This is a genomic window from Chryseobacterium rhizoplanae, from assembly GCF_900182655.1.
GTDB lineage: Bacteria > Bacteroidota > Bacteroidia > Flavobacteriales > Weeksellaceae > Chryseobacterium > Chryseobacterium rhizoplanae.
Window position 1 is genome coordinate 461372 of sequence record NZ_FXTC01000002.1, and the last position, 57671, is coordinate 519042.

Genomic DNA, 57671 nt, shown 5'->3' on the forward strand with positions numbered 1-57671 from the left:
AAAGCCGGCTCAATAAAGATGTTGATAAAATTATTAGTGATTCCATTTCTGAAATTTATTTAAATCCATCAAAAAAATCTATATCAAAGGTTATTCGCTCAATAAAGATGAAATGCAAAGAGCTAGATATAATTCCTCCACATGCAAATACAGTCCGAAATAGAATAAAAAGTTTATCTGAAGAGGATGTTTTAAAGGCTAGATATGGGCAAAAAAGTTCCAGAGATAAATTTGAACCGATTAAAGGAAATTTTCCTGGAGCTGATTTTCCATTATCTATAGTCCAGATAGATCATACCTGTTTAGATATTATTTTGGTAGATGAATTATATCGTAAACCCTTTATGAGACCTTACTTAACTCTTGCGATTGATGTATATAGTAGAATGGTGATTGGTTTTCATCTGTCTTTTGACCCGCCAGGTGAAATGGGCACTGGGCTTTGTATAGCAAATGCTATATTAAGCAAAGATTTATTACTTGAAAAACATGGAATAAAAGGTGATTGGCCATGTTGGGGAACAATGGCAACCATCCACTTGGATAATGCAAAAGAATTTCGAGGAAGTATGCTTAAACTTGCCTGTTATAACTATGGAATCAATATTGAACACAGACCAATAGCAACACCACATTGGGGAGGGAATATTGAGAGATTATTTGGTACTATTTCTAAGGAAGTTCATAATCTGTCTGGTTCGACTTTTTCTAAAGTTTCAGATAGAGAAAATTATGATTCACAATCAAAAGCTTCTCTTACAATCAGTGAACTTGAGAAATGGTTAATAACATATATTGTAAATGTATATCACAAAAAAATACACTCAAGTATCAATATGTCACCACTTGAAAAATTTAAAAAAGGAATTTTCGGAGAAAATGGGACAGTTGGTACGGGTCTACCACCCAAACTTATTAATGAAAGAAGAGTGAGATTAGATTTTATGCCTTTTTTTGAAAGAACAATACAAGAATATGGAGTTTTAATTGACCATGTTACTTACTACAGTGATATACTTAGGAAGTACATTCATTCAAGAGAGGATCTAACAAAGTATAGTAAGAAACAAAAATTTATCTTTAAGCGAGATCCTAGAGACATTAGTATAATATATTTCTATGATCCTAATGTTAATGATTATTTTGAAATACCTTATCGTGACACGTCAAAACCACCAATTTCAATCTGGGAATTTAACGAAGTTGTAACAAAATTATCAAAACAAAACGTAGCCGTAAATGAAAATTCTATTTTTGAAGCATATAAAGAAATGGAAAATATCGAACTTTCTGCTATTCGCGAAACTAAAAAACTAAAAAGGTTTTCACGGCTTTCTGACAAAAGAAATGAAAATGTTCACAATCCATTAAAATTAATTGAGGAAAATGATATAGAAACAATTACTAATCTAACGATTAAACCATTTGAAGAAATTGACGATGATGCATTTACACGATAAAACTAGAGAGCTAGTCAATACATTGACTGATGAAGAACGTATAAAATCCGTTAAAAAAGCAAAATGGATCGGTTATACTCATGCAAAAAAAATTCATCAAAAACTTGAAGATTTGAGAGACTACCCTACCAATTTACGAATGCCAAATTTATTACTAATTGGAGATTCCAACAATGGTAAAACGGCTCTCCTTAATAAGTTTACAACAACCAATCCATCATTCATTATAGAAGAAACACAAGAACTTGTATTACCCGCATTAATGGTTCAAGCCCCACCTGAACCGGATGAAAAGAGATTTTATAATATCATACTTGAAAATTTATATGCACCATATAAATCGAGTGAAAAAATAGAAATGCGTCAACAAAGAACGATTTATTTATTAAAGAAATTGAAAGTTAAAATTTTAATTATTGATGAAATTCACCACTTATTAGCTGGCACAATTTCAAAACAAAGATTGTTTTTGAATGTTCTTAAATATATATCCAATGAATTACAAATATCTTTAGTTTGTTCAGGAACTAGAGAAGCGTTTAACGCTATTCAAACGGATCCACAATTAGCAAACAGATTTGAACCAAAGGTCCTACCTAAGTGGAATAATGATGAAGAATATTTAAGGCTTCTAGCTAGTTTTGAAAGAATACTCCCCCTAAAAAATCCCTCGCATTTGATTGAAAACTCCTTATGTAGTTTAATACTGTCAAAAAGTGAAGGTTTATTGGGTGAAATCTCAAAAATTTTAGAACTATCTACAATTTTAGCTATTGAAACTGGAATTGAAAAAATAAATAAAAACATACTCGAAAATATAGATTACACATCTCCTAGTGAAAGAAAAAAAATGATATTCAGATGAGTTTTTTAATTATTAATTCCAAGGTATTACCAGGGTATATTCCTCCTGAAAAAGATGAACTACTATCTAGTTGGATCTTTAGATTATCACAGTCTCATAAAATAAAACCTTTTTCATTTACAAAATTTTATTTTAAAGAAACTACATTTTGGAATAGAGACGTGGATAAATTTATTTATATTTCAATAATTGACCAATTAACTAAAATAACTCCTCTCACAAAAAATGATATTTTAAATTTGCACCTTATTTCTTATAAAGATATCATTTTTAATACTCCTCTAGCATCATCATATACCCCTGGAATTACTAATCTTGGAATATATCATAGAAAAAGAAAAAATAATGGTTTATTAGCTTGCCCAAAATGCTTAATAAAAAAACACTATTTTAAAAAAAGCTGGCGTTTACTTACCTCCTTAATTTGTACAGAATGCAAGTGTTATCTAATTGACCAATGCCCTAACTGTAATTCTCCAATTATATTTCAAAGACTTGATATAGGTGATAAAAGTAACCATAAAAATATTCCAATTTACTTATGCTGGCACTGTAATTTTGATTTAAGAAAAGAATTTGAAGTAATAGCTGATGACTCCTTGATTTATAATTATCAAAATGATATAAATGAATGTATAGTTAATGGGTACAGTATGCAAACGCAATACTCCTTTCTATATATTCAGGTATTACTAAATATTTTAGGAAAATCAAAAACGAGTTCATCAACTTGGACAAGAGTTAGAAATGCTTTTATGACAGAATTTAATTTAATTGATGAAGATTTTTTTTGTAAAAGTGCAGATACAACAATTCAATATCGTAGAAAGATCATACCATTAATATATTTTTTGTTAAATAATATACCTGAAAGATTTGCTCCTTTCTGCAAAAAGTACTCTTTAAGATACTCTGATTTTGCCAAAGATCATGTACATCTTCCGTTCTGGTTTTATAGAATTTTTAGAGAATATTATTAATTATCCTAGTTTCGAAAAGCTTCTTCGCTGTCCTTAAAGCTGCTTTTGTAATTAATTCTTCTCTATCGGTGATACTTCCATCCCCCTTTCTCGGACGGTCATGTTTAGCTCCAAGTTGAATTACTATCCCTCTGGCTATGTAATCTCTTGAATATTGATTTTTGATATATGACCACAAAATCTTTGACGTTTCTTTTATTTCATTTTCATAATCATTAAACTCAGAACCTAATAAAAATAAATTTTCTACTGGTATTCTAAGAAATAACTCTTTATTGAAAACACCAATAATCCCATTCCCAAATTCAACAAAGTATATATACTTATTTAGGTAACCAATCTCAACAAATTGAAATGGTAAAGGAATTTCATTTTTTGAAAATTCTCTCAAATTAAAATTAGGCAAACTATCTAGATAATTTCTCTTAAGTATCCTAATTACTTCTCTAAAATATTCAAAATTTCCAATCGAAATGATTGTATTTTGAATATTTTCCCTTACCGTATCAGCAAATTCCAATAAATTTTCAATTTCTCTAATTACATCTTTATTTTTATTATCTCCATTTTGCAAATCTACACTATAGGCTTCTTTTTGCCTCTCTCTTTTTACGATAGTTACAGGAATATAAAAAGGATTTCGCAATTTTTCATTTACTGCTTCTCCTGCAGGATTATTATTTGCCGTATCTTTTGTTAAGTTTAGTGATAAGCCTTCTGTTTCAGGAATAGAAGGTCGCGTAACATCAATTGGATCGTGATTTTTTCTATCCTTAGTAGAATTTTTAGCATTAAAAGGGAATAATCTTATTTCATCCACAGTATATGGTTGTTTATTCAAGAATGTAAAATTTGTAATCCTATAAGCTAATAAGTAATCCACCTTTTTACCTTCAGAATCTAATGCATACATTTCTTTACCAGTTACACCAAGGTTATATTTTTTAAATTCCCAAGAAATATTCAGATATGTACTTCCTTCTTCTTTTTGATTGTTAAAAAATGATTCGTGTACATGAGAATAAATACTCCACAAAAACTTAACTCCCTTTTCATCTTTAATAAAGAAAAAAGGAGCTAATATAATAGCTTCTTGCTTTGTTAATTTAGATGCATCATAATGAAGCTCTCCAATCTCTTTTCCTATTTCGTCACCTAATCCTGAATAAGTTTTTATTTTATCTAAATTGAATCCAGATAATATCTCTCCCGAAAAAGCTTTATTTATTAACTTATCATTGTAAAAAAATAGATATTGTAGAATAGTATAAGGTGAAATAAGAATGCATCTATTTTTTTTAAATTTATTCTTACCAAATACTTTTAGATATTTAAAACTATTATCAATTATTTCGCTAGAATTCTTAATAAAATATTCATTTCCAATCAATGGGAATTTATTCTGAGTCATATAATAAGAGTCATGCATAGTAAAATTGTAACTATTATCATGAGATAGGGGAAGTAACTTCTCTTCTTTAGCATCGTACAATGATCCTATACTATATTCTGATAAGAATGAGACTGGAACAGTTTTGACCACCCAATTATTATAATCAATATTGTTATGCCAAGAACCATCAGGCATCATTTTATTATAAAAATAAAAATCAACCTTTCGCTGTTTATCATATTTTACTTTACCAATCCAGAATAAATACCAATATCGCCCTCTCCCTTCAGGAAAATCAATGATATGCTTTTTCTTAGCCATTTGCATCTGCTTTTGTTGTTAATTTATCACTTTTTTTGGATTTATAAAACATTGTTAATTATTTGCAATGGATTTATAATAAATTTGCCTTAATGTATAGTATATTTTGAAATGAACACCACAGACTCTATTGCTTTTTTTGCATTACTAGTAGCTACCCTAGCTTTAATTTTTTCTTTCTTTGTTTACTTAAAAGATCGAAGAAGAAATAATCAAGATCAATTATTTCAAGAGAAATTCTCCTCCTATAAAGAGCTCTTAAATTTAGCAAAGACAACCTATTCAAAATTTTTTGATTTGGTTGACCTAGTTCAATTTTTTCAAGGCAACCAATATCAATGGGAAAAGAAATATTCTAAAATATCCGGATATTATTACGAGTTAGCCTATACATTCAGCTATGCTTTATCTAAAACTTCTTTCTTTATTCCTTCTGACATTTTAAATAAATTCACAGAACTGGAAGCAGCGCTAATTCATTTTGTCACAGTAGCATCCCATCAAAATTCAGAAATTTCTATTACATCCTATGAAAAATTGCAAGAACAAATAGAAACAATTGAAAGCTTAATTAGAAAAGATTTAAACATTGAAAATTTAAGCCTTGGATTACATAAAAGACTGATGTAAAATATAATACAATTATCATGTAATAAAAAAAGAAGATATGCAGATAGATTGCGCAGTAAGAAAATACCTTTGAGAAATATCTATAATAATATGAAGAAAGAAGTAGAAAAAGTTATTAATGAAATTCTAAGTGATTTTTATTTAAAAATGGATGTAAAATACACCACTCATAGCTCTATAAACTTATCGTTAGTAAGATACTTTAATTTTAGACTAAAATATATAGATCAAGTTCCTAGGAAAATAATGATTTCTAAAGAATTACTTGAATCACTTGAAAATAACAAAAATTTGAATATTTTGTCGTTACTGCATATTTTTAATAGAACAGAAAGGGGATTAGATCTAAATCCATTTCAAAGTAAACAGTCTTTTAATAGTAATGTTCATGATAGATTATTTAACGACTGGGGAATACACCATCTTCATATTTCCCATAAAAAGAACTTAGAAAATGAATTCTTTAATAAAAGAACTGGGCCACTACTATTTGTAAGATTTACTGATGATACTGCGTATTTTATAGATGTAAAATCTCATCATGATAAGGATGTATGGAGTACCAAAGATTTTATTAGGATTCTAAAAAATAATTGGCCACAATCTATTGAAAGATTTGAAGCAGGTTTTAGGATTTATCCTGATTTGGATGATTCTGATATTGGTACTTTAAGAAAGAATGGTTATCTATTTGGAATAAACGTTGATGAAAAATCTTATATTCTTCTAGGCCACGGACAGGCAACTTCAGGAGATAATCTTATGGCGACTAGGCTCGCTGGCAATATTTGGAGATGGGTAGGACAAAATATAAGCTTGGTTCAAAATAATAAAACACTATTTAAATTCGAATTACTAAAGCAGCTTTGTTTAAACTACTAATTCATAATAGTTTAAAATAATTACACATTAATTGTTAATATATTATGCAAAACAATACAGAAATTCTCAAACAGAAAATTCAATTTCTTAGAAACTTTCTAAAAAAAGATTCTATAAATGAAAAAGAAATTAACCTTCTAAAAAATTTCTTTTTAGATTTTTCCTTTATAACGGGACTAACCTATAAAATGAAAATAGAAAATTTTCAACGTGTTACAATAAACTCTAGAATTTTTGGTGAAGAAAAAAGGATAACAGAAATTAGTCATTTGGAAAATCCGCCTGAAATGTATGTAAAAAGATATGGAAGAGCAAATATGATAGGACAAAGTGTATTGTACGCCACAGACAATCCATTAACTGCATTGGCTGAAATGAGACCCGAAGCAGGACAGTTAATAACTATTTCAAAATGGAAACTAATAACTGACTATGATTTAACAGTAAATTCTATTTTTAAAAATTCTCCATTGACAAAAGATGTTGGTAATTTAATGACAATAAAAGCGCAAATTGAATATTCTAAGCTTGTCTCTAAAATAAACTATCCAAAAGAACTACTGGATCAGATAGATTTACTAATTCAATTCATCTGTGATTGTTTCAGTAAAGAAGTTAATGATTTAAATCATTTTGATTATTTTTTAAGTGCGCATTATGCAAATCAAATCTTTACTACACTTCAAAATGGAGAAATTGATGCTATCCTTTATCCGAGTGTCAGACAATCACTTGAATTAACAAATATTGCAATGAAGCCAACTATATTTAAAACTAATTATGTTTTAGAAAGTGTTGAAGAAAGTAAACTTGTAAGATTCTCCAATAACGGTTGGCAATTGGAAGGAACTGGTGATTCCAAAAAATTCGAAAACGGGACTATTCTTTGGTTATAGAACAGCCACTATAGCTTTTCACCTCTTCAATAAGTTATGAATGTTAATCATATACAATATTAAATTTAAGTAAACGAGATGAAACAAAAGAAGAAATTATTTGAACAACACATATATCATGAAATAGATGACGAGGAAAAAGCAGATGAGTATCTTGAAAATTCTCTCCCACTTATTGGCTTAATAGTGATGTATTTTAATGGATTGGAAAAATCGTTAGACAGTATAATATGCAAAATATTTACAGACAGATCAGATTCAACCGGATTAATTGTATTACATAAAATGTCATATGCCACTAAAGTAGATTTATTCAAAAGATTTAGTGAAGATTTTCATTTTGCTTGTGATGTTAAGATTGAAGGCTATCAGACATTAATAGCCAATCTCAGAGAAAGCGGAAGATTACGAAACCTTGTAGTACATGCTGACTGGGAAAATACCGATAATGATGGCTACACTTACATAAATTTAAAGATTTCAAGCAATGGAATGGAACAAGAGTATTTACAGTTCTCTGTAGATTCTTTAAAGGAAATTATTGACTTGATCATTACTTCTCGAAATGAGCTACAGGAATATTGGGATAAACGAAATGAAAAACTATATAAATAACACTAATTACTATGACCTACGAAGAAACATTAAACCTTAAAATTGAAGCAGAGAAAACTATTATGGAAACAGGCTATTTATATAAATATTTAATTGTTCCTGAAATTGAAGAAGAACGAATCAAATTTTTTGAAAGCTACAATGAGAAAAAATATACTGATGAAGATTGCAAAAAGTATTCAAGCAATAAAGAATATTTAGTATGGCAAACTTTAACAGATGAATCAATTGAAAGAATTATTAAAGAATCTAGACGTAGGTTTCAATAACAATTTAAAAAATTATAGAAACAAAATATACACATATTTAAAATTCCAATTGTAAAAAAGAAATCCTAACTTTAAAATGTTAGGATTTTTTATTGGTTATTTCAATTATGTTGGCACTAATAATTTGTTGAAATATAATTTACTATTCTAAAAGGGAAAGTAAGAAGTTAAATTGATTCTTTTGACAACAAAAGCGTAAAGCCATTTCCATCCCCAAATTTGGGTTATCAATCATATAACTTTCTATTTGTCCCCCATCAGAAAGATCAACAGTTTGCCTGTTTATAATTTTAAGTTCGTCTAGATCTTTCATTATTGTTTCCGGATATTTGCTACCCAATGGTATTGTTACCATATAACCACAAGTCTCTATAAAAGGCATTGCTATATTCTTATCAGTTGCATCTTCAATAGATTGTACATTATTATCTTTTAAATACTCTAAAATAAATTTTAGAGTAGCATTATTTTTTTTTAAATATTCTGCAAAAAACTTTTGAAAAATCTCATTAGTTCCATTACGTCTCGTTTGGAAATCTAAATAATCAAAAATTTCCTTATTTGCTTTGTCTGATGGAAAATCTTTGTCTCTTATTATGTCATTTGCTAAATCTCCTATTGGAGTTTCTATTGATGAACATTCTCTAACAAATTCATTGATTGTCATTCTTTTAATTTTTATATTGGTTATTATAATCAAGGTTTTTAGCTAAGGTAATAAAATTGATATTGTGATCAACTATGCAGACCAGTAATTTTGATAAATAGCAGTAGTTTTAAGAAAGTTTCGGATGCAAAATAAACTTAAGAGATCTTCTCAAAAAGTGATCGTTTATTAATACAAAAATAAACAGCCAAAAATTCAAGCTAAAATAGTATCATTTACCGTTTAATTTAATAGTTTTGCAAATAAACCTTTTTTTAAACTAAAATTATGATTGTTGGATATGCAAGAGTTTCGACTTCTGATCAAAATATCTCTACGCAAGTTGAAATTTTGAAAGAAAAAGGATGTGAAAAAATTTTCACAGATATTGCAAGTGGAGTCAGAGAACATAGGGAGGGATTAAATGATATGCTTTCATACCTGCGAAAGGGTGATATAGTAATAGTGTACAAAACTGATAGAATTTTCAGATCACTTAAGAATATGATTGATTTAATAGAAAAATTCAATGAAAAGGAGATTCTATTTAAAAGTATCACTGAACCTGCGTTTGATACTACTTCTGCTAATGGAAAATTTATTATACAAATTTTTAGTGCTGTTGCGGAATTTGAAAGAAACCTCATAAGTGAAAGGACTAAATCCGGATTAGAAGGAGCTCGAAAAAGGAAAAAACTTTTAGGTCGGCCAAAAGGATCTAGCAAAAAAAGTATTGAAAAATATCAATATGCTAAACATCTTTATGATAATAAAAAGATCTCAATTGATAAAGCATGTAAACAAGCAGGAATAAGCAAAGCAACATTTTATCGTGTTGAAAAACAAAGTTAAGCGTAAGCTCCATAAATAATACTATTCGATATAAAAATAAAAGGACAGCCTATTATAGTAATGACTACAGAAGAAAAAAAAATACAAGTATTAAACTTCCTAAGATGGACTGGATCAAAGCGATGGTTCGTTAAGGATCATATTAAAAAATTTTTACCTGATCATTTTAACAATTATCATGAGCCTTTTTTAGGAGGAGGATCTGTATTTTTCTTTGTAAAACAACTTTTAATAAAAGACCAGAAAGAGTTTTTTTTATCCGATACAAATGAAGAGCTAATAAATGTTTATGAACAATTAAGAGATAACCCAGAAGACGTTATTAACTGTTTAAAAACATTTAAAAATACTAAAGATGAATATTATAAAATAAGGAAATATAATCCCAGGATAAAATCAAAAAAAGCAGCTAAATTTATATATCTAAATCGCACCTCTTTTAATGGCATTTACAGAGTTAATGCAAATGGAATTTATAATGTCCCTTACGGACACAGACCTAAAGTTGATTTTGTGACAGAGAATTTACTTAGAAATGTAAATAAGCTACTACAAGGAATTAAATTTTCTACCCAATCATTTGAAGAGGCTTTAATACATGTTAAAAAAGGAGATCTAGTTTTTCTTGATCCTCCTTATACTGTTGCACATGAAAACAACGGCTTTATCGAATATAACCAAAAACTTTTTTCTTGGGAAGATCAGGAAAAACTGAAGCAAATAATTGAGCAGATAATTAGTCGGGAAGCTTTTTTTATCCTTACAAATGCTAGCCACCATTCTATTGAAAACCTTTACAAAGACATAGCAAATATCACTGTACTTTCACGACCTAGTATAGTAGGAGGACGATCAAAAACCAGAGGTATGTATAACGAATTTATTATTTACAATTTTTGAAGTATGGATAAAAGTATACTTAGATTAGCCATTATTAGTGATCTACATTGCCATCCAAAAAGAAAAACGGGAGAAGGTAAAGATGAATCCTACTTATTGACAGATAAGCTTAGAGTGCCTTCCAATGATCATCCTGTAGATGATTTACTAGAAAAAATTAATGAAAATAAGATTAATAAAGTTGATTTAACATTATGCCCAGGTGATTTTACTGATAAAGCAAATCAACAAGGTTTTATTTCTGGATGGGGATTTTCACTTGAACTTCACAGAGCTTTAGGTTCTAGGGAAATAATAGCAACTGTTGGTAATCATGATGTAGATGTATATGCCCAAAATTCAAATTACACATTAGATATTGCAAAAGGAATAAAAAGAGGGTTTCCTATTGAAGATGAAACATCACAAGACATTTTTTGGTCCAAAGGATGCGTTATTTTAGAACGTGATATATTTAGAATACTTTTAATTAATAGCACCCATTTTCATTATAATAAAGAAGCTTCTAAAAGCGGAAAGGTAGGAGATGCAATGATTGAATATATTGAAAAACATCTTTCTACACACAATGATAACAAAATAAAGATTGCCATGAGCCATCATCATCCTATTGATCATTCTATATTGAATCTTGGTGAAGAGGATAAGATACAAAATGCAGATGCATTATTAGATGTATTAGGCAAATATAAATTCGATTTATTTATTCATGGCCACAAGCATCATCCATTAATAAGATATCATAATACAACAACCTATAGTCATAGGTTACCCATATTTGCTTCAGGTAGTTTTTCTTCTCATAGTAACCTAATGTTTACAAGTGTAAGAAATTCATTTCATTTAATCACGTTACAAAAGGATAAAGTATGTAAGGGAGAAATTGATTCTTGGACATTTTTTCCAAATTCTGGATGGAGTCAACCAAATGATGAAAGTGGTTTCCCTTCACATACAGGATTTGGATGTGAAAAAAGTATTGAAGATTTAGCTGAAGCTGTAGAAGATATAATGAAAGATCAAGGAAAAATGGCTTGGGTCGATATTATAAAGCAAATTCCTGATTTACAATATTTATTACCCGATGAAGGAAAAAATCTTGAAAATTTACTATTAGAAAGGCAAATACAGATTGATAAAAGCTTACGAGCAAAACCAAACCAAGTATATAATTTAGCAAAGTTATAATCATGAAAATAGATGGCATATATCCTGCTTACAATGCACGACATTTAAACCCAAATGAAGTTGGCGCTTCTTTTATTTGGTCTGCAAATTTTGAAAAATTGATACAAAATGGACACTCTGTAATATTAGGAGCGAGAGGCTGTGGCAAAACTACTTTAATGAAAATGCTTACCATTCCTGCATTAAATTCTTGGAAAGATAAACGAGCTGTAAAGATTAGACAAACTATTCCATTTTATGCCATATATATATCTACCGACATATACTGGGATGTTAAAAATCAAACATATGGTTCTCAACTAGAACGATTTGAGAACTTTGACGAAATCATTTCTTATTTTTCAGTGAATAGTAATGTATTCACATCTCTTTGTGATACATTTTCTTATATTATTGATGAGTATAAACTAAATGATGAATCAAAAGAAGTTGAACTTTGTAAAGCTCTAATGGAAGCCTGGAAGTTAACTCAGGTCATACCCAAACTTACATTTATTAAAGAAGCTTTAAACAAAAGAGTAGATGAAGTTAATCAATTAGTTCAACAATTAATTTTTAACTATAAAACTGGAGATCCTATTCCCTATCCTCCATATTTCAATTTAAATTTTGAAACTTCTATTGAAGCTATTATTCCGATTTTCGAAAGAATTTATAATCTTAATAATGGTAAAAAATGGGCTCTTTGTTTTGATGAACTAGAATTCGCACCATTATGGTTACAACAAAAATTATTTAGGTCTTTACGAAGTAGAAAGCAATTTTTACTGTATAAATTAAGTGCAAGCCCAATACTATCAATAGAGCTAGAAAAGCTACTACAATCAGAGTATCCTGCAACATCAGGAAACGATATGCAAATTATTAAGATGTGGAATTCTGGAGATAATGAAACCTTTTCAGCCCAAATAATAACATCTCTTTTACGGAAAAAGTTCCCAAGTAAAAAAAACATTGACTTTTTTGGTTCAAATGAGGTTTATAATAGTTCAAACTTATATACTAAAGGATCTTCATTTTTTAAAAAAATTGTAGAATTAGCAAGCAAAGACCCTTCTTTTAGAGATTTTTTAAAAGAACGAGACATTGATCCTGAAAACCCCATTATAAGTGATAAAAAACTTAAAGACACCATATTTCGAAAAATTAAACCAATTGTATATTTTAGAGATTTTTATATAGATGGAATAAATAAAAGGAATAACAAAGTAACTTATCGAAGTAGAAAAAAAGGAAATGAATTATTTTTTGGTATTGAGGTATTATCAAAAATCTGTGATGGAAATCCTAGGTGGTTGATAGGCATTATTACTTCAATACTACAAAAGTCTTCTGAAAATGGAGCAGAAAAAAACTTGCAATTTGATGAGCTTCATAATGCTGCTTTAAGATTTAAAAATGTTATTGCAAATATACCTATTGGTACTGACACGTCTTATTCTCTAATTGATATAATAGAGAAAGTTGGATTATATTTTAAAGACCAAGTTTTAGGAGAGAAATTTTTAATGGATCCAAAAGGAACATTTGAAGTAGACAGTAAAGAGATAAGTTTAACAGATGATATTATTTTTCTTTTAGAAAAAGCAATTTCACAAGGAGCAATAATTTTAGTAGACTCAAAAGATGACAATTTTGATTTTAGAATTCGTGGAAAGAAATTTAAGCTTGCCTATTTACTAAGTCTTTTGTACAACCTCCCACTTAGAAGTTATCCTAGCGTTAAACTTTCAGAATGTTTAAGGGGGATAAAACAAATTAACCAAAAAACTTTATTTGATTAATATGGAAATAAAATATGGAAAACAGATTGATATAAATGATATTAAAGGTGTTTCAATAGACCTCTTAATACTTGCTGGAAATCATGAAAAGAGAACACTGACTTTATTTGATATAGTAAAAAATGAAAATAAAATCAAAAGATCAATAATGTTTCGTTTCAAAGATGATTTCAAACCATATGCTAATAATTTTGAATTACAAACTATTACAGATTGTGATCAAATTTATTCTATACTTGATAACATTTTTGAAACTCATAACAGTGATAACTTCACTTTACTTGTAGATTATTCTTGTATGACCAAATCATGGTATTACTCTATTATACTATACTTGTCAAAGAAAAGTCTTAAACAAAAAAATATACGTGTATTATTTTCTTATACTCCATCTAAATACTCTGAACCGCTTGTTCCTAAGCCTACGTCTGATATAGCTCCATTACCAGGCAAATATGTAATTCCTACTAATAAGCCAAAAGCATTAATTGTGTGTTTAGGATATGAACAAAATAAAGCAGAGGGTATAATTGAACATTTAGATCCTAAATTATGTCATATATTCTATACAAAGCCTTCGCTAGATCCTTTATTTTCAAAAAAAATAGAAGAAAATAATTCAACTATAATAAAAGAGAGAAAAAGCCAAGTAACTACATATGCTTTTGATGACTTACTTAATTTAGAAAGAGCTTTAAATAGCTTATATCAGGTATTAAAAAATGATTACAGCATAATTATTGCACCTTTAGGACCTAAACCTTTTGCATTGGTTTCTATGATAATGGCTGCAAAATATCCGGAAATAGACATTTGGAGAGTTGGCTCAGGATATGATATTAATGAATATGATAGAGAGCCTTTAGGTAATAATTTTTTTATTATTAATGACTTATATTTTTCTAATTACTAATTATGAATCACAATAGTATTCCAATTTTTCGCATAAACTTTTGGATTTTTCGGATCAACTATTATACTTTCGCATTTTCTATTGTATTTGACATTTCTAAAGCTTCTTTCAAAGTCAATGGAGGTAAAATACTGGGAACTCTTTTAGCGAGCATGGTTTTCCCACTTCCCGGAGGTCCAATAAGAATGATATTATGTCCGCCTGCCGCAGCCACTTCCATAGCTCTTTTCGCGGTTTCCTGCCCTTTAACTTCAGAGAAGTCGAAAGGGAAATCATTGATCTTCTCATGAAATTCTTTCCGGGTATCCAGAATACTCCTGTTAAGAGGTTTTCCTTCGTTAAAAAAATCAATAACTTCTCTTATATTTTCTACCCCATACACTTCGAGATCGTTTACAATAGCTGCTTCTCTGGCATTCTGTATGGGAAGGATAATTCCTTTAAAACCTTCTTCTCTTCCTTGAATAGCGATGGGTAAAACTCCTTTGATAGGCTGTAAACTCCCATCAAGAGAAAGTTCACCCATAATAATATAATTCTCAATTTCCTCTGCCAGAATCTGATCTGAAGCCGCTAAAATACCAATTGCAATACTCAGATCATAGGCTGAACCTTCTTTTCTGAGATCTGCCGGAGCCATATTGATGGTAATTTTCTTTCCGGGAATTTTATATCCTACGTTTTTCAGTGCGGCAGAAATTCTATAGCTGCTTTCTTTAATCGCATTATCGGGAAGACCTACCAGATGGTATCCCACTCCGCCGGTATCTACATTCACTTCGATTGTTATTGTCTGTGCAGCCACTCCATGAATGGCGCTTCCATAAATTTTAATCAGCATGGTGTGTTTTTGAAGTAAAAATAATCAATATACTATTTTGAGAATCTGACGTTTAAATGAATGATATTCTAGCCGAATGGATATATTAAAAAAGATATTAAGAAAACACAGGCTGAATTCTATGTCAGCAATAGCAAGGTGATAATAAAAAATCGGTACAAATTTCTTTGTACCGACCCAACCATTATTAAAAACTAACGAAAGAGATTATTTCATCTGAATTCCGGATAAAATACTTAGTGTGAGTCAGGAAGCCGGATGCCTGAAAGAGAGAACTCCTTTTGGGGGTAATTATGACGTCATTAGATTAACAAGGATGAAATGCATCTATTGAGCGTAAAGTATTAAAATAAATTACTCTAGTTCTTCTTCAATACAAGGCACATCCCTCCTCTGACATCCAATCTTCCTTCCCACAATCAATATTTTAGCACATTCAGACTATGTAATCCTATTTCTTTATAAACCTATTTTTATATTCTTTTCCATCTGCACTTTTAGAAACAATAATATAGTTCCCTGGTACCAGCTGGCTTACATCAATTGCCTGATTATACTGATGGTCATTTTTCTTCAGAACAAGTTTTCCGGACATATCTATAATGATGACCTCCTTATAGATTTTATCTGATTCTTTTCCGATATAAAGATGCTGCGCTGTAGGGTTGGGATAGACTTTCAGATTATTGTCCTTAGTCTTCACCTCTCCTGTTCCCAGATTATTGCAGAAATCCCAGTTCCCGAAATTCACTTCCACAAAAGCAAACGGGTCCAGCATCTGACATTGATCCGGGCAATATTCTGTACAGGCATAAAATCCATATTTACCGGAACTTGTCGCCACATAAGTATCTCCTACCACTCCAGGAATAATACAAGGATCTCCTGCCACCGGCGGGTTACTGCTAGGTACACATCTGAACCAGGTATGTTTACCATATACAACCGGAAATATATTATCAAACTGTATAGAAGCACCATTGCACACATTCACTACTCCCCCATTATCCTGATACGTTCCGGGAGTATAAGTAGTCATCATAGCCGGAAGGCCATAGACAAATCCATCTGCAAATACTGCAGTACTTTCTGCGATACAGTCACCATCTGTAACTTTAACTTTGAAATAATTCAGCTGGTCATTACCACTAATGGTTAACTGCTGTGATGTGGCTCCCGGAATGGCTACCCAAGGGTTGTTGTTGGGTGTCTGCCAGGTCCATTCCTGTTTGTACCATTGATAAGTTCCATACGTCTGTGTAGTAGAAATTATTTCGTCTTCCACGTCACAGAACAAGATGGTTCCCGGATATTTCTGTCCAAGTCTCGGGCTGGTAATTGTAGGGGTACACTGCGCTTTTATATCCAGAATGCTGAATAATAAAACCACTAAAAAAATTAGTTTTGTTTTCATATATTAGATTATTAAATGTGATTTGGTCTAAAAATCTTCTACATTAATCCAACAGCACTCTGATCCCGAATTTCATATTAAAATGAAAAGGTTTCTCTTTATAAATGGTGTTAGGAGCATTTTCTTCCCTGAAATGATATCCTATTCCCGGCTCTGCATAAATTCCAACTTTGTCTATGACCTTCAGCTGAAATCCTGCTGCAGTGTTAACAGAAAACTGTAATGGTTTATGATCAAGGCGTTCCTTTGAACTATCCTTTATTTCATCATTCACTACATAGGTTGTTGTAACACTTCCCGAAACAGGTTTTTCTACGAGTGCCCCGCCTGTAATATATCCTGTAAACCGTCCTTTCTGAATAACATTATAGTTGACCTGAACAGGAATTCCTATATAATGAACCGTCTGGTCTCCTTTAATATAATTGTTTTCTGTTCCTGAATGCAGTTCGGAAGCCAGTTTGGTATAGTTCAGCCCGGTTCCTATCCCCCATCTTTTTCCTAAATTGTAGTAAAGAGATAATCCAAACGTAACCGGTACTTTATGTCTGATTCTTGCTTCTACCGGTTGACTTTGATTCGCCAGTAATACAGCAGTCAGAGGATCATCATGGTACTCGGAAGTGCTCCACACCTGCTCAACATTCATTGCTTTTCCAGTGATGGAGGCATATCCCGGAAACTGCTGTTCTGCAGAGTTGGAAGCAACATTTCCTGTAAGCATACTCAACATCCAGGACTTTTGGTCACGGGATTTCGCAGCAGTATGTTTTGTATTCTCAGCATACACTTTTTTCAATTCGTCCTGTTTGAAAAGAGCCTCATCAGGAGTCTTCTCCAGGGCTGGTTCTTTTACTGTATCATCAGCAGGAGATACTTTCTGAGCGATCTTGCTCTCCTGATGAAAAGATTCCGCCGCAGCCGGAGCTTTGATGATTTCCTGAATATCCTGAGTATTCCCTACTCTGTTTTTTTCTTCAGTATTAAAATATTTCTGTGCCGGTATTTTCTTGGAAATACCTGTATTCAATATGTTTTCAGCTAAAGGAGATGCCAATGCGGATTCTACTTTACCGCTTGAGACGTTTTCATTTTCCAGTGGTTTCAAAGAATTCTTTTCTTTTTCTTTTTTCACATCTGCCGGTTTCTGAGATAAGGTTTTGCCTGTATCATTCTGTGGCAGTATTTTCGTCAGTAAAAAGAGCAATGCAATAGCTGCAGCAATACCTCCGAGACGATAGAATAGAGATTTTTGTCCTGCATCTTTTCCTTTCTTGCTTTCCCCGCCTTCATGAATTTCAGGAATAAACCCGGGAATGCTGTTATTTTCGTCTTCGGAGAATAATTCACCTTTGATGTCATCCCACAATCCTTCCGGAACGTCCTCTTCATGGTCATCCATTCTGCTTCGCAGGTTATTTAGCCATTCATTATTCATATTGTGCTTTTTTTGACATTTTAAATTCTTTTATTTTCTGAACAAGCAGTCCTTTTGCACGGTGAAACTGAGATGCAGAAGAATTTTCTGCAATTCCCAGCAGTCCGGCAATCTCCTTATGGCTTTTTTTCTCAAATACAAACAGATTGAAAACAGTTCTGTACCCATCAGGAAGAGATTTTATCATCATCATAATATCATCACGAGGAATCTCTTCAAAGTCCGGTTCTTCTTCGTTAGGAATATCCGGAAGATCATCTACTTCCACCACAGATTTAAAATCTCCTTTCTGTTTGATATGTTTCAAAGATTCATTGACAGTAATACGCGTCATCCAGGCTTTCAAAGAACCACTTCCCCTGTACTCAAAAGATTCTATCGAACGGAACATCTTGATAAAACTGTTTTGAAGTACATCATGAACATCTTCTCTCTCAGCCACATAACGGGAGCAGACATAGGACAGATTTCCGGAATAAGCTCCAAAAAGCTCTTTCCAGGCGGCTTCCTCCTTCTTCAAAAGGTGCTTTACCAAAATCTGTTCTTTACTTTCTTCCATATAATGCTGCTGCCGTATCCTGTTGGATATTATAAAACTGTCAGGCAAAAATAGATTGCATCTTATCAAAGTGCAATCCATTTATGATAATATCTATTAATTAATTTTTTATACAGAATGGAAAATTATAATCAATAACAGTATAAGGAGTAACCAGGGTACCATCTACTGTAATTTTTTCGGCTGTTAGCGCATACCTGAGCGTCTGATCCAAGCCTACATAATATCCTTTTTGCTTTGCTACAAATTCCACGACAGTCTTTTTATTAGCACCATCTACAGGAATCTGAAGTTCCATAGTCTTGGGAGCAAAAGTCAGTTCTATCACATTATTGCTTGTGTTAATCACTGCAGCATATTTAAGATCATACTTTACTTTTCCCATTGTTTTCAAAGCTGCTTCTGCTTTTGCCGGGTCTTTCACTACTGTTTTTACAATTTCTGTAATTGGAAATTCGTCAAATGAGATGGTGTCTTTTTTCACCTTGAACTCTTTTATTCCTTCTCTTTTACTGCTTCCCTGCACAATAACCAGCTTCCCTTTATAGTTTCCTTTTAAGTCTTCCATTTTTACAGGAGGGATGTCCGGACCATCGTTATCATTACATGAGGATAGGGCAAAAAACCCTGCCAAAACCATTAAAACTGTTATAAAAAATCGGGGTACTGTCAATCTTTTCATTGCATTATTTTTTTCGTTAAACATTAATTATTTTCGAGTACTCATCTATATAAATCCCTATTTTCAAAAATCTTGCATATATTTTTTAAAAAAAGATGAATTTTTTCATAAACCACTGATTTAATGACTGTAAAATTTTAAAAAGTTTTCATCTATAGTTATGAATTCATATTCAAAATCAGAATTTTTCATTTAGCCGGAGCTTATTATCTGTTTTTCTACCTAATTACCAGTAGAAAAAAAACATGGTTTTTATGTATTGGCAGGATAATCTTTCTCAGACTACATTTGTCCCAACAATAAAAGGCAAAATATCAACTGTTATGAAAAAACCAAAGACAAAAAAAATTATTTCGACTTTTTTAATGATCGCAATTGCTGGTGCTGTTTTCTCGGCATGCAGTAAGGATGATGATTCAGCTGATGCAAAGGCAAACGTGAAATTTACCATTACTGTAAACGGAGCTGATTCTAACGATCAGATTGATTTTCTTGTAAGTGCCGGAAATCACGATGCCAGCCAGTATGGAAGTACAGTATGGAAAAAGAACGGAGCCACTGAGGGTAATGCCAATACAAGTTCATTAGGAGTAGATGATTTCACCGGAAATACGAAAACATATGTATTTGAGACTGTGAAACCATTCAACTTTTCAAGCCTTCATGTGGCTATATCCAATTTTGATGGTGCACCTATTTCTGTAAGTTACAAAGCTGAGGTGAATGGAAGTGTAGAAACTGATGAGAATAAAACCTATGCAGCCGGACAGACATTCATCAAAGATTACTCATACGTAGCAAAATAGATTTTATCATATCAAATATTGTTGATAAGTGGGAATAAATAGTCATTTTGGCTATTTATTTTTTTTGATAAAGACAACAAATTATTTTTGGACACAAAAAGGAAGCTACACCATGCAGCTTCCTTTTATTTTTCCATTTATATTTTACTCTACCCCTCCTCCAAGGGCTCTGTACAGATCTACCTCAGCATTCAATCTTTCCAGCGTGACATTAATAGCTTCCAGGTCATTCTGAAGTTTATTATTCTGAGCTGTAATCACTTCAAGATAGGTTGCCATTCCGCTTTTATACAGCTTCAGTGCATCATTGATTCCTTTATCAAGAATGGCAGTTCTCTGTTCTAAAAGCTGTAATCTTTCTGAAGTGCCTTTAGACCTGGCCATGGCATCGGAAACTTCACCCACAGCAGTCATTACAGATTGTTTAAAGTTGATGGCTGCTTTTTCCTGTTCAATCAATGCGGTCTCATAAGCTGTTTTCAGTTGTTTTTTCTGAAAAATGGGAGCTGCAAGATTTGCAGCAACTGCTTTGGTAATAGATCCGGGAATATCAAACCATGAGCTGAACTTATTGGAGTTTACTCCAATCTGTGGGCTTAAGCTGATACTCGGATACATGGCTGCTTTTGCCAATCCGGTTTTTGAATTCAGGCTGATAACATTAAATTCTGCCATTTTCAGATCCGGTCTGCGGCTTAATAGCTGTGCGGGCAATCCTGCAGAAAGTTTATTTTCCGGAATCATTGTTTTAAAGTTTCCTTCTCTTTCTATCTTCGCCGGATATTCTCCGCAAAGAATGCTCAATGCATTTTCCTGAATGGAAATATTCTGTTTTGCCAAAGGAATCAACAGTTCTGCAGTTTTCTTTTGGGCTTCTGACTGCTGAACGGCCAATGAATTAATCTGTCCTGCTGTAAACTGCAGATTCATCATTTTAAGGGTATTGTTACTCAGCTCAATATTCTGCTCTGCTATTTTCAGCTGTTCATCAAGGCTGATCAGGTTGTAATACGCCTGAGCAACCTGAACCACAATCCTGCTTTTTATTGCATTCAGGTTTTCTTTCTGTCCAAAATATTCTGCTGCCGCGGATTCTTTCTGCATTTTAGCCTTTCCCCAGATATCTATTTCCCAGGAAAGCCTCAGTGCAGCACTAAAGTCATCCATATATTTTGTCCCTACAAACTGCTCATTCAAAGATCCGTTAAGGGTATTTTTGGAGGCCCAGCTTCTGTTGGCTCCTGCAGTGAGGTCTAGTGTTGGCATCAGACCTAGCTTAGCCTGCTTATAGATCAGATCCAGCTGTTCAATATTTTTCAGAGCAACACTCACTTCATTATTTCTGGAAAGGGCTTTATCTATTAATCCAATCAGTTTAGGGTCTTTGAAAAAGGTTTTCCACGGAAGCACTACCGTATCTCCTGTTACCTGTACAGATTCTTTGTACGTTTCAGGAACCTGAAGGTCTGTTCTTGTATATTTTTTCCCTACGGCACAAGACACCAGCAGAGAAGCCATTGCGCCTGAAATAAGGAAGTTCTTTATATTAAATATTCTCATTTGTCAATTGATTTTCTATCGTATTGTACTTCTTTTTGGTAGAGAATTTCTCATCCAGATACTGGAAGAACATGTAGAGTACAGGAATTACAAAAACTCCCAAAACCACTCCACTCAGCATTCCCATGGCTGCACTTGTACTGATTGATTTGTTTCCTGAAGCCATTCCTCCTGAAGAGATCATCAGCGGAACCATTCCCACAATAAAGGCTAATGAAGTCATGATAATCGGACGTAATCTCGCCTTCGCCCCTTCCAGTGCAGAATCAAGGATTGAAAATCCTGCTTTTCTCCTTTGGATGGCAAATTCAACAATCAGAATTGCATTTTTGGCTAATAAACCAATAAGCATAATCAATCCTACCTGTACATAAATATTGTTATCCAAACCAATGGCTTTTATTCCTAAAAACGCTCCTACAATTCCCGTTGGAATGGAAAGCATTACTGCCAGAGGAAGGATATAACTTTCATATTGAGCGGCCAATAAAAGATATACGAAAAGCAAGCATAAACCGAAGATGGCGATCGTCTGATTTCCTGCCGATTTCTCTTCCAGGCTCAGCCCTGTCCATTCGTAGCTGTAGTCAGAAGGTAATTTGCTTAAGGTGTGTTCCAGTTTACCCATCAATTCTCCATTACTTACTCCGGGTTTTGGAGACACGTTAATGTTTAATGAATTATAAAGGTTATAACGCTGAACGGATTCCGGACCGTAAACTTTTTTCAAAGTGATCAGTGTGTTTACCGGAACCATATCTCCTTTTTCATTCTTTACGAAAATATCATTGAAGGCTTGTTCATCCATCCTGAAAACTCCGTCCGCTTTAATATTTACTCTGTAAAATTTCCCGAATCTTGAGAAATTCTGAGACTGGTCTCCTGAAAAATACGTTTGAACAGTTCCCAACAGGTTTGAAATACTTACTCCTAATTGTTTTGCTTTATCTTCATTTACTTCAAGCTCCATCTGAGGATAATCTGCTCTGAACATCGTATAGGCAAATGCTACTTCCGGAACCTGCATCAGCTGACCAATTAATTCATCCGCTTTAGCTTTAAGAACCTGAGGATCTCTACCCATACGGTCCTGAAGTACAATCTCTGCATCATTCGTCATTCCGTATCCTTCTACCGGAGGCATTCTGAACGTCATCACGCTTCCTTCTTTGATCACGCCTAATTTTGCACTGGCCATATCTACCACCTCCTGGATATCCTGTACTTCACCTCTTTCTTTTTTAGGTTTCAGCTTAACAAATCCCATGGCATACGCCGGTCCTGCACTGTTACTAAGCAAGTTGTAGCCTGTAATAGAAGTATTTTCCTTCACGGCTTCTACTCCTTTTAAGATTTCATTGATCTTGTTGGAAACTTCCGTAGTTTTTGTCAATGCTGTTCCCGGAGGCATACTTAAAGTGTACATAAAGAATCCGTCATCTTCCATCGGTACAAAACTTTTAGGAGTGCTAGACATCAGCCATCCTGCAACACCGATCACTGCTACGATTAATCCTCCTGCAATCCACTTACGCCCTATTAAAAATCTAACACCTTTCGCATAACGGTTCGTCATATTATTAAATCCGGCATTGAATGCAACAGCAAACCTTTGCCCGAATCCTTTTGGCTTTTCTCCTTCTCCTGCATGGTTATTTTTCAAAAATACAGCACATAAAGCAGGCGTTAATGTCAAGGCATTGACAGCCGAAATAATAATTGCGATGGCCAATGTATAGGCAAACTGCTTATAGAATAATCCTGCTGAACCGGACATAAATCCGATTGGAATAAATACTGCAGACATCACCAAAGTAATGGAAATTACAGCTCCCGTGATCTCACTCATCGCTTTATGAGTGGCCTCTCTTCCTGAAAGATTAGTTCCTTCCATATTACTGTGGACAGCTTCCACCACCACAATGGCATCATCCACCACAATACCGATGGCCAGTACGAGGGCAAAAAGCGTCAGTACGTTGATAGTAAATCCTAAGACTAAAAGGAAGAAGAAAGTACCGATAATTGCTACAGGAACTGCCACTGCCGGGATAATCGTAGATCTGAAATCCTGTAAGAAGATAAATACTACAATAAAAACCAGGATAAATGCTTCTATTAAAGTAGATTTTACCTGTCCTGTAGCTTCATCCAGTCTTTCTTTGGTACTCATTACACTTGTGTATTTGATACCTGGAGGGAATGATTTTGATAGCTGATCAAGGGCTTTGTTTACACCTATTTCAATCTGATTGGCATTGGATCCTGTAGTCTGCATGATGGCTACAGTAACTGCATTTTTCCCATTGGAAAGATTATCTCCCGTATTTGAAATGGCTCCGAATTCTACACGGGCTACATCTTTAAGCCTGATGACCTGGCTTCCGGTATTTTTAACAATAATATTTTCATATTGCTCTGGCTTGTTCTTTTTTCCTTTATATCGTATTACATATTCTAAGGCCGCATCAGATTCTTCTCCAAGTTTACCCGGAGCAGATTCTAAACTGTGGTCTGCAATCGCTCTGGAAACATCCGCAGGTTCCAATCCATAAGAGGACATTTTCTGAGGGTTAAGCCATATTCTCATGGAATAATCCTTCAACCCGAAAACCATGGCCTGTCCTACTCCTTTTACCCTTTTGACCTGTGGAATAAGGTTAATATTCGCGTAGTTCTGAAGGAAAGTTTCATCATATTGTTTGTTATCTTCCGTATAAATATTGAAAATCAATACCATACTGTTCTGCTGCTTGGAGGTGGTCAGTCCCATTCTCACTACCTCCTGTGGAAGTATCGGAGTGGCCTGCTGAACCCTGTTTTGCACATTTACAGCAGCCTGATCGGCATTTACTCCCTGCTTGAATATAATGGAAATGGAGAATGTTCCGTCATTACTCGCAGTAGATTTCATGTATTCCATGTCTTCTACTCCATTGATCTGTTCTTCCAATGGAGTTACCACGGAACGGATCACGGTCTCACTGTTTCCCCCCGGATAAGATCCTGAAACGGTGATGGTAGGCGGAGAAATATCCGGGAATCTGGTCACCGCAAGCTGGTTTAATCCTATGATCCCTAAAATCACGATGATAAGGGATATTACCGTCGCCAGTACCGGACGGTCTATTATTTTTTTTAACATTTTTGAATTTTCTAAGAATGGTTATACAACTATTTCAAAGGAACTGTTGTGGCAACAACCTGTGCTCCATCGGTAAGGGCATCAATTCTGTTGACGGCAATCTTATCTCCCGCATTCACTCCTTCTTTGATAAAATAATCCTGAGATGTGCTTCCAGAAACTGTAATCTGAGTCATTTTCACTTTATCCTTACCATTCAGTTTATAAACAAAGAATCTGTCCTGAATATCTTTTACAGAGGTTTTCGGAAGCTTGATCACCCCATTTAATGCATTATGAATCATTACTCTAGCTGTTCCTCCGGCTCTTAATAATTTATCAGGATTTTGAAAAACAGCTTTCATCTGAATACTTCCTGTATTTCTGTCGAAGTTTCCGCTGGCATTTTCAAGTTTTCCTTTAAGAGAATAGGTGGAACCATCTGCAAGGATAAGTTCTACATCTTCTGTAGTATTCCCTGATACTGCAGCTTTACTATGAGCGATAAAATCAGCCTCATTCATTGAGAAATACACGTTCACACTGTTTATACTTGAAAGCGTTGTCAATGGAGCGGCATCAGAAGGACTGATAAGATTTCCTACCCTGTTTGGAATTCTTCCTATGTATCCGCTCACAGGAGCTTTAATGTAAGTAAAATTGGCATTGATCTTTGATGAACCTAAAGAAGACTGTGCCTGCGCTACTTGTGCTGAAGCAGCTTTATAGCTTGCCTGAGCTGTTTTCAGCTGCATATCTGAAACTACTTTTCCTTCCACAAGAGGTTTTAGCTTTTCTACTTCCAATCTTGCTGTTTCCTGGGCTGCCATAGCTGATTTCAGAGCGGCTTCATTCGTATTTACCTGCTCGTTGTATACTGAAGGATTTATTCTGAAAAGGGTCTGTCCTTTACTTACATACTGCCCTTCTTTGATATATACTGCTTCCAGATAACCTGTTACCTGTGCTTTAATATCTACATTATCCTGTCCTTCTATGCTTCCCGGATATCCTGTAGACACATCTGCATCTCCGGTTTTCACCTGGATAAAATCTGTAGGTAATGCCTGCTGCATCTGCTGAGCGTTTTCCTGACCATTCCCGGAACTGCACGAATACAGTATTGCTGCTGCCATAAGTGAAAGTACCAGATATCCTTTTCTGTAATTCATAATATGAGTTTTTAAATTTTACAGGAGCAAAATAACTTCATATAATAAGGATATTCATTCAGAAGTTGGGTGAAGCGTAGTTAATCGGGGGTGAAGCGTATGATAGTAAAAATGAAGGGGAAACAGCTATTTCCCTTTATAAATATGATAAAAAAAGATATTTTCCGAATAAAAATAAGTGCTTACTTGCTAAGGATAAATTAATCAATTTCACAAGTAATGCAAAAAAGACTGCCTTGTCTGAAAAGCAGTCTCGTTTGTATTTTTGAGATTAATAATCCATCCAGGATTTAAAAATAGAAGCTTTTTCACGGCTTACAATCACTTCCATATCAGGTTGTTTTCTCAGTTCCAGCTTCAGTTTTCCGTTAAAATGATTAAAAATCTGCTTCACGGAATTAATGTGAATAATAAATTGTCTGTTAGCCCGGAAAAAGAATTTGGGATCCAGCTGTTTTTCAAGCTCTTCCAACGTTTGTGGAACATTCTCAACCACTCCGGTATTCAGCATGGCTTTACTGATTCCCAATTCGGTATAAAAGTATAGGATATCTTCTGCCAGAACGGTTTTATATCCGTCTCTGTGGGCGATGAGAAAACGTTTTCTGTAGTCTTTTGGCTGAATATAATTCAATAGTCCTTCAATAGCTGTTCCTACTACCGGAACAGCTTCCATAAAGGTTTCATAACGCTTTAAAGCAGCATCGAGCTCTTCTTCTTCAATAGGTTTCAAAAGGTAATCTACACTGTTGTATTTAAATGCCTGTACTGCATATTCATCGTATGCTGTGGTGAATATAACTGCACTTTTCACCTCATGCTTGTTGAATATTTCAAAGCTGATCCCATCTGCAAGACGGACATCCATCATGATAACATCCGGAACGACATTATTTTCCAGCCAATGTACTGTTGAGGTAATCGAGTCTTCTACAGACAGGATTTCGATATGGGGTCTTAACTTCAGCAACAGTCTTTTCAACCTATCGGCATTGGGCCTTTCATCCTCAACTATTAAAATCTTATTAATCTTCATATCAATGGAAGTTTTACAATAAATTTATCTTCAGTTTTTTCAATCACAGGCTTAGGATATCCTAAGATTTCGTACCGTGCAACAATGTTGGTAAGCCCTACTCCGGAGGAATCCGGCTTATTGATCAAAGGCAGGAACGTATTGGATACCACAAGTTCGCCATTGGAGTTTGTATAAACCTGTATTTCCAAAGGATTTACCTTTGAAGTCTGGTTATGTTTAATGGCATTTTCAACCAATAATTGTAAAGATAACGGAAGGGTATACATGGATCTGTATTCTTCTTTAATATCTATTTTAAAGACAACGCCTTCACCAATTCTTTTTTCGATCAGAAAGATATAGGATTCTAAAAATTTCAACTCCTCTTCTACTGCAATGATGTCTTTTTTGGAATTGACCAACAAATATCTGTATACTCTGGCAAACTTCTCTGAATATTCATAGCCTAACTGCTGGTCTTCCAGAATAAGTTCGGACAGTACACTTAAGTTATTGAAAATAAAGTGAGGATCAATCTGCAGCTTCAGCGCCTGAAGTTCTGCAGCCATAGCAGCCTGCTTATGTTTGGATGCTCTTATTTTATGCTGAGCGGCTTCTACAGCAGTTTTTTTCCAGTTTTCCAATAAATAATCCACGGTATTAAATGCGCTGATAATCAACGATATTACAATATTGGTTGCAATCCATTGTCCCAGCAGTGTATATTCTTTTCGGGAATCCATTTCTGGTAATGTCACTGAGGTACAGTCTACTATGGCATTGATTATAATCACAATCATTACACTTCCCACGATCTGGAGCAGGCACTGAATAAACAGTCGTTTTACAGTTCTGTTTCTCCAGGGAAGCCACTTATTGAGCGTTCTGTCTATAAATATACTTACCTCTGAAATAATGATAGAAAAAAAGATAATCCATGTGGCATCTTCCAGAATCATTTTTAGCGGAGCATCAAGATAGCCTTTCCAAACAGGATCAAAGGGATCAATAAGATAGGAAAAAACACAGAAAGTAACCACTGCAACGGCCCAGATTACGAGCCTTCTTTTCATGGTAGAAAGAATCTTCTTATTCCGTACTATATTTTTCCTGATGGTAGAAATTCTATTCATATCCGGGAGTTGTGAATGTAAATATAGAAATAGATTTTATATGAGTATTCTCTATTTTAAACGAGACCGCCAAAACCGTCCCTGAAACGTAAAATAGCAGCGTTCAAATGAATGTTACGTTTCATCACCTGAAAAAGACATTTCATCATCATTTTATGCAACATCACCCTATTTTTACGATAAGATAACTGCTGTCTATCATAGTTTTGCAGTATTAAATCCGGTACAATGAAAACAATAATTGTCTGCACAGATTTTTCCCACGAAGCTGAGAATGCTACTCATTATGCAGCCTCTATGGCTAAAGAAAATAAATACACAATCGTACTTTTTAATCTGCAAACCGTTTCCATACACGCTTTGAATGCACAGGCTTCGGCAGATTTTTTCTATACCCAGACCCTTAAAAATCAGAAAAAACTTGAAGACAAGGCGACCGAACTTACAACACTCTATGCTATAGAAACAACGCATCATCTGGCTTCCGGAAATTTCATGGAAGAGCTTGAAAACTGTATGCAGATCCACGAATGTGATTTCATTGTCATGGGAATGGCCGAAAAAACTTTGGAACAAAAGCTTTTGGGCAACAGTGTAACAAGAGCTATTCAAAGAATTAAAAAACCGATATTAATTGTTCCTTCCCACATAGAATATACGGGAATCAGGAAAATTCTTTTTGCGTATGATACTCACAAAAGCATGACCTGGACCGCAATGAATGACATTTATTATTTCATCAATGAGTTTAATGCCGAGATTGAGGTGTTTAATGTAAATGAAAGCTTAGAAGATTTTACTGAAGTTATTCATGATATTGACCTGAATTCCGGGTATGATCTGGATGATATTAAATACAGTTTTAAAATGATTCAATCCATCGAAGTCATCAAGGCAATCGAGGAGGAAATCAGACTGACAAATCCGGATCTGCTGACGATGGTTCCCTACAAATACAACCTTGTAGAATCTCTTTTCCACCGCAGTAAAACAGCTATTATGGCCTATAAAAACAAAGTACCATTACTATCAATTCCCCTAAATATAGATTAAGATCAATAAAAATCTGAACACATTTAAATTATCCTTTTTGCCTTTAAAGGCTAAATTTTACACTTAATCTTGTTTGACAGGACCGGAAAGAGATTTCCGGTCCTGTTTTTATTGCTAGAGGTTTACAATCACTTTTCCGGCAACACGGTTGGTTTCCACCTCCAAATGTGCCATAGCTATGTCTTCAAACGGGAATGTTTTATAAACAAATGGTTTCAATACTTTCTGCTCCAATAAGCCAGCAATTGCCCCTATGGTTTCTTTTTTAGACTGTACCATCATAAACTCAATATTCACCTTTTTCTGCCCGGCTCTGTCTGCAACATCCTCAGGAATCTCAGGAGTAGGAAGCGTTATGATAATTCCGTTCTCTTTTACAACATCTACAGAATCAGATAACGTTTTTCCCTGAAGAGTATCAATGACGATATTTACATCCTGTAATTTTTCATGAAAGTTTTCTGTTGTATAATCAATATGTTCATCAGCTCCAAGCGATAAAACAAAATCCCTGTTTTTACCGGAGGATACGCCGATAACATATGCTCCGAAATTCTTCGCAATCTGAACAGCAAAATGGCCAACACCACCTGAAGCTGCATGGATCAACACTTTATTTCCTTCTTTAATTTTAGCAACATCTACCAGCGCCTGATAAGCCGTTGAAGCCGCCATTGACGCCGCCGCTGCCTGCTGATGAGTAATATTCCGGGGCTTTAATGCCAGATGAACCGCCGGAGCCGCAACATATTCTGCATACGCGTTTCCTCTTCCAAAAAAGTTAACCATCCCAAAGACTTCATCTCCTTCTTTGAAATCAGTTACATTGTTTCCGGTTTCTACGACTTCTCCCGAGATATCCCATCCCAAAATAGCAGGTCTCTTTTCTTCAAAGATCCAATTCAGAACTCCTTCATAAGCTCTGGATTTTACATCTACGGGATTAATGCTTACAGATACTACTTTTACCAATACCTCATCATTTCCTATTACAGGTTTTTCTATTTCCGCAAATTGAAGATTTCCAACATCTCCTGCTTCGTTTAAAATAACTGCTTTCATTTTTTTTTAATTTTAATTGTTGGACAAATGTAGTCTCATCATATCTTTGCAGCAAGTATGTACTTTTTGGTAATCTACATACCAAAAACATACTAATACTGATTATCAAACCATTGAAAAAATGTTAAAAATAAAAAAAGTCACCAATGAGCCATCCTGTCCTGTTGATTACGCTTTCAAACGGATTGGAGGAAAGTACAAAGGCCGTATTTTATGGTATCTTCATCTGAAGACGATTATGCGTTACGGCGAACTTCGTAAAACACTTTCTGACATTACCCCTAAAATGCTTACTCAGACTGTCCGGGAGCTGGAAGATGACGGACTCATCCACAGGGAAGTCTATCATGAAGTTCCTCCGAAAGTAGAATATTCTTTAACGGAAACCGGTGCTGAACTCATCCCTTTTATTGATTATCTGAGACTCTGGGGTGAAAATCAGATTGAAAAAGAGAGAATAAAAGGCTAAAACAGAAACGCGTTTCAACCGGAAAACGGTTACTGTGATTTTTATGCATTGTTCGTCTTGCTGCAGCATGATATTGTCTTTGTCCTCATATTTTCAATGTTTAATATTTTAATTTCCATAAAACCATGAATGATCATCATGGTTTTTATTTTATGTATAAAGAGGTGCCACTGGATATTTTTAATTAAAAAAAACAAACTAGTAATTCATATTCATCTGAATATCAAAAAGTCGTAAATTTAGTAAAGGATAAAAACAGTGTTTTCACCCTTTTTTATAGTTGTGCCATTAGCTAATTTTGTTCCATAAAATTAAAACCATAAAAATGAAAACTCCCTTTTTTACTAAGACTTTAAGTTTGCTCTGTGCAGCATTTATTCTAACACTCTGTTTATTAAGCTGCACCCGCTGCTCTGAACCACCTAAAGAACCCGTTAGCAACAGTTATAAAAAGAAACTGATCAGCTACCGTGAAGGCCGGGTCCTTTTTGATGAATACACCAGAACCAATCATGAAGTGCTCATGAAATACAGAAACGGTGAACCAGACTCCCGATGGTACTGGTTTTCACTGGAAGACATGGAAGGCTATATTAAATACGTAAAAGAAAACGCCAAAAAACAAAAATTAAAAAATCCGGGAATCAGGATCTATATGGGAAAATATCCTATGAATCATCCTAAAAACAGAATGGCAAAACCGGAATATGCAGGTTATCAGACTATTTTCTTAGTTCCTACTGCCCAAAAAAGAGAAAGGACCAATGCTATGTCCAGATCTGCTACCACCGAGGAAAATACAGATGTCCCTTCTATAGAATCTATGAATATGACCAATCTGGCACCACCTCCAAAAACCTTGTCAGGAACAATGCCTTAAAAACACAAAATTATGAACTGGAATATTGAAACAGGGAAACAGATATCAATGATCCTATCCATCATAGTGATGCTTTTAATGGTTATAAAATATAGAAAAACCGGAAAGGAAAATTTATTTTTTATTATTGGATATCTGTTGTTTTCCCTGATCGATATTTTCTGTTATTTCTACTTCAACCTGACCAGGCTGCCTACGGATATATTTTATGTAATTGGGTTTTTGATGATTGTTTTCTTTTTGTACTTATTTTATTATTACCAATTACTGTATGTTCCGGTGCTCAAAAAGATACAGACCGTCATTCTGGCTCTTTTTGTCCTTAATATTGCTGTCATGTTTTACACAGAGGATGATCTGCTTCATCATTTTTCTTTTAATATGCTGTATGTAGATATCCTTCTGTTACTATTTTCAATTATTTTGTTCCTCTATCAAACTTTTAACTCAGATAAAATATTGGGAATCAGCAACTATCTTCCGTTCTGGATTTCAGTGGCTTTGCTGATCTTTTTCATCGGAAGTATCCCGATCCTGTTTTTCAGAAACACTGTTTCGGAGAGTATTTATTTCTTTATTTTATTTATGCTGAATCTGATCAGCAATGGTATACTCATATTGGGTTTGATGGGGAACAAACAGGAGAAAATCAGATAAAAACTTCTTAGATATGGAAGAGAATAATTTGGTCATCATCTTTACAATTACCTTATTTATCGTTGTTTTGACAATGATCTTCATCTATGCTGTTTTCATCAAGAAAAAAACAACCCTCCTGATAGAGCAAAAAGAAAAAGATTTACGGTTTGAAAAAGAACTGGCTACTTCTCAGGTTGAAATGAAAGAACAGACCTTGAATTATATGGGACAGGAATTACATGATGATCTGGGACAAAAACTTTCTGTTGTACGGCTTCGTCAAAACCAGCTGATCACCAAATTAAAAGGCCCGGAAAAAGAAGATCTTACTGAGCTGAACGAACTGTTGGGAGAATGTATACAGGATATAAGAAACCTGTCTAAAACATTAATTACCGAGCAGATTATTCATTTCGGACTGGCAGAATCCATTGAAAGAGAAGTTCATAGGATCAAAAAACTGAAATTATTAAAAATAGAATTCATTACCCAGAAACAGGATATTGACATTTCTCCAAAACATGGGTTGATTCTCTTCAGAATTGTCCAGGAAAGTATCAACAATATCCTGAAACATTCCAAAGCCAAAAATGTTTCCATACAAATGGAAGACGACTGTGAAAAATTACACATCAGCATTTCCGACAACGGAAAAGGCTTTGATACAAGCATGATTCAGGATGGTTCAGGATTAAAAAACATGGAACTGAGAGCAAAGCTGATTCATGCCGAACTATCTATACACTCAGAACTAAATAAAGGAACACAAACTCTGATAACCTATCATAAAAATTTATTATGAAAACTATTCCCATAGCGATCGTTGATGATCATACCTTAATTTCCAAAGCCCTGGAAAATATGATCACAGAAAACACTCAATATCGGGTCATTATGAATCATCCCAACGGAGAAGAATTTATTGCAGGTGTGGAAAAAGCTTCAGAATTGCCCGCCGTAGTCCTGATGGATGTTAATATGCCTTATAAAAACGGTATAGAAACTACAGAATGGCTTACCGAACATTACCCCGACATCAAAGTTATCGCCCTTACCATGGATGATGATGAAAAAGTTCTCATCAGAATGCTGAAGGCAGGTGCTAAGGGATACTTACTGAAAGACATGCAGCCTTCTATCCTCTTTCAGGCCATTGAAACTGTATTTGAAAAAGGCAGCTTTTATACTGATTTTGTAGCCCAGAAATTATTGAAAGTAAAAACAGAAGAAATGAAAAATGCCTCCCTTCTTTCTGAACTGAAAGACAGAGAGAAAGAGTTTATAAAGTGGGCTTGCAGTGAACTTACCTATAAAGAGATTGCCGACAAAATGTGCCTGAGCCCTAAAACCATTGATGGCTACCGAGATTCGGTTTTTGTAAAACTGGACATTAAAAACAGAGCAGGTCTGGTACTTTTTGCTTTGAAACATGATCTGTGTTGATTGAATATGCTAATTTTTTAATCTTATTTCTTATACTATAAAATAAACATCTTTATATTCTTTTTACGTATCCGGCAGCTTTTCAAGCTGCCGGATTTTCAATTCATAACATCCTCATATACAACACAAAAGGCGTTTTCCCTTTTTCAAAATACGGTTTTCTCCTCTGTTTTCGTCCTGCAGAATAATGGAATTTTGTCATAGAAAAAAATACAGAAAGGCAGAACCCGAAAAGCCAAAACAGAGTAGGGAATATTTTTAAAACTAATACAATGAAAAAAGCACTTATCGTAGGTATTAATGATTATGCACCCATCGGATACGGAGGTCCGGATCTTAATGGTTGTGTAAATGATGCAAGAGATATGGCAAATACATTGGTAATCTGTGGTTTTAGTCCTGCAAAGATTAAAATCCTGACCAATCAAAATGCAACACGAGCGAATATATTGAACTATCTGAAATCCATGATCAGCACAAGTGTAAAAGGAGATTCTCTTGTTTTTTATTATTCGGGACACGGAACCAGAGTGGCTAATATAGGATCGGATCTGGAACTGGATGGTCTGGACGAAGCTATTTGTCCACATGATTATGCCAATAACGATGTTATTCGTGATGATGATTTTAAAACAGTTCTCAGCAAGCTGAAAGCGGGAGTGAATATGGAAGTTGTTTTTGACTGCTGTTATTCCGGAACAGGAATCCGAAAAATGGACTTAGGACTGGAAGCAGATCTTCTTAACGAAACCGCCCGTTATATTCCACCAATGCTCGAAGATGAATTTTACCTGACCTATGCCAGTGAAATGGAATCTTCTAAAAATGCTAAAAAATCAACTATGCTCACCAAAGCTCTTGTGCCTGTGGCGGGAATGAATCATACTTTATGGGCTGCCGCTAAAGATAATCAGGTTTCCATGGAAGGGAATATCAGCGGGCAGATACGGGGTTACTTCACCTATCATTTCTGCAAAATATTACGTGCTACCAATGGTAATATTGTTAGAAAGACACTTGATAAACAAGTTGCTATTGCATTGGCAGCGATGGGAGCAGCTCAGATCAACCAGACAGAGAGCATCACTGCAGAATTTTCACAAAAAATATTCACTTAATCATATCATTATTACAGGCGGAATCCGAAAAGCCATTAAAAGAGTAGGAAAACACTAGATTAAAAATAATAATCATGTCAAAAATCGAAAACAACAACCCAATGACAGCAGAAGAAGTTTTAAGACTTAGAACTGTTAAAGCAAAATCAACTGAAAAACCAGAAGCAGTTGAAAAATTATTTAAGCAGGCTCCCGCTATGGAAACCATCAACGGAAGAACTTTTCCGAAAGGGATGAAAACAATAGGAATGCCTATGGATGAAAAAACAGCGGAAATCCGAGCTCTGGAAACTGATCACTTCTATCCTACCCATGCTGATTTTGAATACAATCCAAAATTGGAACCGAAAAGAGACCGTAAACCAAAATTCATTGACAGAGATTCTTTCCTGACTCCGGAAAATGCAAGAACTATTTTTGGAGCAGATCAGAGAAAAGTATATAATTCTACCGCTTATCCATGGAGATGCGTTGGCAGAGTAGAAAGTTCTTTAGGCTCAGGAAGCGGTGTAATGATCGGACCAAGACACCTTCTTACCTGTTCTCATATTGTAGACTGGCAGCCTAATAATACTACAGGATGGCTGAAATTCACGCCAATGTATTATAACGGAAGTGCTCCTTACGGAACAGCCTGGGGTACATTAACGTATTACAAGTATAAAGTAACAGGTCCATCTATTGATTCAACAGAGATACAATATGATTATGTAGTGATTGTATTAGACAGACCTATCGGAAACAGCACAGGCTGGTTAGGCTCAAAATCATATTCCGATTCATGGGACGGAGGAGCTTACTGGACTCACGCCGGATATCCGGGAGACCTTACAGGAACACAAAGACCAACATACCAAACAGGTATTGCACTGGATGGAGATTTCTGGAGTGCTGATGACAATGAAAGCATGAGCCATAAAGCAGATATATGGCCTGGACAAAGCGGAGGTCCTTTTTGGGGATATTGGGACGGCTCTCCGTATGCCGTGGCTACTCAAAGCGCGCATAATCCAAGCGATAATTTTGCAAGTGGCGGCTCAGATTTAGTCAATCTGGTCATCAGAGCTAGAAATGAACATCCTTAATTTATTTTTTTAGTTTCAATCTATAGCCTGCCTTTCGGGGTGGGCTTTTTAATAATCATATAAAAAATTAAAAGGATTTACGATATCCAATTTAACAATATCTTAGGTATAAAAGATAAATTCTATTTTCATTTGGAATTTACAACATCACTAAACCTAATATTACTACAAAAGAAACATGCTTATATTTTTATTTTCATTTCCATAATAACATAATGACGTTTTTTAATTCAACCAAACAAAATCTATTTAGAATTGTTACAAATTTATTCAAGCAGTATGGATATATTGGTTTAATATCTATTTTTGAAAGACATTAAAAATCTTACAGAAGTAGAGTATTTGATAATAAAATTAATTTTTATCATATAATCTCGTAAGTAATTTTAAAAATCAATAAACTAATTTAACTATGGAAAAAGTAATCAAAAGTAAACCATCTGTGGTTTTAACTGGTTTTGAAAAAATTTCAGAATCACAAACGAAGCAGTTATTGGGCGGGTTTTCCAATACAATTACAAATCCAGATACAGGGCTCGATCCTGATGATGGTACTACTAATAATTGCCAAGGAGGGAACTGCAGAGCAGGATGTGGAATATTACAGAACCTAAACTGCATCCAGTGTGGAAAATAATGCATTCGCAATTCAATCATTTACACTAAAGCTGCTTTCAATTTGCAGCTTCTCAAAATTCTAAGATTTATTATAATAGATCATAATTAGTAATTTAAACAAAAGTTTAACCATGAAAAAAGTAATCAAAAGTAAAACCACTGTGGTTTTAACTGGTTTTGAAAAAATTTCAGAATCACAAGGGAAACAATTATTGGGAGGATTTTCCCATACAATCACTAATCCGGAAACAGGACTTGATGACGGTACAGGAACTACTAATAACTGTGCAGGAGGAAACTGTAAAGACGGGTGTGGACAGGGACAAAACGTGAACTGCGTATCAGGTTGTGGAAAATAAGAATATAACTTTTCAGTCACGTACTATTTAAGAACTGACAGTAATGAAATTTATATTTATAGCAATGATTCATAGTAGATTACACTATTTCAACCGTTAATACAAAAATTGTTAATGGTCTGAATTAAAACTACTATCCAGCGGATAGGTTAACAGTTGTATGGAAACAAGTTTATCATACTATTGTGAGCAAAATTTTCTGGATTCATCTATAAGGTCAAATACCCCTGTTTTAAAACTCTTATGTTTAATTAAATTGAGGCTGTCTCAAAAGTATTTCCTTTAAATTCATTATTATCAAGAAATTCAAAGGGTAATATTTTGTCTTTTGAGACAGTCTTTTATCACTAAGTTATGAAATATAGCCAATTTAACTCTATTGTATACATAGATGAAAGATATTATCTATATAATTCTTTCAATCAAAAATTTTTAGTAATTGATCCTATATTAAAGGATCTTCTTGAAGCTTCAAAAAGCGAAAATATAGAAAATCTACACGAAGTACATCCTACCTTTTATGATTATCTGGTTGCAGAGGAATTTATTATCTCTAGCGAAATTGAGGAGGTTGAAAAAGTAAAGCAACTCGCAAAATCTGTTGATGAAAATCGATCTAACTTCTTACTTACGATTAATCCTACAATGAATTGCAATTTTAAATGTTGGTACTGCTATGAAACGCATGTAAAAACATCTAAATTTTCTCAAAGTATGATTGATAAAGTGGGGAAATTTATTGAGAAAACAACAATAAACCCTGCAATGAAATATTTCCAGTTAGCATTCTTTGGAGGTGAACCTTTACTCTATTTTAAGAAAGATGTAGTTCCTGTTATTGAAAAACTTCAGGACGAATGTGTGAAAAATTCTGTAGACTATTCTGTTAGCTTTACCACAAATGGTTATCTGATAGATGACTACTTTATTGATTTTTTTAACTCACGTAAAATAACCCCTTCATTTCAAATTACACTTGATGGTTACAAAGAAAAACATGATGAAGTAAGATTTGTAAATGCAAAAAAAGGATCTTATGTTGAAATTGTAAAAAATATAAAGCGCCTTATAAACAATTCCTTCTTTGTAAGACTTAGAGTAAATTACACATCAGAAAATATTGCTGATACCTATAAAATATCCGAAGAATTTCAAGATATCCCAGCCGATATTAAGAAAAAATACTTGTTAATGGATTTTCATAGAGTTTGGCAGGATTCACAAAATGATAATATAAATGAAGTTGTGGATGAAAATACAGACAAAATCAAAGAGAATGGGATCCAAGTTAGTCATATGACTCCTGATAATGTTCGAAACTCATGCTATGCAGACAAAAGAAACAGTGCTGTTATTAATTATAATGGTGATCTGTTCAAATGTACAGCCAGAGATTTTACAACAGCTAAAAGAGCCGGTTATATTAATGAATCAGGTGATTTGATATGGGAAGATGATTATCTTGAGAGAAGAATGAACACAAAATTCAAAAATAAACCATGCTTATCTTGCAGATTACTTCCAATTTGTAATGGAGGCTGCTCACAGCACGCTATGGAAGCAGAAGAAAGCCAAACAGAATACTGTGTATATTACGGTGATGATCGATTAAAAGATGACGTTGTAATATCTAAAATAAAAGGAATAGTAGAAGCTTTAGTTCTAGATGAAGTTTAAATTTGTTAATCAACTTGAAAGTAATGATTGTGGGCCGGCTTGTTTATCAATGGTTCTAAATTCTTATGGGGTAAATATTCCTGTAAAAGAATTAAAAGAAATTTGCGAAATAACAAGAATGGGGATATCAGTCAAAGACATTTTAGATGGTGGTGAAAAAGTAGGTTTTGAATCTCATGGTTTAAAACTTACTTTAGATCAGCTTGAAGAAATCCCCTTACCTGCAATTTTATTTTGGAAGCAAGATCATTATGTAGTGTTGTATAATATTATCACTAAAAAAGGTAAAAAACATTACTATATCGCAGATCCTGGCTATGGGAAAATTAAAATTGAAGAAGAACTGATAATAAGAGAATGGATTGGAAATGAGGCAAAAGGTGTTTGTCTGATCTTTCAACCTAAAGATGATTTTGAGCAAATTATTGAGAAAAATACTTTTACTGACTATAAAAAGAAGCCCTTTTACAGCAGTACTGTTATCAATCATCTTATTAGTTTTCTTAAGAACAATAATTACAAATACATATTCTCACTTTTGCTATTGATTGTGGGGCTTGGTACTAACTGGCTCATTCCTATTATTTTTAAAAGAATAATTGATGATGGAATAATCGCCAAATCACTCAACTTAGTTATTATTCTTTTGCTTACACAATTTCTGTTATTTATGGGAAATTTTGTATCACAGTTTTTAAGCGATTTCATATTAACAAAACTAAACTTTAATTTATCAATAACTCTTAAAGAAAAATTTCTTAATAAACTGATAAAATTACCCGTCAATTATTTTGATACCAGACTCAATACAGATACCCTGCTTAGATTAGGTGATTTATCAAAATTACAAACCTTTTTTACATGGAAGGGAATTAGTTTTTTTATAAATACTCTTAATTTAATTGTTTTTAGTGGCATCCTGTTTTCTTTAAACAAATTAGTTTTTTTAATATTTGCTGTATTAAGCACCTTATCTGTTATTTGGATATCATTTTTTTTAAAAAAGAGAGCTGCTTTAGAATATTCATTATTTATAAAGCAATCAGACAACAGTAATAACCTGTACGAGTTTATAATGAATATGCCTGAAATCAAAGTTAATCAGGCTCAGAATACTATTATATCAAAAATTTTAAAATTACAAAGAAGCCTCAATGAGTTAGAATTAAAGTCCTTATATCTCAACGCTTACCAATTATCTGGTGCTAATTTTCTTTTGAAATTTAAAGAAATAACAATAATTGCAATTTGTGCCTATTTTATAATAAATTCACAGATGACTGTAGGTACTTTGTTAAGTATCTCATTTATTCTAGGTCAATTAAGCGGACCTATTATTAATCTGATTAACAACATAAAAGATGGTCAGGACGCTTTGATATCTCAAAAAAGAATTGAGGATGTCTTTAGGGTATCAAATGAAAATGACCAAGAGATTCCCGAAAGTGATATAGAGATTCATGATATTATTTTAAATAAAGTTTCTTTTAAATATCCAGGAAGTTTTAATCCCTTCGTAATTAACAATTTATCTTTTGCAATTCCTAAAAATAAAGTGACTGCAATTGTTGGTACCAGTGGAAGTGGTAAAACAACGTTAATGAAATTATTAATGAAATATTACCTTCCAACTTCTGGAAATTTATTTCTTGGTGAAGATAATTTTTCAAATTTAGATCCTGATCATTGGAGAGATAAATGTGGCGCAGTCCTTCAGAACGGACATATTTTTTCCGGAACTATTAAATACAATATTGCTCTTTGTGAAAATGAATTTATAGATTTAGAGAAGCTTGAAAACGCAATAAAAGTAGCGTGCTTAGATAATTTCATTGAATCTTTACCCCTGGGTTCTGAAACAAAAATTGGGAATATTGGAATGCAGTTGAGCGGAGGGCAAAGCCAAAGGGTTTTAATAGCCAGAGCGGTTTATAAAAATCCTGAGTTTCTATTTTTTGATGAGGCTACCAGTTCTTTGGACGCCAACACAGAAAAAGAAATTCTAAATAATTTAAGAGATTTTTTTGTAGGAAGAACAGTAGTTGTTGTAGCTCATCGTTTAAGTACAGTTAAAAATGCAGATCAAATCATTGTAATGGAGAAAGGAGAAATAACGGAAATAGGAACCCATGAAGAACTCATTGTGACAAGAGAAAAATATTTTTCTCTAGTAAAAAATCAATTAGAATTAGGAAATTAATCATTTCTCATTCAAATTTAAAAGCACGATTCTTACTTTAATTAATAAAAAATATAAACATGAAAAATTTTGTAGCAGTTTTTATTTTTCTTATTGGAAATATGTTTCTTTCACAAGTGTATGCCAGCCAGCCAGAGAAAGAAAATATAATTAATATCTCAGGAATCGTTTTTGATTCAAAATCTCTCCTTCCTATAGAAAATGTGAATATTTATAATGAAAAAGGAGATGTTATTGCAAAAACTGATTCTAAGGGTTATTTTATAGGTAAGTTACAATATGCTAATAAGGAAGGCATAAAATTTAAGATTAAGCTAGAAAAAAAAGGCTATCTATCTTTTACCCAAACTGAAAATTGGGCAGACTTTAAAAAAGGAAACATTAACACAATATATTATTTTGGAATTAAGAAAGCCAATGAGGCTTCTGATGTAGATTCTTTTTCACAATTTATTTTTAGCAGTGACCTTTCATTTAAATCTGCTTCCAATAATTTCGAAAATGTTTTAGAAAAATTGAGGTTTAACAAAACCATTAATAATTTGAGAAAAAGCAGTCAAAAAAGTTTCTTTGAAATTAATAATTCTTATTATTTAATAAGTGATACGGGCTGGATAAAGCTAGAATCACCTAAAAGTTTAATTTACATTGATACTTTAAAAAAAATCTCAGCAGAAAACATCAATTCTACTTTACAACGAAAAGACATTAAAGATATTCTTCATACGGACGATGGGGAGATAAAAATCACAATGTATACAGTTGAAAAATAGATAAGAAACTTCAATCCAAATTCATATCCTTTAAGCGTTTACAACATTCATAAAAAATTATAATTAACAATTTTAAAAACTATTGCTATGAAAAAAGTAATCAAAATTAAAACCACAGTGGTTTTAACTGGTTTTGAAAAAATTTCAGAATCACAAGGGAAACAATTGTTGGGAGGTTTTTCTCATACAATTACCAATCCGGAAACAGGAATTGATGATGGCATCTCAAATAACTGCCAGGGAGGTAACTGTGCCATCAATTGCAGCATTCATCAAAATCTCAATTGTAGCGGAGCCTGCGGTAAATAAACTAGAATTGAATTATGAAAAAAAATGAAAAGAGAAGTTTAAATACTGATCACCTGAAAGATCTAATTACCTCTGCAACAATTAAAAAAGATGCATCAATTGATAAATTAATTGGTGGTTTCAGTCAAGCTGTATCAATAGGAATTGATGATACTATTTCTGATGGACAGACTAATAATTGTGATGGAGTGAATTGTCGTAAATATTGCGGCGCAGATATCCCTCAGTTGCCTTTTAGATCATAATTCCCTCAATAACTACCGCGGAGCATTTCGTTAATGGTTCATTACTTAAAAATTAAAAAATATGAAAAATTTCAGTCTTGAGAATACTCGCCTAAACATGGAACGTTTACAGCAACTTATTGTTTCTGCAGAAATTGAAACAGATAAATCTGCTGATAAACTTATTGGAGGTTTCAGCCAATCTTTATCAATAGGAATTGAAGATACTATTTCTGATGGACAGTCTAATAACTGTAATGGAGCAAATTGTCATAGACATTGTGGCGATTATCCCCCAGATACTCCAGTAGGACCAAATACGGTCTGTATTTTTTAAATACCAATTATGAATGTTAGAAGCCTCTTTTTGAGGCTTTTTAAGTATTTCTATTTCTCAATAATAATAACTTAATTTACCTGATAAAATTACAAATATATTGTGAAATAATGGAACACAGCCATTCCATAATAAAATATTGAGAGCCATTTCACAACTATTTTACTGTACAAAAAATGGAGAGTATTTATAAATAGACCAATTAATACAAATAAAAAAGCTGAATAATAAATTATTATCCCGCTTTATATTATCAATTACTTTCTTATTTTCACAGAATTTCTGTAAATAAAACCAGACTCCCCTAGAATGTGGTTGCAGGTGCAGTATTGTTGTATAACTTTCTGTTGACTTCGTTCTTTTTCCCTTTAGCAAAATCATAGCCTATTCCCAAGATAAACATATTTTTGTTGTTGTAAATATTAGTAACTCCTGAATAGTTTACTAAACTTTCATTAAGTGTTTTCATCTTGTATCTTGATGGCATTCCCAACCAGTACATTCCAGTGGTAAATGTCCAGTCTTTCAGCTTATAATTGGCAAAAATATGGTTCTGGTTCTCATTAGTGTTTAAGAATGCTCCACTTAGGGTGTAGACAGGAATATTAAACATATAAGTCAAACTTAAATTTTTGTATTCAGAAGAAATTGTGAAATTATTTCCGAAATAATTATTTTTAAGCAAAGCTCCTGAAATCATCTTAACACGCTGCATTGTTGGATAAATATTGGCTTTAATAACTAACAGCCTATTTCCAAATGGTTTTACAGATCCTGTCATCTGTATCCCTAAACGTGAACTAAACTGGGCATTTTCGTATGTTAATGCATATTGGGTATTGTTATTATACAAAACGTACATACTGTTTATAGCATTATCCAAATAATTATAGAAAAGATTAGCATTAAAATCAAAATACTTATTATTATAAGAATAATTTAAATTATTATTCCACGCCTTTTGTATTGTTAAAAAAGGATTCCCTGTAGAAACAATATTAGGAACAATCTGATTAATATTTGGACTTAGTGATGTACTACCCGGGCTATAAGGAGTGTAACTGCTCGTGAATCGCAAACTTTGATTCTTCTTCAACTCGTATCCTAAAATAATTTTAGGAGTTATCGTCCAGTCATCATTGCTCGTTGTAGCAGTCTTATTCTGTATATTAGTTAAACCCAATCCGATACGATACATCAGTTTTTTACTTTTACCTGCAAATTCTGAATATAAATATTGTGTCAAATAATTAACTGAAAAATCAAAATTTCCAGCCAGATTCACTAGACTATTATCAACATTGTTATTGTCAATTCTATAGCCTGCACTTAGCTTACCCATTACAAAATCATGAGTGTAGGCTACCTCTCCTACAATACTCTTCTGTTTGGCTTTTAAATTCATATCATTATCAAAAATAATATTATCTGTATTGATTACCCATTCTTTATCAATTTCAAAGCTTTTACTGGTATATGCAGATCCTACTACATTAAAACTTATTTCATCTTTTTTGCCTAGTTTTTTGGAAAAGTAAATATCTAGTTTTGGAGGACTATATTTTTCACCAGTATACTGTGAAGTTCCATGTTGTTCTGAAGCATTGTCTTTTGTGAAAATACTTTCTCCATTTCCCTTAGAGAAAGAATTATAAATATTCATTGAAAACTTTGTTTGAAAAACATAATTTCCGCTCAGGGAATTAGTATATCTTAAAGTAATATCCTGATCGGTATAGCCAAAATGATCTGTCTTATTTTCATTTGTATTGTAATGAGATCCCTGCAAATGATAATCATAGACTCTGTTGGTAGCCCGGTTATCATAATCTCTGAAATTAATGGCATACTCTAGACCAATATTATTTCTTCCGTTGGTATAGTTTGCATAAGCCTGTCCATTTACAAACCCTGTCGTCAATGCAGTACTTACTGAAGTTCCTGCAGCAAAACCTACTTCAGGATTTCTTGTAATAATATTAACAACAGTATCCGCTCTATTGGCCCATCTTGTAGGAGGATTATCATAATACTCAACTCTCACCACATTTTCTGGCCGGATACCTCTGGCTTGCAGCTCTGTAGATTCTATTCCGTTGATTAAAAGTAAAAATTTTCCACCTTTTATACTGGAAATCTTACTGGAAATAGGATCGAATTGAAGTTCAGGCAAAGTTTGCAGTAAGTCATTGGCATATCTGGCTTTTTTTAAAGCTTCTTCATCGAAACTATAAACCGCTTTGTCTACATATTGTTTTTTACGTTGTGTTTTTATTAGAACCTCTTGAATTTCTTTTATTTTTTGAATTGAATCCTGGGGTTTTGGGGTATTATTTTCTTGTGCAAGAGTAAAGCTACCTATAGTTAATAGTGCTAAACTTATCTGTTTTCTCATTATTAGTATTAGTTTTTTCGAAATATTTTATTAGCAAATTTAAAATTACAGATTTTTTTTTCAAAGTAAAGTGATCTTTATTTTGAAAAATTTGAAAATGTATCTATATGAAACTGATCCAATCATAACTATGATTAATAAAGACATTTCCTATCCGAAATATAATAAATTATTTTCATCAAAAGTATAAATAATTCGACAATATGTAAGTATAAGAAAACCTTTATTGAGAATTATAGCAAAATTTTTTAAGTGAAGTGGAAAAACGAAAATAATGCTTGTTTATTTTTACCCCTTAAATAATTAATGATCTGATAATTCTCAATATTTTAATACATTTGTTTAAAACATACTTCAGATGAATTTCGAGCAGATCAACTTACACCTTGAGGCTTACAAAGAACACAACCAGATTCTGGATGCGGCTAAATACTTGATTCATTCTTTTGATCTGGAACATGAAAACTTTGCAGGGTTTGGATTCAGGGAGGAGCTTTCTCCTACATCAATGCTTCTTACTGCAGAAGGTGAATTGGGAGGACCGCAGACTGTAATGATTCCACGAAATTTATTTGATTTTGACCTGAACCTTGTTCTTAATATGGTAGCTCATGAAATGCTTCACGTAAGGCAGAAAGCCCCCGGACATGTAATTGAAGACAAAAATGAAAGAGAATTTCAGGCGTATTATGAGATGCTTTTTCATAAAGTTTTCCCACAAGTTCCTGAGGTTTCGGATTTCCATAAAAAATTCTTTGGTGGAAAAGCGTTGGAATATTACAAAAGGATGGGTGAAGGTTCAGAACTACAACAAAAATATGCAGAACACAAAATAGAAGTAGAACATTTAATCAACGCATTACCATGACAATAAAACCAGAGATCACCTGGGCAGATTTTGAAAAAATAGACATCAGATGTGGAACCATCCTTTCAGTAAATGATTTTGAAAAGGCCAGAAACCCGTCTTACCAGCTGGAAATAGACTTTGGAGACTTAGGAATCAGAAAATCCTCTGCTCAGATTACCTCTCTTTATGAAAAAGAAGACCTTGTAGGAAAGCAGATCTTGGCGGTAGTCAATTTCCCTAAAAAACAGATTGCCAACTTCTTCAGTGAGTGCCTGGTGTTGGGATTATATGGTGAAGACAAAAAAGATGTCACTCTTTTAGCCCCTTCATTACCTGCAAAAAACGGAATGCAGGTAGGATAGACAGCAAATAAACACATATGATACAGAACATACCTTTAGAAAGAGTTTTATTCCTTGATATTGAGACCGTTCCACAGGCAGGATCATGGGACGACTTATCTGAAACTGAACAATATCTCTGGGATAAAAAGACCAGATTTCAGAGAAAAGAAGATATCTCCGCAGAAGAGTTTTATGACAGGGCCGGTATTATGGCTGAGTTTGGAAAAATCATCTGTATCTCCATCGGAATGCTTGAAAAGAATGAAACACTTAAAATAAAAAGCTTTTCCGGGCACGATGAAAAGAAAATGCTTCAGGAATTTGGCGAAATCTTTAACAGTCCAAGGCTTCACAATGTGATTCTCTGTGCTCATAATGGAAAAGAATTTGATTTCCCATGGATTGCCAGACGATATCTTATCAACGGGATGCTGCCACCTGCCCCATTTCAGATGTTTGGAAAGAAGCCCTGGGAGATTCCTCACATAGATACTATGGAACTGTGGAAGTTTGGGGATTATAAAAGTTTTGTATCATTGGAATTACTGGCTCATGTCTTTGGTATTCCTACCCCGAAAGATGATATTGACGGCTCAATGGTTTCATCAATTTACTACATAGAAAAAGACTTGCAGAGAATTGTAGACTATTGTGAAAAAGATGTCTTAACTTTGGCAAATATTTTCCGGCGCATGCGTCAGGAAGATTTGTTGAAAAGGAATATCAATCTAGATTAAAAAATGAAATTTACAGACGATCAAATTGCTGACATTGGTGAGGAAATCATTGGTGTACTGAAAACCGTATATGACCCCGAAATTCCGGTAGATATTTACGAATTAGGACTGATTTACGATGTTCAGATCTCCGATGATGCTGACGTAAAAATTATAATGACCCTTACTACTCCCAACTGTCCTGTTGCAGAAACTCTTCCTCAGGAAGTAAAAGATAAAGTGGCTGAAGTAGAACATGTGAATAGTGTAGATTTAGAGCTGACTTTTGAACCGAGCTGGAATAAGGATATGATGAGTGAAGAGGCGAAGTTTGAATTAGGAATGCTATAATTCAGGAAATAATGGCAAAGAAAATTGGAGCGATAGTTCTTGCTTTTCTCGGTATTTATATGCTCTATTTAGGAGCGCAGATGAAAGCACAGCCTCCTTTTATTACAGGAATCGGCTTCATCATTATTTCTTTGTTTCACTTGAGTAAAAAATAAGTACAACGTAATATGTACCCATAAAAAAGGATGTCTTATCGGACATCCTTTCTTGTTTTCTATAATTATATTTCTTTTGCTATTTCTTTTCCTTCTCTCCTGCTCCATTCGCTCCATGAACCTACATACAGATCCGGCATCGGGAATCCTGCATAATCCAGGGCTAAGATCGTATGACATGCAGTGACACCTGAACCACAGTGAATGATCAGGTGCTCAGGTTTATTTTCTAATAACTTTCTATATTTTTCTTTTAAAATTTCCGGACTCAGGAAATTTCCGTTCTCATCAAGATTTTCAGAAAAAGGAATATTGATTGCTCCTGGAATATGACCGGCAACAAGATCAATCGGTTCTGATTCCCCTTTATAGCGATAGGCATCTCTTACATCAATAACAGTCGAAGAATCGTTTTTAAGCTCATTTTCAACAATTTCCAAACTGGAAACAGGAAGAAGCCACTGATCCTTTTTTATTAAAGAAGCTTTCTCAAATGCTTCCTCTCCGGAAGAAAATTCCACTCCGTTTTTTTCAGCAGCCTGCATTCCGCCATCAAGAACCTGAACGTTCTCAAATCCAAAAGATCTTAACATCCACCAGGCTCTTGCCGCTGCATTTGAAGCATTTTTATCATCATACACAATGATGTGAGAATTCTCTGCAATTCCTAGATTTGAAAGTGTTTCCGCAAATTTTTCTACGGAAGGAAGCGGATGTCTTCCTCCAAAAGCGGCATCCTGTCCAATCTCAGCCAAATCTTTATCCAGATCAATGAATCTGGCTCCTTTAATATGTCTTTCAAGGTAGCTTTGTTTTACCTCTTTTCCCGTTCTTGCATCAAGAATGACAAGGTTTTCTGTCGGGATATTTTTAAGTTCGGATGGGGAGATTATTGGAGACATTTTGTTGATTTTGGGTTTAAGATTAATATGTTTTGGCTGAAGCCTATTGTATTTTTAATATAATAAAGCGGGCTAAAGCCCGCTCCTATTGATGTTTTTCTCACATATTTTGAAACCTGAGCAGACCTCTTTTTCTCTGTGAGATTTATTCTTAAAAATGAAAAATATCCTTTGCTTTATTGTAAGAGCTTTCAAAGTTCAGTAAATTCAGCTTATGTTCTGCTTTTTCAACGCTCATAAAATTGATCACTTGTTCAGTAGGCATATTTCCTACAAGATCATCTTTAGCCATAGGGCATCCTCCGATACCTTTGATAGCACTGTCAAATCTTCGGCAGCCTTTATCATAAGCTGCTTTTAATTTTGAATAAGAATCTTCATAACGGTTATGAAAATGCCCACCGAAGTTAATTTCAGGATATTTTGAAGGTATTTTTTCAAACAAAAGAGCAATTGTTTCGGGAGTTGCCACCCCTGTTGTGTCTGACAATAAGATATCTTTCACTCCGATATCTGAAAATCTTTGTGCCCACTGGTCTACATCTTCCCACTTCCACATTTCACCGTATGGGTTTCCAAAAGCCATGGAGAAATAGATATTAAGCTGCTTGCCTTCGCTTTTTACCAGTTCAAGCATTTTAATAATTTCATCAAAAGCTTCTTCCTGACTTTTATTCGTATTTCTATGCTGAAAAGTTTCGGAGATAGAAAACGGAAAACCCAGGATATCAACGGACTGGTGTTTCAATGCTTTTTCAGCGCCTCTGTAATTGCCAATAATCGCAGAAACTTTCGTCTTAGAACGCGATTTGTCAATATTTTCGGCTACCTCATCAGAATCAGCCATCTGTGGAATTGCTTTCGGAGAAACAAAACTCAGACAATCCAATACATCAAAGCCAACATCCATCAAGGAGTTGATATAATCTATTTTTTTATCGGTAGGGATAAATTCGCCCCATCCCTGCATGGCATCTCTAGGACATTCGGTAAGAAACATTGTTACTTTTTGATTTTCTCAAATATAATAAAACTAAACTACTTAGTATACTGTACATACAAAGCTAACACTATTTTGATTTTCAAAGATTTATATCTCATTTATAATTTCAATAACTGATATTAAATCGCAAATAACGTATTCTCAGCATCAAATTTGCTAACTTTGTTAAAATTTATGATATCTGATGAGTACAATAGAATTCAACCCATTGTGGAAAGAAAAATTACTGAACCGTTTTCTTAGCTATGTAAAAATATATTCAACCAGCGATGCAGAGAGTGAGACAACACCTTCTACTCCCCGCCAGTGGGATATTGCCAATTACATTACTGAAGAGCTGAAAACGATCGGCCTGGAAAATGTTTCAATTGATGAGCATGGTTATATTATGGGATATGTTCCTTCTAACCTTGAAAATGATGACAGACCTACCATCGGATTTATTTCACACTATGATACTTCACCGGATTTCAGCGGAGAAAATGTAAAGCCTCAGGTTTGGAAAAATTATGACGGAAATGATCTTCTTTTGAACCAGACTACAGGATTCACGTTATCCCCTTCAAGATTTGAAAGTTTAAAAAAATATATCGGTCAGACGTTAATTACTACTGATGGGAATACGCTTCTTGGTGCCGATGATAAAGCGGGCTGTGCAGAGATTGTAACGGCTGCTGAATATCTTATCGCTCACCCTGAGATCAAACACGGAAGAATTGCTATAGGATTTACTCCGGATGAAGAGATCGGAAGAGGAGCGCATAAATTTGATGTAGCTAAATTTGGCGCAGAATGGGCTTATACAATGGACGGTGGAGAAGTTGGAGAATTGGAGTATGAAAATTTTAATGCTGCCGGAGCTGTGGTAAAAATCCACGGATTGAGCGTTCACCCAGGTTATGCTTACGGAAAAATGATCAATGCGGCGCTTTTAGCGGCTGAGTTTGCTCAAACGCTGCCGGCGAATGAAACGCCTTCAACAACAAAAGGTTTTGACGGATTCTATCATTTAATGGATATTACAGCTGATATCTCTGAAGCTAAACTTCAATACATTATCCGTGATCATGATGCAGATAAATTTGAAGCCAGAAAGAAATTCATGGAAGAGAAGATTGCTGAATTCAATCAAAAGCACGGTGAAGGGACTGCTGAAGTGGAGATCAAAGAGCAATACAGAAATATGAAGCAGCAGTTTGAAGGTAAAATGCACATTGTGGATCTTGCTGCAAAAGCAATGACTGAAGCTGGTATTGAGCCTAAAATCAAAGCGATCAGAGGGGGAACGGATGGAGCCCAGCTTTCTTATATGGGACTTCCATGCCCAAATATTTTCGCAGGAGGAATCAACTTCCACGGCCCCTACGAATATGTAGCTTTGGAAAGTATGGAAAAAGCAACTGAAGTAATTATTAATATTGTAAAAGCTTAATAAATCATGAAAAAGGTCTTAGCATCAGCATTCATTTTCACTTTTATTTTCGGCAGTGCCCAGATTTCTGAATTTCAAAGGGCAGATTCACGCTATGAAAGAAAGAAAACGGCTCTGTATAACAAATATCCTAAGCCTAATGATTTAAGAACGAAGAAAGAATGGCTTTTGACAGAAGATAAAATAGCAGCTTACAAAGAGGCTTTGGATAAAGCTTCTCTTGAAGATCAGAAGATGATCGCTGCAGATCCTCCTTCAAAAGCAAAAGTTACTAAAGAAGCTGAATATGATAAAGGCAAAGCAGGCTTTCAAAAATTATTATATGAAGCTTTGGAACTTGATTTTTTAAACTTTTCTCCGGATACCTACAAAGCAACAATAACTTTTGTTGTTGATTCTAAAGGAAATGCGCTGGATCCTAATGTAAAAGGGAATAATGAAGATGTAAATGCATTTATTGAAGCGGCTTTCTACCGTATGAAAGATAAAGGCAAATGGAAACCCGCAGAAGACAAAGGAAAACCAGTCTCGTCAAATGTTTCTGTTCCTTTAACATTGACTTTTAAAAAATAATACACGAACCCGCTATAGTGATAGCGGGTTTTTCTTTTCTATATTAAAAAAACATCATTGAATTCATTATGTTATTGACACTAATTTAACATTATTCTTTTGTATGTGTTAAATAATTCACCTAATTTAGATAAAACTTAAAATCACTGTATATGAAAATGAAATCTAACCACTTCAAAATCAACAGAAAATTTTACTTTACCTTTCTTTTATCTATTTTCTGTTTATTTCTTTTAACGTCTTGTTCTCAGGATGATCCCGCCGATCAGCCCGTTGAAAAACCTGCAGAGTCTGCTCAAATGAAGACTTTGGGAAGTCTGACTTTACAGAAGAATGTTATTATTCTGAATGATGAATCGGTCAATGCAATTTCTACCCATAATGACGGAGAAATCACATTTAGCCGTATGACCCCGCAAACAGACAGTATTTCGGTAGGAACCGTTCTTGTAGGGACTAAAATAGAAGGCGATCAGGTGAACACCATTCTTTCAAAAGTGAGTGCTGTTTCAAAATTGAATAACCAATTTAAAGTGCAAACTTCCAGTGCAAAACTTGAAGAATTTATCTATAGCGGAACACTGAGCGGAGTGTATGATCCATCTGGTAAAGCTCCCGTTAATATTGATGGAAGAATGGTTAATTACATCCCTGTAGAAGGTATGGTCTCTGAGCAAATCAACCAAAAAATACTTTCTATTGAAGCAAAAAACATTCAAAACCAGAAAATAATTGCTTTCAACCGTTTTGATTTTAATAAAACCTTTTCATTTCCATTATCTTCAGCAGGCACATCCACTGTAAATGTAAAAGGAGGATTTACACCAAAAATTGATTATAATATCACATTCTCATGGGGACACTTATCCAACTTCTATGTTAATCTCATTATGGATGACATCAAGCTTCAGAGCACTGCAAGTATTGTTGGAAGCTTAGGATATACAGCAAGCACAACAGATTATCTGAATATTCCTATTGTTCCTATCGTTTTAGGACCTACAGGACTGATCTTAAGCCCTACTCTTTCTGCTGGTCCTTTTCTTGGAATACAGGCTACAGGAAAAGTACAGGCACAACTTCTGGATCTTGAAGGAAATGCTAACTTCCTTGTAAGCAAAAATCCGGCGATTAATATTAATCTTCAAAAAAAATCAGAACCTGCTATAACTGGCGCAGAAGGAAACTTATCTGCTGAAGCAGGCCTAGAAGCAAAAGGAGCGGTAGGGCTGATGTTTATTTCTATTCCTATTGCCAATTCCGGATTAAGAGGAAGAGCTTCTGCCCTTTCGTCCTTAGGATTGACATTTATTCCTGAAAGGAAAGGTGTTATTTCTGTAAAAGGTAAAATCCAGGCTGATATGTTTTATGGTTTTGGGATAGCTCCTCTCAGATATGAAGGTACCATTCCTCTTTTCAAAAAAGAATATATGCTGTATCAAAAGAATTTCAGCTTCTAAAAACAGAATATTTACATTATAAGGAAGCCATTTCAAGAATGGCTTCTTTTTGTTCAGAAGCTACATGTAATTCATTTACAATCCATTAAGACAATTTTACTATATTTACAGGGATATACAAATTAAACGATAACATTTAATACCAAATTGAACCATGAAAAAAATCAAAAAACTTTTGAGAAAAGACTTGTCTACAATTCTGGGCAGCGGAATAGACGGCTGTCATATGGGAGGCAACTCTTATAATTGTCAGGACGACTGCCAGTGTGCTTGGGGATATGCATGCGAAATGTATGAAGACGGAAATCCCGGACAATGTATCGCTGTAGGTGGCGGCGGAAATCCCGGCGGCGGTGGATGTAATCCTCCTTCCATTTGTGAAGAGCAGCCTTATTAATAAACAGAAACCGGGAGTAGTAATATTTCCGGTTTTTTATTTTCATCCGGAAACGGGTCTTGGTCCAAGCATCTCTGCCATTCATCAAATAAAATTTCATACTGCGCTTCATCATTGTTGTTTTGCATCAGATTTTTAACACAATTAATTATGAAGCAGCAATTTTTGGCTCTGAGCTCCCTGTTATTATGCATCTTTTGCACTGTAGAAACCAAAGCACAGCAGACACCGGCTTTTCACATCGGGGTCAAGGGAGGAACAAATTTTACAAAAACGTCAACGGCATCTTCTTCCTTGGAAGGGAAATACGGGCTAGGCTATCAGGCAGGAGTAATGACAAGAGTAGATCTCGGAAAGCTATATGTACAGGGAGAAGCTCTGTTCAACAAAAGAAAGACATCATACACCTCCCAAGACGGAAGCTCTTCAAAACTTTCCTGGAACGCTATTGACATTCCTGTAGTAGTAGGATATAAATTCATTAAAACCGATGATTTTAATGTAAGAGCATTTGCCGGAGGTGTTTATAGCTATGCCTTTAATAATAATTTATCTTCTTCCAAGGCTTTGCAGGAAGGTTTTAAAAAGTTCGACAAATCCAATATTGGAATTACTGGAGGTATTGGGGTAGATTATAAAAACTTCACGGTAGATCTTAGGTATGAAACAGGTCTTTCCAGCATCAGTAAAGAGTTTAAGTCCAAACCCCACAGTTTTTCCCTCGGAATAGGTTATTTCCTGTTCTAAAAAACTTAAATTATCTTTACCCATTAGAAACTGTTTTCCCTGCAGTTTCTAATTTTTTTATCAAATTATTTCCAGTTCCATGACAAAATCTTTTGTTTTTAAAGAATACATATTTACTTTTATTTTCTGGCTTGTATTGGCTATTGTATTGTGGTTTAATTTCCAGAGTGCCACAGAAAGTTATCTTGCGATGATTCAGGCTGCGATTATTGCAGCATTCTCGTTTACATTTACTCATTTTTTAACCAATAAGCTTCTTCCGAAAGCTCTTCGGGAAAAGAAAATGAAACGGTTTCTGATACAGTTGATAATCGTTATTTTCTTGCTTAGTCTGGTTTTTTCTGTCATATTCACCTATCTTGAGGTGGAGCCCAAAGAACAGCTTCCGGAAAACTTCAGAGATCAGTTGCCTTTTTTGTGGAAGGGCTTTTATATGTCTCTGCCTGCCTCATTTCTGATTAATGGAGCAGCATGTGGGGTAAAATTTTATAATGAACACGGAAGAATAGAGCGTGATCACATTCTTCTTCAGCAGGCACATCTGGAAAACCAGCTTAAACTTTTGCAGGATCAGATTAATCCGCATTTGGTATTCAATATCCTGAACCATATCCATATTCTGATGAAAACGGATACCCAGCTTGCAGATTTTTTACTGATGAAATTTTCGGATATTCTGAGGTATCAGCTGTATCATTGCAATCAGCCTCTGGTTCATTTAGATAAAGAGATTGAGTATCTTCAGAATCTCGTTGAGGTAGAAAAACTGAGATGGGGAAATGAACTGGATGTAAAGGCTTCATGGGAAATGGATAACAGGAAAGCTTTTATTGCTCCTTTGCTTCTGGTTCCTTTTATCGAAAACGCCTTTAAGTATGTCTGCAGGCTTCCCGGCCATAAAGGATATGTGAAAATCTCCTGTAAAGAAAAAGACAACAATCTCTATTTCTATGTTGAAAATTCCTATTCTGATATGGCAACCTATAAAAAGAAAGACGGAGCAGGCGGAATTGGCCTTCAAAATGTAAAAAAACGTTTAAAGCTGCAATATCCTGACTCCCACGATCTGAAAATTGAAACGGATCATCATATCTTTAAAATAACTTTACGACTAACACTATCTGACCATTATGAGCTCTAATATCCCCAAAATGAAATGTCTGATTATAGATGATGAACCTCTTGCAAGATTCCATCTTAAAGAACTGGCTGGTCAAATTGATTTTTTATCGGTTGAGGGAACCTGTGCCACCGCACTGGAAGCAGATGCCAAAGTAAAGGAAAGCGAAATCGATCTTCTTTTCCTGGATATCAATATGCCTTATCTTACCGGTCTGGAATTTCTGGAACAGCTGGAAAATCCACCGTTATGCATCCTTACCACAGCCTATTCTGAATATGCTTTGGAAGGATTCCGTCTGCAGGTAGTGGATTATCTTTTAAAACCCATTGCTTTTAACCGTTTTTATCAGGCGGTAAACAAGGCTCAGCAAAAATTTATCATCAGTGAAAAATTAAAAAAGAATAGTCCTCTGGATGATCCGTTTCTGTATGTAAGGCAATCTGACTCCTTTATTAAGGTTTCCTGGGTAGATATTCTGTACATTGAAAGTATGCAGAATTACACCAAACTTCATTTTAAAGACAAGTCACTGGTTATTCATCAGACGATGAAAGCGATTGAAGAATCTCTTCCTTCAGATCATTTTTTCAGGATTCACAAATCTTACCTCATCAATATCACCCATATCGATATGATCTCCGGAGGACGGCTTTTCATTAATAAAATTGAGCTTCCTATTTCCCGTACCCGAAAAGAAGAATTGCTTAATCAGGTCGTTTATAAGAAACTGATCAGCAAGTAAATAAATAACTTATCGTAAAAAAGGAAGGCGTATAAAAATTATACGCCTTCCTTTTTAGTATTTATGGCAGATTCCAGCGCAGTGATACCGCAGCGTAGAATGTACTTGCAAATCTTGGATCCGCTATTTTTTTGTCTCTGAAAATGCTGCTGATTTTCCTGTCATTTTCGCTGAAACTTCTCAATATTGCCGTTCCTCCTGTGACACGTAACGTAAGTTTATCATTAATTTTCAATTCCGGTCTGAGTCCTGCGGTGATCTGCTGATAACCCAGCAGCATAGATTTTCCGCCTACATTTCTCTCTGCCGTCATCCCGTTAAGGTCTACAACAGCTTTTAAAGCAAATTTGTCTGAAAACAGATACCCGGCTTCCATGCCTTGCGGGAAATTGATGTTGAATTTAATTTTTCCGTTGGTTTTCCAGTCAAAATAAATCCATGGTAAAATCATAGGAACTCCAAAAGCCGTGGTAAGCACCGGCCCTCCTCCCAATGAAAGATTAGGATTAAAATGCCTGATAAACAAAATTCCTCCCTGCCCCAGCAAATCATCAAAATTGACTCTTTCAAGGTCTGTATACACTCCCACGGATGCATTCAGCATCATACTCCACTTTTTGCCTAAAGGTCTCATATGCTGTATTCCCACCTGCGCATTCAGCATCTCATCCGGAAATAACTGGGTTTCGTAATTCTTGTGGGTCATCTTTGCATAAGATCCGCTCAGCAGCATAGACCAGGACCTTACTTTCCCATCAGTATCTTTTTTTACGGATAACGGAATACTCAGGTTAAGATCTATTCGTTTAAAATCACTTTTAGAATTCGTCTTTGTGCTGTCTTCAGGACGGATATAATTGGAGCCCGGAATATATTCTGTTTTCAGTTCTGCAGAGATTCCGGATTGTGCATTTACCCAATATCCTAATGGCAATAAACAACATAAAACCGTCGAAAGGGTTCTTTTCATATTTTAAATTTTATGCAAAGAGAACCCTTTGGTTATTTTTCACAAAAATTACTTGATTAAGTGTCCGGATCGTATGACAACAGGATCAAATAAGAGGATGAGTTTCCTGACTAGAACCGGCAGGTAAGCTTTCCCTTTTTTGAGTTTTAAAAATACGACACCCGAACCACACCGCAATTAATGCCATTGCGGAACGTGTTACCACCATCGGGATGATAGAGTCTGCTTCTAAAAATCCTAGTAATGCCGACATTAAGAATGTAACCATCAACTGCATGAATCCAAGTAAAGCCGCTGCTGTTCCTCTTCCTTCTTTAAACGGAGAAAGTGCATGGGCGGATGTAATTGGAAATAAAATACCAATAGCCAGCAATGACAGATACAGCATTGCAATCTCCAGAACTATAGAAACGTTTTCAGCAGCAATCAGAATATGAAGGGAACATACCACGAATAATACAATAGTAGCTGTAAATAACAGTGCTGAATTGCTTATTCTTTTGATCAGTTTAGGGGTGATATAGGCAGCCGTTATCAAGGCCAGGGAATTAAAAGCAAAAATAAAACTGAATGTACTGCTCGAAAACCCATGGATTTCCATGAATAAAAACGGTGCATTCGAGATGTAGATAATAAGGGATGCAAACGCAATACTTCCTACCATGGTACTGTTGATAAAATCTTTGTTGGAAATGATCATTTTCAGCTGATCTTTTAATCCTTTTTCATTTATCAGTTCTTCGTCAGGAAGATTGATTCTGCTATTGGTTTCCGGCACATATTTGTATACCATGAAAAACGTGATGAGTCCCATAATGCATAAAAAGGCAAAAGAACTGTTCCAGCCCCAGAATTTAAGGAAAACACTTCCCAGTAACGGAGCCACAATGGGAGCGATACCACTGATCTGAGACTGCTGGGAAA

Annotated in this window: 59 protein-coding genes and 1 pseudogene (2 of these 60 running past the window's edge); 42 read left to right on the top strand and 18 right to left on the bottom strand. The window is 34.2% G+C overall.

Annotation, left to right across the window (positions count from 1 at the left end; translation table 11 throughout):
• The 3 genes in view from FN817_RS07300 to FN817_RS07310 are tightly spaced (each overlapping or abutting the next) and all read left to right on the top strand, a layout consistent with a single transcriptional unit that may run on beyond the window.
• Positions 1 to 1460 carry the 3' portion of a Mu transposase C-terminal domain-containing protein gene (locus FN817_RS07300; protein ID WP_142717355.1) on the top strand. The gene continues 400 nt to the left of window position 1, outside the view, so 1460 of the gene's 1860 nt are visible here — the last part of the coding sequence; its start codon lies off the left edge, out of view; its stop codon occupies positions 1458 to 1460.
• Positions 1441 to 2325: a TniB family NTP-binding protein gene (locus FN817_RS07305; protein WP_142717356.1), complete on the top strand. Its 885-nt coding sequence runs from the start codon at positions 1441 to 1443 to the stop codon at positions 2323 to 2325. Before FN817_RS07300 ends, FN817_RS07305 begins: the two co-directional genes overlap by 20 nt.
• Positions 2322 to 3305 carry a TniQ family protein gene (locus tag FN817_RS07310; protein ID WP_142717357.1) on the top strand — a complete coding sequence of 328 codons (984 nt, stop codon included), beginning with the start codon at positions 2322 to 2324 and terminating at the stop codon, positions 3303 to 3305. Before FN817_RS07305 ends, FN817_RS07310 begins: the two co-directional genes overlap by 4 nt.
• On the opposite strand, the gene FN817_RS07315 is transcribed toward FN817_RS07310, so the two are convergent.
• Positions 3289 to 5019 (bottom strand): hypothetical protein, encoded by a 1731-nt coding sequence (locus FN817_RS07315; protein WP_142717358.1) that lies wholly within the window; start codon positions 5017 to 5019, stop codon positions 3289 to 3291. The genes FN817_RS07310 and FN817_RS07315 overlap by 17 nt on opposite strands.
• Before the next feature lie 111 nt (positions 5020 to 5130).
• On the opposite strand from FN817_RS07315, the gene FN817_RS07320 reads away from it, so the two are divergent.
• The 5 genes from FN817_RS07320 to FN817_RS07340 all read left to right on the top strand — a co-directional run bounded on the left by FN817_RS07320 (position 5131) and on the right by FN817_RS07340 (position 8311).
• Positions 5131 to 5649, top strand: coding sequence for a hypothetical protein (locus FN817_RS07320; protein WP_142717359.1), 519 nt, complete (start codon positions 5131 to 5133; stop codon positions 5647 to 5649).
• Positions 5650 to 5739: 90 nt separating this feature from the next.
• On the top strand, positions 5740 to 6531 hold the full coding sequence (locus FN817_RS07325) for a hypothetical protein (RefSeq protein ID WP_142717360.1): 792 nt from the start codon (positions 5740 to 5742) through the stop codon (positions 6529 to 6531).
• 44 nt (positions 6532 to 6575) lie between these two features.
• Positions 6576 to 7427, top strand: a complete 852-nt coding sequence (locus tag FN817_RS07330; protein WP_142717361.1) for an RES domain-containing protein — start codon at positions 6576 to 6578, stop codon at positions 7425 to 7427.
• 78 nt (positions 7428 to 7505) lie between these two features.
• Positions 7506 to 8042 (top strand): hypothetical protein, encoded by a 537-nt coding sequence (locus FN817_RS07335; RefSeq protein WP_142717362.1) that lies wholly within the window; start codon positions 7506 to 7508, stop codon positions 8040 to 8042.
• An 11-nt stretch (positions 8043 to 8053) separates the two neighbouring features.
• Positions 8054 to 8311, top strand: a complete 258-nt coding sequence (locus FN817_RS07340; RefSeq protein WP_142717363.1) for a hypothetical protein — start codon at positions 8054 to 8056, stop codon at positions 8309 to 8311.
• A gap of 142 nt (positions 8312 to 8453) precedes the next feature.
• Here the strand turns inward: FN817_RS07340 and FN817_RS07345 are convergent, their stop codons facing one another.
• A complete protein-coding gene (locus FN817_RS07345) occupies positions 8454 to 8978 on the bottom strand; it encodes a YozE family protein (RefSeq protein ID WP_142717364.1) in 525 nt (174 codons plus the stop codon).
• Positions 8979 to 9245: 267 nt separating this feature from the next.
• On the opposite strand from FN817_RS07345, the gene FN817_RS07350 reads away from it, so the two are divergent.
• From FN817_RS07350 to FN817_RS07370, 5 genes are read left to right on the top strand one after another with little or no spacing between them, the layout of a single operon-like run.
• Positions 9246 to 9809 (top strand): recombinase family protein, encoded by a 564-nt coding sequence (locus FN817_RS07350; protein WP_142717365.1) that lies wholly within the window; start codon positions 9246 to 9248, stop codon positions 9807 to 9809.
• A 60-nt stretch (positions 9810 to 9869) separates the two neighbouring features.
• A complete protein-coding gene (locus FN817_RS07355; RefSeq protein ID WP_142717366.1) occupies positions 9870 to 10709 on the top strand; it encodes a DNA adenine methylase in 840 nt (279 codons plus the stop codon).
• 3 nt (positions 10710 to 10712) lie between these two features.
• Positions 10713 to 11897: a metallophosphoesterase family protein gene (locus tag FN817_RS07360; protein ID WP_142717367.1), complete on the top strand. Its 1185-nt coding sequence runs from the start codon at positions 10713 to 10715 to the stop codon at positions 11895 to 11897.
• Between the two features lie 2 nt (positions 11898 to 11899).
• On the top strand, positions 11900 to 13681 hold the full coding sequence (locus tag FN817_RS07365) for an ORC-CDC6 family AAA ATPase (protein WP_142717368.1): 1782 nt from the start codon (positions 11900 to 11902) through the stop codon (positions 13679 to 13681).
• Position 13682: 1 nt separating this feature from the next.
• Positions 13683 to 14594, top strand: coding sequence for a hypothetical protein (locus tag FN817_RS07370; RefSeq protein WP_142717369.1), 912 nt, complete (start codon positions 13683 to 13685; stop codon positions 14592 to 14594).
• Between the two features lie 94 nt (positions 14595 to 14688).
• Here FN817_RS07370 and FN817_RS07375 read toward each other — a convergent pair.
• From FN817_RS07375 to FN817_RS07395, 5 genes and pseudogenes are all read right to left on the bottom strand, one after another.
• A pseudogene (locus tag FN817_RS07375) lies at positions 14689 to 15435 on the bottom strand (magnesium chelatase domain-containing protein); the annotation flags it as partial.
• A gap of 451 nt (positions 15436 to 15886) precedes the next feature.
• Positions 15887 to 16849 (bottom strand): T9SS type A sorting domain-containing protein, encoded by a 963-nt coding sequence (locus FN817_RS07380; protein WP_142717370.1) that lies wholly within the window; start codon positions 16847 to 16849, stop codon positions 15887 to 15889.
• Positions 16850 to 16892: 43 nt separating this feature from the next.
• On the bottom strand, positions 16893 to 18287 hold the full coding sequence (locus FN817_RS07385) for a porin family protein (RefSeq protein WP_142717371.1): 1395 nt from the start codon (positions 18285 to 18287) through the stop codon (positions 16893 to 16895).
• Positions 18280 to 18846 (bottom strand): RNA polymerase sigma factor, encoded by a 567-nt coding sequence (locus tag FN817_RS07390; protein ID WP_142717372.1) that lies wholly within the window; start codon positions 18844 to 18846, stop codon positions 18280 to 18282. Before FN817_RS07390 ends, FN817_RS07385 begins: the two co-directional genes overlap by 8 nt.
• Positions 18847 to 18946: 100 nt before the next feature.
• Entirely contained in the window at positions 18947 to 19528 is a 582-nt protein-coding gene (locus FN817_RS07395; protein ID WP_142717373.1) for a DUF4840 domain-containing protein, read from the bottom strand.
• A gap of 323 nt (positions 19529 to 19851) precedes the next feature.
• Here FN817_RS07395 and FN817_RS07400 point away from each other — a divergent pair, with 323 nt between their 5' ends.
• On the top strand, positions 19852 to 20334 hold the full coding sequence (locus FN817_RS07400; RefSeq protein ID WP_142717374.1) for a hypothetical protein: 483 nt from the start codon (positions 19852 to 19854) through the stop codon (positions 20332 to 20334).
• Between the two features lie 144 nt (positions 20335 to 20478).
• On the opposite strand, the gene FN817_RS07405 is transcribed toward FN817_RS07400, so the two are convergent.
• The 5 genes from FN817_RS07405 to FN817_RS07425 form a co-directional block, all read right to left on the bottom strand.
• The gene (locus tag FN817_RS07405) at positions 20479 to 21894 is read right to left on the bottom strand and encodes an efflux transporter outer membrane subunit (RefSeq protein ID WP_142717375.1); all 1416 of its coding nucleotides are present in this window, start codon (positions 21892 to 21894) and stop codon (positions 20479 to 20481) included.
• Positions 21881 to 25039, bottom strand: coding sequence for an efflux RND transporter permease subunit (locus FN817_RS07410; protein ID WP_142717376.1), 3159 nt, complete (start codon positions 25037 to 25039; stop codon positions 21881 to 21883). The genes FN817_RS07405 and FN817_RS07410 overlap by 14 nt, the downstream gene beginning before the upstream one ends.
• Before the next feature lie 29 nt (positions 25040 to 25068).
• Positions 25069 to 26190, bottom strand: coding sequence for an efflux RND transporter periplasmic adaptor subunit (locus tag FN817_RS07415; protein ID WP_142717377.1), 1122 nt, complete (start codon positions 26188 to 26190; stop codon positions 25069 to 25071).
• A 271-nt stretch (positions 26191 to 26461) separates the two neighbouring features.
• Entirely contained in the window at positions 26462 to 27226 is a 765-nt protein-coding gene (locus FN817_RS07420; protein WP_142717378.1) for a LytR/AlgR family response regulator transcription factor, read from the bottom strand.
• Positions 27223 to 28341, bottom strand: coding sequence for a sensor histidine kinase (locus tag FN817_RS07425; protein ID WP_142717379.1), 1119 nt, complete (start codon positions 28339 to 28341; stop codon positions 27223 to 27225). The genes FN817_RS07420 and FN817_RS07425 overlap by 4 nt, the downstream gene beginning before the upstream one ends.
• 228 nt (positions 28342 to 28569) lie before the next feature.
• Between FN817_RS07425 and FN817_RS07430 the strand changes: the two genes are divergently transcribed.
• The gene (locus FN817_RS07430) at positions 28570 to 29394 is read left to right on the top strand and encodes a universal stress protein (RefSeq protein ID WP_142717380.1); all 825 of its coding nucleotides are present in this window, start codon (positions 28570 to 28572) and stop codon (positions 29392 to 29394) included.
• A gap of 114 nt (positions 29395 to 29508) precedes the next feature.
• Here FN817_RS07430 and FN817_RS07435 read toward each other — a convergent pair whose 3' ends face one another.
• Entirely contained in the window at positions 29509 to 30456 is a 948-nt protein-coding gene (locus FN817_RS07435; RefSeq protein WP_142717381.1) for an NADP-dependent oxidoreductase, read from the bottom strand.
• Between the two features lie 121 nt (positions 30457 to 30577).
• Here FN817_RS07435 and FN817_RS07440 point away from each other — a divergent pair, with 121 nt between their 5' ends.
• The 15 genes from FN817_RS07440 to FN817_RS07510 all read left to right on the top strand — a co-directional run bounded on the left by FN817_RS07440 (position 30578) and on the right by FN817_RS07510 (position 42587).
• Positions 30578 to 30925: a winged helix-turn-helix transcriptional regulator gene (locus FN817_RS07440; RefSeq protein WP_142717382.1), complete on the top strand. Its 348-nt coding sequence runs from the start codon at positions 30578 to 30580 to the stop codon at positions 30923 to 30925.
• Between the two features lie 325 nt (positions 30926 to 31250).
• Positions 31251 to 31805 carry a hypothetical protein gene (locus tag FN817_RS07445; RefSeq protein ID WP_142717383.1) on the top strand — a complete coding sequence of 185 codons (555 nt, stop codon included), beginning with the start codon at positions 31251 to 31253 and terminating at the stop codon, positions 31803 to 31805.
• 12 nt (positions 31806 to 31817) lie between these two features.
• On the top strand, positions 31818 to 32462 hold the full coding sequence (locus FN817_RS07450; protein ID WP_142717384.1) for a hypothetical protein: 645 nt from the start codon (positions 31818 to 31820) through the stop codon (positions 32460 to 32462).
• Positions 32463 to 32475: 13 nt separating this feature from the next.
• Positions 32476 to 33246: a sensor histidine kinase gene (locus FN817_RS07455; RefSeq protein ID WP_142717385.1), complete on the top strand. Its 771-nt coding sequence runs from the start codon at positions 32476 to 32478 to the stop codon at positions 33244 to 33246.
• Entirely contained in the window at positions 33243 to 33887 is a 645-nt protein-coding gene (locus FN817_RS07460; protein ID WP_142717386.1) for a response regulator transcription factor, read from the top strand. Before FN817_RS07455 ends, FN817_RS07460 begins: the two co-directional genes overlap by 4 nt.
• Before the next feature lie 272 nt (positions 33888 to 34159).
• On the top strand, positions 34160 to 35005 hold the full coding sequence (locus FN817_RS07465) for a caspase family protein (RefSeq protein ID WP_142717387.1): 846 nt from the start codon (positions 34160 to 34162) through the stop codon (positions 35003 to 35005).
• A 74-nt stretch (positions 35006 to 35079) separates the two neighbouring features.
• Positions 35080 to 36090 (top strand): trypsin-like serine peptidase, encoded by a 1011-nt coding sequence (locus tag FN817_RS07470; RefSeq protein WP_142717388.1) that lies wholly within the window; start codon positions 35080 to 35082, stop codon positions 36088 to 36090.
• A gap of 412 nt (positions 36091 to 36502) precedes the next feature.
• Entirely contained in the window at positions 36503 to 36727 is a 225-nt protein-coding gene (locus FN817_RS07475) for a hypothetical protein (RefSeq protein WP_142717389.1), read from the top strand.
• Positions 36728 to 36839: 112 nt separating this feature from the next.
• Complete coding sequence (locus tag FN817_RS07480) at positions 36840 to 37067, top strand: hypothetical protein (protein ID WP_142717390.1); 228 nt, start codon at positions 36840 to 36842, stop codon at positions 37065 to 37067.
• A gap of 354 nt (positions 37068 to 37421) precedes the next feature.
• Positions 37422 to 38744, top strand: a complete 1323-nt coding sequence (locus tag FN817_RS07485) for a radical SAM/SPASM domain-containing protein (protein WP_142717391.1) — start codon at positions 37422 to 37424, stop codon at positions 38742 to 38744.
• On the top strand, positions 38734 to 40944 hold the full coding sequence (locus FN817_RS07490; protein WP_142717392.1) for a peptidase domain-containing ABC transporter: 2211 nt from the start codon (positions 38734 to 38736) through the stop codon (positions 40942 to 40944). Before FN817_RS07485 ends, FN817_RS07490 begins: the two co-directional genes overlap by 11 nt.
• 59 nt (positions 40945 to 41003) lie before the next feature.
• Positions 41004 to 41717, top strand: coding sequence for a hypothetical protein (locus FN817_RS07495; RefSeq protein WP_142717393.1), 714 nt, complete (start codon positions 41004 to 41006; stop codon positions 41715 to 41717).
• A gap of 87 nt (positions 41718 to 41804) precedes the next feature.
• The gene (locus FN817_RS07500) at positions 41805 to 42026 is read left to right on the top strand and encodes a hypothetical protein (RefSeq protein ID WP_142717394.1); all 222 of its coding nucleotides are present in this window, start codon (positions 41805 to 41807) and stop codon (positions 42024 to 42026) included.
• A 14-nt stretch (positions 42027 to 42040) separates the two neighbouring features.
• On the top strand, positions 42041 to 42271 hold the full coding sequence (locus FN817_RS07505; protein ID WP_142717395.1) for a hypothetical protein: 231 nt from the start codon (positions 42041 to 42043) through the stop codon (positions 42269 to 42271).
• 61 nt (positions 42272 to 42332) lie between these two features.
• On the top strand, positions 42333 to 42587 hold the full coding sequence (locus FN817_RS07510; protein WP_142717396.1) for a hypothetical protein: 255 nt from the start codon (positions 42333 to 42335) through the stop codon (positions 42585 to 42587).
• A 304-nt stretch (positions 42588 to 42891) separates the two neighbouring features.
• On the opposite strand, the gene FN817_RS07515 is transcribed toward FN817_RS07510, so the two are convergent.
• Positions 42892 to 44982, bottom strand: a complete 2091-nt coding sequence (locus tag FN817_RS07515) for an outer membrane beta-barrel protein (protein ID WP_142717397.1) — start codon at positions 44980 to 44982, stop codon at positions 42892 to 42894.
• 358 nt (positions 44983 to 45340) lie between these two features.
• Here FN817_RS07515 and FN817_RS07520 point away from each other — a divergent pair, with 358 nt between their 5' ends.
• From FN817_RS07520 to FN817_RS23080, 5 genes are read left to right on the top strand one after another with little or no spacing between them, the layout of a single operon-like run.
• Positions 45341 to 45850: a hypothetical protein gene (locus FN817_RS07520; RefSeq protein WP_142717398.1), complete on the top strand. Its 510-nt coding sequence runs from the start codon at positions 45341 to 45343 to the stop codon at positions 45848 to 45850.
• Positions 45847 to 46194 carry a tRNA-binding protein gene (locus FN817_RS07525; protein WP_142717399.1) on the top strand — a complete coding sequence of 116 codons (348 nt, stop codon included), beginning with the start codon at positions 45847 to 45849 and terminating at the stop codon, positions 46192 to 46194. The genes FN817_RS07520 and FN817_RS07525 overlap by 4 nt, the downstream gene beginning before the upstream one ends.
• Positions 46195 to 46211: 17 nt before the next feature.
• Complete coding sequence (locus FN817_RS07530; protein ID WP_142717400.1) at positions 46212 to 46913, top strand: 3'-5' exonuclease; 702 nt, start codon at positions 46212 to 46214, stop codon at positions 46911 to 46913.
• A 3-nt stretch (positions 46914 to 46916) separates the two neighbouring features.
• Entirely contained in the window at positions 46917 to 47243 is a 327-nt protein-coding gene (locus tag FN817_RS07535; protein WP_047422116.1) for an SUF system Fe-S cluster assembly protein, read from the top strand.
• 11 nt (positions 47244 to 47254) lie between these two features.
• A complete protein-coding gene (locus FN817_RS23080) occupies positions 47255 to 47398 on the top strand; it encodes a hypothetical protein (protein ID WP_167498823.1) in 144 nt (47 codons plus the stop codon).
• A 65-nt stretch (positions 47399 to 47463) separates the two neighbouring features.
• Here FN817_RS23080 and FN817_RS07540 read toward each other — a convergent pair whose 3' ends face one another.
• Both FN817_RS07540 and FN817_RS07545 read right to left on the bottom strand, forming a co-directional pair.
• Positions 47464 to 48300, bottom strand: a complete 837-nt coding sequence (locus tag FN817_RS07540) for a sulfurtransferase (protein ID WP_142717401.1) — start codon at positions 48298 to 48300, stop codon at positions 47464 to 47466.
• A 151-nt stretch (positions 48301 to 48451) separates the two neighbouring features.
• Positions 48452 to 49300: a hydroxymethylglutaryl-CoA lyase gene (locus FN817_RS07545; protein ID WP_047422114.1), complete on the bottom strand. Its 849-nt coding sequence runs from the start codon at positions 49298 to 49300 to the stop codon at positions 48452 to 48454.
• 187 nt (positions 49301 to 49487) lie between these two features.
• On the opposite strand from FN817_RS07545, the gene pepT reads away from it, so the two are divergent.
• The 7 genes from pepT to FN817_RS07580 all read left to right on the top strand — a co-directional run bounded on the left by pepT (position 49488) and on the right by FN817_RS07580 (position 55777).
• On the top strand, positions 49488 to 50735 hold the full coding sequence (gene pepT / locus FN817_RS07550) for a peptidase T (protein WP_142717402.1): 1248 nt from the start codon (positions 49488 to 49490) through the stop codon (positions 50733 to 50735).
• Between the two features lie 6 nt (positions 50736 to 50741).
• Positions 50742 to 51308 carry a hypothetical protein gene (locus FN817_RS07555; RefSeq protein ID WP_142717403.1) on the top strand — a complete coding sequence of 189 codons (567 nt, stop codon included), beginning with the start codon at positions 50742 to 50744 and terminating at the stop codon, positions 51306 to 51308.
• Between the two features lie 152 nt (positions 51309 to 51460).
• Positions 51461 to 52768 (top strand): hypothetical protein, encoded by a 1308-nt coding sequence (locus FN817_RS07560; RefSeq protein WP_142717404.1) that lies wholly within the window; start codon positions 51461 to 51463, stop codon positions 52766 to 52768.
• Positions 52769 to 52922: 154 nt separating this feature from the next.
• Positions 52923 to 53165, top strand: coding sequence for a hypothetical protein (locus tag FN817_RS07565; protein WP_142717405.1), 243 nt, complete (start codon positions 52923 to 52925; stop codon positions 53163 to 53165).
• 150 nt (positions 53166 to 53315) lie between these two features.
• Positions 53316 to 53912, top strand: a complete 597-nt coding sequence (locus tag FN817_RS07570; RefSeq protein WP_142717406.1) for a porin family protein — start codon at positions 53316 to 53318, stop codon at positions 53910 to 53912.
• Positions 53913 to 53991: 79 nt separating this feature from the next.
• Complete coding sequence (locus FN817_RS07575; RefSeq protein ID WP_142717407.1) at positions 53992 to 55053, top strand: sensor histidine kinase; 1062 nt, start codon at positions 53992 to 53994, stop codon at positions 55051 to 55053.
• On the top strand, positions 55043 to 55777 hold the full coding sequence (locus tag FN817_RS07580) for a LytR/AlgR family response regulator transcription factor (protein WP_142717408.1): 735 nt from the start codon (positions 55043 to 55045) through the stop codon (positions 55775 to 55777). Before FN817_RS07575 ends, FN817_RS07580 begins: the two co-directional genes overlap by 11 nt.
• Positions 55778 to 55838: 61 nt before the next feature.
• Here the strand turns inward: FN817_RS07580 and FN817_RS07585 are convergent, their stop codons facing one another.
• Both FN817_RS07585 and FN817_RS07590 read right to left on the bottom strand, forming a co-directional pair.
• Positions 55839 to 56747 (bottom strand): DUF6268 family outer membrane beta-barrel protein, encoded by a 909-nt coding sequence (locus FN817_RS07585; protein WP_142717409.1) that lies wholly within the window; start codon positions 56745 to 56747, stop codon positions 55839 to 55841.
• 85 nt (positions 56748 to 56832) lie between these two features.
• Positions 56833 to 57671 carry the 3' portion of a multidrug effflux MFS transporter gene (locus FN817_RS07590; RefSeq protein ID WP_142717410.1) on the bottom strand. It continues 397 nt past the right edge of the window, so 839 of the gene's 1236 nt are visible here — the last part of the coding sequence; its start codon lies off the right edge, out of view — the gene reads right to left on this strand; the stop codon is at positions 56833 to 56835.

Bases quoted from the DNA above. Each gene is read 5' to 3' on its own strand.
- FN817_RS07305 (WP_142717356.1), top strand. From the start codon at position 1,441: ATGATGCATTTACACGATAAAACTAGAGAGCTAGTCAATACATTGACT.
- FN817_RS07310 (WP_142717357.1), top strand. From the start codon at position 2,322: ATGAGTTTTTTAATTATTAATTCCAAGGTATTACCAGGGTATATTCCT.
- FN817_RS07315 (WP_142717358.1), bottom strand. From the start codon at position 5,019: ATGGCTAAGAAAAAGCATATCATTGATTTTCCTGAAGGGAGAGGGCGA.
- FN817_RS07320 (WP_142717359.1), top strand. From the start codon at position 5,131: ATGAACACCACAGACTCTATTGCTTTTTTTGCATTACTAGTAGCTACC.
- FN817_RS07325 (WP_142717360.1), top strand. From the start codon at position 5,740: ATGAAGAAAGAAGTAGAAAAAGTTATTAATGAAATTCTAAGTGATTTT.
- FN817_RS07330 (WP_142717361.1), top strand. From the start codon at position 6,576: ATGCAAAACAATACAGAAATTCTCAAACAGAAAATTCAATTTCTTAGA.
- FN817_RS07335 (WP_142717362.1), top strand. From the start codon at position 7,506: ATGAAACAAAAGAAGAAATTATTTGAACAACACATATATCATGAAATA.
- FN817_RS07340 (WP_142717363.1), top strand. From the start codon at position 8,054: ATGACCTACGAAGAAACATTAAACCTTAAAATTGAAGCAGAGAAAACT.
- FN817_RS07345 (WP_142717364.1), bottom strand. From the start codon at position 8,978: ATGACAATCAATGAATTTGTTAGAGAATGTTCATCAATAGAAACTCCA.
- FN817_RS07350 (WP_142717365.1), top strand. From the start codon at position 9,246: ATGATTGTTGGATATGCAAGAGTTTCGACTTCTGATCAAAATATCTCT.
- FN817_RS07355 (WP_142717366.1), top strand. From the start codon at position 9,870: ATGACTACAGAAGAAAAAAAAATACAAGTATTAAACTTCCTAAGATGG.
- FN817_RS07360 (WP_142717367.1), top strand. From the start codon at position 10,713: ATGGATAAAAGTATACTTAGATTAGCCATTATTAGTGATCTACATTGC.
- FN817_RS07365 (WP_142717368.1), top strand. From the start codon at position 11,900: ATGAAAATAGATGGCATATATCCTGCTTACAATGCACGACATTTAAAC.
- FN817_RS07370 (WP_142717369.1), top strand. From the start codon at position 13,683: ATGGAAATAAAATATGGAAAACAGATTGATATAAATGATATTAAAGGT.
- FN817_RS07380 (WP_142717370.1), bottom strand. From the start codon at position 16,849: ATGAAAACAAAACTAATTTTTTTAGTGGTTTTATTATTCAGCATTCTG.
- FN817_RS07385 (WP_142717371.1), bottom strand. From the start codon at position 18,287: ATGAATAATGAATGGCTAAATAACCTGCGAAGCAGAATGGATGACCAT.
- FN817_RS07390 (WP_142717372.1), bottom strand. From the start codon at position 18,846: ATGGAAGAAAGTAAAGAACAGATTTTGGTAAAGCACCTTTTGAAGAAG.
- FN817_RS07395 (WP_142717373.1), bottom strand. From the start codon at position 19,528: ATGAAAAGATTGACAGTACCCCGATTTTTTATAACAGTTTTAATGGTT.
- FN817_RS07400 (WP_142717374.1), top strand. From the start codon at position 19,852: ATGAAAAAACCAAAGACAAAAAAAATTATTTCGACTTTTTTAATGATC.
- FN817_RS07405 (WP_142717375.1), bottom strand. From the start codon at position 21,894: ATGAGAATATTTAATATAAAGAACTTCCTTATTTCAGGCGCAATGGCT.
- FN817_RS07410 (WP_142717376.1), bottom strand. From the start codon at position 25,039: ATGTTAAAAAAAATAATAGACCGTCCGGTACTGGCGACGGTAATATCC.
- FN817_RS07415 (WP_142717377.1), bottom strand. From the start codon at position 26,190: ATGAATTACAGAAAAGGATATCTGGTACTTTCACTTATGGCAGCAGCA.
- FN817_RS07420 (WP_142717378.1), bottom strand. From the start codon at position 27,226: ATGAAGATTAATAAGATTTTAATAGTTGAGGATGAAAGGCCCAATGCC.
- FN817_RS07425 (WP_142717379.1), bottom strand. From the start codon at position 28,341: ATGAATAGAATTTCTACCATCAGGAAAAATATAGTACGGAATAAGAAG.
- FN817_RS07430 (WP_142717380.1), top strand. From the start codon at position 28,570: ATGAAAACAATAATTGTCTGCACAGATTTTTCCCACGAAGCTGAGAAT.
- FN817_RS07435 (WP_142717381.1), bottom strand. From the start codon at position 30,456: ATGAAAGCAGTTATTTTAAACGAAGCAGGAGATGTTGGAAATCTTCAA.
- FN817_RS07440 (WP_142717382.1), top strand. From the start codon at position 30,578: ATGTTAAAAATAAAAAAAGTCACCAATGAGCCATCCTGTCCTGTTGAT.
- FN817_RS07445 (WP_142717383.1), top strand. From the start codon at position 31,251: ATGAAAACTCCCTTTTTTACTAAGACTTTAAGTTTGCTCTGTGCAGCA.
- FN817_RS07450 (WP_142717384.1), top strand. From the start codon at position 31,818: ATGAACTGGAATATTGAAACAGGGAAACAGATATCAATGATCCTATCC.
- FN817_RS07455 (WP_142717385.1), top strand. From the start codon at position 32,476: ATGGAAGAGAATAATTTGGTCATCATCTTTACAATTACCTTATTTATC.
- FN817_RS07460 (WP_142717386.1), top strand. From the start codon at position 33,243: ATGAAAACTATTCCCATAGCGATCGTTGATGATCATACCTTAATTTCC.
- FN817_RS07465 (WP_142717387.1), top strand. From the start codon at position 34,160: ATGAAAAAAGCACTTATCGTAGGTATTAATGATTATGCACCCATCGGA.
- FN817_RS07470 (WP_142717388.1), top strand. From the start codon at position 35,080: ATGTCAAAAATCGAAAACAACAACCCAATGACAGCAGAAGAAGTTTTA.
- FN817_RS07475 (WP_142717389.1), top strand. From the start codon at position 36,503: ATGGAAAAAGTAATCAAAAGTAAACCATCTGTGGTTTTAACTGGTTTT.
- FN817_RS07480 (WP_142717390.1), top strand. From the start codon at position 36,840: ATGAAAAAAGTAATCAAAAGTAAAACCACTGTGGTTTTAACTGGTTTT.
- FN817_RS07485 (WP_142717391.1), top strand. From the start codon at position 37,422: ATGAAATATAGCCAATTTAACTCTATTGTATACATAGATGAAAGATAT.
- FN817_RS07490 (WP_142717392.1), top strand. From the start codon at position 38,734: ATGAAGTTTAAATTTGTTAATCAACTTGAAAGTAATGATTGTGGGCCG.
- FN817_RS07495 (WP_142717393.1), top strand. From the start codon at position 41,004: ATGAAAAATTTTGTAGCAGTTTTTATTTTTCTTATTGGAAATATGTTT.
- FN817_RS07500 (WP_142717394.1), top strand. From the start codon at position 41,805: ATGAAAAAAGTAATCAAAATTAAAACCACAGTGGTTTTAACTGGTTTT.
- FN817_RS07505 (WP_142717395.1), top strand. From the start codon at position 42,041: ATGAAAAAAAATGAAAAGAGAAGTTTAAATACTGATCACCTGAAAGAT.
- FN817_RS07510 (WP_142717396.1), top strand. From the start codon at position 42,333: ATGAAAAATTTCAGTCTTGAGAATACTCGCCTAAACATGGAACGTTTA.
- FN817_RS07515 (WP_142717397.1), bottom strand. From the start codon at position 44,982: ATGAGAAAACAGATAAGTTTAGCACTATTAACTATAGGTAGCTTTACT.
- FN817_RS07520 (WP_142717398.1), top strand. From the start codon at position 45,341: ATGAATTTCGAGCAGATCAACTTACACCTTGAGGCTTACAAAGAACAC.
- FN817_RS07525 (WP_142717399.1), top strand. From the start codon at position 45,847: ATGACAATAAAACCAGAGATCACCTGGGCAGATTTTGAAAAAATAGAC.
- FN817_RS07530 (WP_142717400.1), top strand. From the start codon at position 46,212: ATGATACAGAACATACCTTTAGAAAGAGTTTTATTCCTTGATATTGAG.
- FN817_RS07535 (WP_047422116.1), top strand. From the start codon at position 46,917: ATGAAATTTACAGACGATCAAATTGCTGACATTGGTGAGGAAATCATT.
- FN817_RS23080 (WP_167498823.1), top strand. From the start codon at position 47,255: ATGGCAAAGAAAATTGGAGCGATAGTTCTTGCTTTTCTCGGTATTTAT.
- FN817_RS07540 (WP_142717401.1), bottom strand. From the start codon at position 48,300: ATGTCTCCAATAATCTCCCCATCCGAACTTAAAAATATCCCGACAGAA.
- FN817_RS07545 (WP_047422114.1), bottom strand. From the start codon at position 49,300: ATGTTTCTTACCGAATGTCCTAGAGATGCCATGCAGGGATGGGGCGAA.
- pepT (WP_142717402.1), top strand. From the start codon at position 49,488: ATGAGTACAATAGAATTCAACCCATTGTGGAAAGAAAAATTACTGAAC.
- FN817_RS07555 (WP_142717403.1), top strand. From the start codon at position 50,742: ATGAAAAAGGTCTTAGCATCAGCATTCATTTTCACTTTTATTTTCGGC.
- FN817_RS07560 (WP_142717404.1), top strand. From the start codon at position 51,461: ATGAAAATGAAATCTAACCACTTCAAAATCAACAGAAAATTTTACTTT.
- FN817_RS07565 (WP_142717405.1), top strand. From the start codon at position 52,923: ATGAAAAAAATCAAAAAACTTTTGAGAAAAGACTTGTCTACAATTCTG.
- FN817_RS07570 (WP_142717406.1), top strand. From the start codon at position 53,316: ATGAAGCAGCAATTTTTGGCTCTGAGCTCCCTGTTATTATGCATCTTT.
- FN817_RS07575 (WP_142717407.1), top strand. From the start codon at position 53,992: ATGACAAAATCTTTTGTTTTTAAAGAATACATATTTACTTTTATTTTC.
- FN817_RS07580 (WP_142717408.1), top strand. From the start codon at position 55,043: ATGAGCTCTAATATCCCCAAAATGAAATGTCTGATTATAGATGATGAA.
- FN817_RS07585 (WP_142717409.1), bottom strand. From the start codon at position 56,747: ATGAAAAGAACCCTTTCGACGGTTTTATGTTGTTTATTGCCATTAGGA.